47 protein-coding genes and 1 pseudogene (2 of these 48 cut by a window edge) are annotated in these 57,671 nt (G+C 40.3%); 6 read left to right on the top strand and 42 right to left on the bottom strand.

Annotation, left to right across the window (positions count from 1 at the left end; genetic code table 11):
• Positions 1–1,137, bottom strand: the start of a protein-coding gene (gene secA, locus FZC76_RS06630; RefSeq protein ID WP_148987458.1) for a preprotein translocase subunit SecA. The gene continues 1,374 nt to the left of window position 1, outside the view; 1,137 of the gene's 2,511 nt are visible here — the first part of the coding sequence; its start codon is at positions 1,135–1,137; its stop codon lies beyond the left edge, outside the window.
• Between the two features lie 246 nt (positions 1,138–1,383).
• On the opposite strand from secA, the gene FZC76_RS06625 reads away from it, so the two are divergent.
• Positions 1,384–2,856 (top strand): cell wall-binding repeat-containing protein, encoded by a 1,473-nt coding sequence (locus FZC76_RS06625; RefSeq protein ID WP_148987457.1) that lies wholly within the window; start codon positions 1,384–1,386, stop codon positions 2,854–2,856.
• Between the two features lie 46 nt (positions 2,857–2,902).
• On the opposite strand, the gene FZC76_RS06620 is transcribed toward FZC76_RS06625, so the two are convergent.
• The 7 genes from FZC76_RS06620 to flaG all read right to left on the bottom strand — a co-directional run bounded on the left by FZC76_RS06620 (position 2,903) and on the right by flaG (position 8,307).
• Positions 2,903–3,796 (bottom strand): DUF6843 domain-containing protein, encoded by an 894-nt coding sequence (locus FZC76_RS06620; RefSeq protein ID WP_148987456.1) that lies wholly within the window; start codon positions 3,794–3,796, stop codon positions 2,903–2,905.
• 176 nt (positions 3,797–3,972) lie between these two features.
• On the bottom strand, positions 3,973–4,533 hold the full coding sequence (gene hpf, locus FZC76_RS06615; RefSeq protein ID WP_148987455.1) for a ribosome hibernation-promoting factor, HPF/YfiA family: 561 nt from the start codon (positions 4,531–4,533) through the stop codon (positions 3,973–3,975).
• Positions 4,534–5,010: 477 nt separating this feature from the next.
• The gene (locus tag FZC76_RS06610) at positions 5,011–5,397 is read right to left on the bottom strand and encodes a hypothetical protein (protein WP_148987454.1); all 387 of its coding nucleotides are present in this window, start codon (positions 5,395–5,397) and stop codon (positions 5,011–5,013) included.
• A 9-nt stretch (positions 5,398–5,406) separates the two neighbouring features.
• Positions 5,407–5,760, bottom strand: a complete 354-nt coding sequence (locus FZC76_RS06605; RefSeq protein WP_148987453.1) for a hypothetical protein — start codon at positions 5,758–5,760, stop codon at positions 5,407–5,409.
• Positions 5,760–6,161, bottom strand: coding sequence for a flagellar export chaperone FliS (fliS, locus tag FZC76_RS06600; RefSeq protein ID WP_148987452.1), 402 nt, complete (start codon positions 6,159–6,161; stop codon positions 5,760–5,762). Before fliS ends, FZC76_RS06605 begins: the two co-directional genes overlap by 1 nt.
• 19 nt (positions 6,162–6,180) lie before the next feature.
• Positions 6,181–7,947, bottom strand: a complete 1,767-nt coding sequence (fliD, locus tag FZC76_RS06595; protein WP_148987451.1) for a flagellar filament capping protein FliD — start codon at positions 7,945–7,947, stop codon at positions 6,181–6,183.
• Between the two features lie 12 nt (positions 7,948–7,959).
• A complete protein-coding gene (flaG, locus tag FZC76_RS06590; RefSeq protein ID WP_148987450.1) occupies positions 7,960–8,307 on the bottom strand; it encodes a flagellar protein FlaG in 348 nt (115 codons plus the stop codon).
• Positions 8,308–8,462: 155 nt separating this feature from the next.
• Between flaG and FZC76_RS06585 the strand changes: the two genes are divergently transcribed.
• On the top strand, positions 8,463–9,452 hold the full coding sequence (locus FZC76_RS06585) for an endonuclease (RefSeq protein ID WP_187441975.1): 990 nt from the start codon (positions 8,463–8,465) through the stop codon (positions 9,450–9,452).
• A 117-nt stretch (positions 9,453–9,569) separates the two neighbouring features.
• On the opposite strand, the pseudogene FZC76_RS06580 reads toward FZC76_RS06585, so the two are convergent.
• The 15 genes and pseudogenes from FZC76_RS06580 to FZC76_RS06510 form a co-directional block, all read right to left on the bottom strand.
• Positions 9,570–9,683 (bottom strand): annotated as a pseudogene (locus FZC76_RS06580) (flagellin); the annotation flags it as partial.
• Positions 9,684–10,024: 341 nt separating this feature from the next.
• The gene (locus FZC76_RS06575) at positions 10,025–11,056 is read right to left on the bottom strand and encodes a flagellin N-terminal helical domain-containing protein (protein ID WP_148987448.1); all 1,032 of its coding nucleotides are present in this window, start codon (positions 11,054–11,056) and stop codon (positions 10,025–10,027) included.
• Positions 11,057–11,227: 171 nt separating this feature from the next.
• Positions 11,228–11,455 carry a carbon storage regulator CsrA gene (gene csrA / locus FZC76_RS06570; RefSeq protein WP_148987447.1) on the bottom strand — a complete coding sequence of 76 codons (228 nt, stop codon included), beginning with the start codon at positions 11,453–11,455 and terminating at the stop codon, positions 11,228–11,230.
• A 15-nt stretch (positions 11,456–11,470) separates the two neighbouring features.
• Positions 11,471–11,908 (bottom strand): flagellar assembly protein FliW, encoded by a 438-nt coding sequence (fliW, locus tag FZC76_RS06565; RefSeq protein ID WP_148987446.1) that lies wholly within the window; start codon positions 11,906–11,908, stop codon positions 11,471–11,473.
• A gap of 12 nt (positions 11,909–11,920) precedes the next feature.
• Positions 11,921–12,514, bottom strand: a complete 594-nt coding sequence (locus tag FZC76_RS06560) for a DUF6470 family protein (protein WP_148987516.1) — start codon at positions 12,512–12,514, stop codon at positions 11,921–11,923.
• Positions 12,515–12,781: 267 nt separating this feature from the next.
• Complete coding sequence (gene flgL, locus FZC76_RS06555) at positions 12,782–13,660, bottom strand: flagellar hook-associated protein FlgL (RefSeq protein ID WP_148987445.1); 879 nt, start codon at positions 13,658–13,660, stop codon at positions 12,782–12,784.
• A 9-nt stretch (positions 13,661–13,669) separates the two neighbouring features.
• A complete protein-coding gene (gene flgK / locus FZC76_RS06550; RefSeq protein ID WP_148987444.1) occupies positions 13,670–15,532 on the bottom strand; it encodes a flagellar hook-associated protein FlgK in 1,863 nt (620 codons plus the stop codon).
• Between the two features lie 11 nt (positions 15,533–15,543).
• The gene (locus tag FZC76_RS06545; RefSeq protein ID WP_148987443.1) at positions 15,544–16,008 is read right to left on the bottom strand and encodes a flagellar protein FlgN; all 465 of its coding nucleotides are present in this window, start codon (positions 16,006–16,008) and stop codon (positions 15,544–15,546) included.
• A 22-nt stretch (positions 16,009–16,030) separates the two neighbouring features.
• Positions 16,031–16,294 (bottom strand): flagellar biosynthesis anti-sigma factor FlgM, encoded by a 264-nt coding sequence (gene flgM / locus FZC76_RS06540; protein WP_148987442.1) that lies wholly within the window; start codon positions 16,292–16,294, stop codon positions 16,031–16,033.
• Positions 16,295–16,359: 65 nt separating this feature from the next.
• Positions 16,360–16,773 (bottom strand): TIGR03826 family flagellar region protein, encoded by a 414-nt coding sequence (locus FZC76_RS06535; RefSeq protein ID WP_148987441.1) that lies wholly within the window; start codon positions 16,771–16,773, stop codon positions 16,360–16,362.
• A gap of 61 nt (positions 16,774–16,834) precedes the next feature.
• Positions 16,835–17,548, bottom strand: coding sequence for a ComF family protein (locus FZC76_RS06530; RefSeq protein ID WP_148987440.1), 714 nt, complete (start codon positions 17,546–17,548; stop codon positions 16,835–16,837).
• Entirely contained in the window at positions 17,545–19,038 is a 1,494-nt protein-coding gene (locus FZC76_RS06525) for a DEAD/DEAH box helicase (RefSeq protein ID WP_148987439.1), read from the bottom strand. The genes FZC76_RS06530 and FZC76_RS06525 overlap by 4 nt, the downstream gene beginning before the upstream one ends.
• Positions 19,039–19,650: 612 nt before the next feature.
• A complete protein-coding gene (locus FZC76_RS06520) occupies positions 19,651–20,493 on the bottom strand; it encodes a DegV family protein (protein WP_148987438.1) in 843 nt (280 codons plus the stop codon).
• Positions 20,494–20,835: 342 nt separating this feature from the next.
• Positions 20,836–21,555 carry a response regulator gene (locus tag FZC76_RS06515; protein WP_148987437.1) on the bottom strand — a complete coding sequence of 240 codons (720 nt, stop codon included), beginning with the start codon at positions 21,553–21,555 and terminating at the stop codon, positions 20,836–20,838.
• A gap of 25 nt (positions 21,556–21,580) precedes the next feature.
• Positions 21,581–22,723 carry a sensor histidine kinase gene (locus FZC76_RS06510; RefSeq protein ID WP_148987436.1) on the bottom strand — a complete coding sequence of 381 codons (1,143 nt, stop codon included), beginning with the start codon at positions 22,721–22,723 and terminating at the stop codon, positions 21,581–21,583.
• 354 nt (positions 22,724–23,077) lie between these two features.
• Here FZC76_RS06510 and FZC76_RS06505 point away from each other — a divergent pair, with 354 nt between their 5' ends.
• A complete protein-coding gene (locus tag FZC76_RS06505; RefSeq protein ID WP_148987435.1) occupies positions 23,078–23,716 on the top strand; it encodes a YigZ family protein in 639 nt (212 codons plus the stop codon).
• Between the two features lie 18 nt (positions 23,717–23,734).
• Complete coding sequence (locus FZC76_RS06500; RefSeq protein WP_148987434.1) at positions 23,735–24,718, top strand: LCP family protein; 984 nt, start codon at positions 23,735–23,737, stop codon at positions 24,716–24,718.
• 154 nt (positions 24,719–24,872) lie between these two features.
• On the opposite strand, the gene FZC76_RS06495 is transcribed toward FZC76_RS06500, so the two are convergent.
• The 7 genes from FZC76_RS06495 to FZC76_RS06465 form a co-directional block, all read right to left on the bottom strand.
• On the bottom strand, positions 24,873–25,934 hold the full coding sequence (locus FZC76_RS06495; RefSeq protein ID WP_148987433.1) for a glycosyltransferase family 4 protein: 1,062 nt from the start codon (positions 25,932–25,934) through the stop codon (positions 24,873–24,875).
• Between the two features lie 232 nt (positions 25,935–26,166).
• Positions 26,167–26,931 carry a glycosyltransferase family 2 protein gene (locus FZC76_RS06490; protein ID WP_148987432.1) on the bottom strand — a complete coding sequence of 255 codons (765 nt, stop codon included), beginning with the start codon at positions 26,929–26,931 and terminating at the stop codon, positions 26,167–26,169.
• Positions 26,932–27,074: 143 nt separating this feature from the next.
• The gene (locus FZC76_RS06485; protein WP_148987431.1) at positions 27,075–29,129 is read right to left on the bottom strand and encodes a S8 family serine peptidase; all 2,055 of its coding nucleotides are present in this window, start codon (positions 29,127–29,129) and stop codon (positions 27,075–27,077) included.
• A gap of 54 nt (positions 29,130–29,183) precedes the next feature.
• Positions 29,184–29,684: a hypothetical protein gene (locus FZC76_RS06480; protein ID WP_148987430.1), complete on the bottom strand. Its 501-nt coding sequence runs from the start codon at positions 29,682–29,684 to the stop codon at positions 29,184–29,186.
• 88 nt (positions 29,685–29,772) lie between these two features.
• Positions 29,773–31,080 (bottom strand): UDP-glucose dehydrogenase family protein, encoded by a 1,308-nt coding sequence (locus tag FZC76_RS06475; protein ID WP_187441974.1) that lies wholly within the window; start codon positions 31,078–31,080, stop codon positions 29,773–29,775.
• A gap of 21 nt (positions 31,081–31,101) precedes the next feature.
• Entirely contained in the window at positions 31,102–31,980 is an 879-nt protein-coding gene (gene galU, locus FZC76_RS06470; protein WP_148987428.1) for a UTP--glucose-1-phosphate uridylyltransferase GalU, read from the bottom strand.
• A gap of 46 nt (positions 31,981–32,026) precedes the next feature.
• Positions 32,027–33,400, bottom strand: a complete 1,374-nt coding sequence (locus tag FZC76_RS06465; RefSeq protein WP_148987427.1) for an O-antigen ligase family protein — start codon at positions 33,398–33,400, stop codon at positions 32,027–32,029.
• 209 nt (positions 33,401–33,609) lie between these two features.
• Here FZC76_RS06465 and FZC76_RS06460 point away from each other — a divergent pair, with 209 nt between their 5' ends.
• Positions 33,610–33,984: a hypothetical protein gene (locus tag FZC76_RS06460; RefSeq protein ID WP_148987426.1), complete on the top strand. Its 375-nt coding sequence runs from the start codon at positions 33,610–33,612 to the stop codon at positions 33,982–33,984.
• 23 nt (positions 33,985–34,007) lie between these two features.
• On the opposite strand, the gene FZC76_RS06455 is transcribed toward FZC76_RS06460, so the two are convergent.
• From FZC76_RS06455 to FZC76_RS06405, 12 genes are all read right to left on the bottom strand, one after another.
• A complete protein-coding gene (locus FZC76_RS06455; RefSeq protein WP_262372454.1) occupies positions 34,008–34,847 on the bottom strand; it encodes a glycosyltransferase family 2 protein in 840 nt (279 codons plus the stop codon).
• A 1-nt stretch (position 34,848) separates the two neighbouring features.
• On the bottom strand, positions 34,849–35,766 hold the full coding sequence (locus FZC76_RS06450; protein WP_148987425.1) for a glycosyltransferase family 2 protein: 918 nt from the start codon (positions 35,764–35,766) through the stop codon (positions 34,849–34,851).
• Between the two features lie 13 nt (positions 35,767–35,779).
• On the bottom strand, positions 35,780–36,907 hold the full coding sequence (locus FZC76_RS06445; protein WP_148987424.1) for a glycosyltransferase: 1,128 nt from the start codon (positions 36,905–36,907) through the stop codon (positions 35,780–35,782).
• Between the two features lie 3 nt (positions 36,908–36,910).
• A complete protein-coding gene (locus FZC76_RS06440; protein ID WP_148987423.1) occupies positions 36,911–38,020 on the bottom strand; it encodes a glycosyltransferase in 1,110 nt (369 codons plus the stop codon).
• Positions 38,021–38,038: 18 nt separating this feature from the next.
• Positions 38,039–39,469 carry an oligosaccharide flippase family protein gene (locus tag FZC76_RS06435; RefSeq protein WP_148987422.1) on the bottom strand — a complete coding sequence of 477 codons (1,431 nt, stop codon included), beginning with the start codon at positions 39,467–39,469 and terminating at the stop codon, positions 38,039–38,041.
• A 197-nt stretch (positions 39,470–39,666) separates the two neighbouring features.
• Positions 39,667–41,967 (bottom strand): SpoIID/LytB domain-containing protein, encoded by a 2,301-nt coding sequence (locus FZC76_RS06430; RefSeq protein ID WP_148987421.1) that lies wholly within the window; start codon positions 41,965–41,967, stop codon positions 39,667–39,669.
• A 27-nt stretch (positions 41,968–41,994) separates the two neighbouring features.
• Entirely contained in the window at positions 41,995–42,732 is a 738-nt protein-coding gene (locus tag FZC76_RS06425; protein ID WP_148987420.1) for a hypothetical protein, read from the bottom strand.
• A 58-nt stretch (positions 42,733–42,790) separates the two neighbouring features.
• A complete protein-coding gene (locus FZC76_RS06420) occupies positions 42,791–44,884 on the bottom strand; it encodes a cell wall-binding repeat-containing protein (protein WP_187441973.1) in 2,094 nt (697 codons plus the stop codon).
• A gap of 1,013 nt (positions 44,885–45,897) precedes the next feature.
• Positions 45,898–50,451, bottom strand: a complete 4,554-nt coding sequence (locus FZC76_RS06415; protein WP_148987418.1) for a cell wall-binding repeat-containing protein — start codon at positions 50,449–50,451, stop codon at positions 45,898–45,900.
• 208 nt (positions 50,452–50,659) lie between these two features.
• Positions 50,660–54,991, bottom strand: coding sequence for a S8 family serine peptidase (locus FZC76_RS06410; RefSeq protein WP_148987417.1), 4,332 nt, complete (start codon positions 54,989–54,991; stop codon positions 50,660–50,662).
• 159 nt (positions 54,992–55,150) lie between these two features.
• Complete coding sequence (locus FZC76_RS22915) at positions 55,151–55,300, bottom strand: hypothetical protein (protein WP_187441972.1); 150 nt, start codon at positions 55,298–55,300, stop codon at positions 55,151–55,153.
• Between the two features lie 1,111 nt (positions 55,301–56,411).
• A complete protein-coding gene (locus FZC76_RS06405; RefSeq protein ID WP_148987416.1) occupies positions 56,412–57,524 on the bottom strand; it encodes a heparan-alpha-glucosaminide N-acetyltransferase domain-containing protein in 1,113 nt (370 codons plus the stop codon).
• 76 nt (positions 57,525–57,600) lie between these two features.
• On the opposite strand from FZC76_RS06405, the gene FZC76_RS06400 reads away from it, so the two are divergent.
• On the top strand, positions 57,601–57,671 hold the start of the coding sequence (locus tag FZC76_RS06400; RefSeq protein ID WP_187441971.1) for a PIG-L deacetylase family protein. It continues 655 nt past the right edge of the window; only the first 71 of its 726 coding nucleotides appear in the window; the start codon lies at positions 57,601–57,603; the stop codon falls past the right edge of the window.

Genomic DNA, 57,671 nt, shown 5'->3' with positions numbered 1-57,671 from the left:
CTCTTCCTCTGTTTTCGCTGTACCAGTCATCCCGGCAAGCTTTTCGTACATACGGAAGTAGTTCTGGAATGTAACTGTCGCAAGTGTCATGCTTTCGTTTTGGATATCCAAGCCTTCTTTTGCCTCAATTGCTTGGTGAAGTCCATCGGAATAGCGGCGGCCTTTCATCAAACGACCTGTAAATTGGTCAACGATGACAACTTCGCCTTCCTGCACCACATAATCCACATCATGATGCATCGTTACATGTGCCTTCAATGCTTGGTTGATATGATGGTTCAAGGTAACATTAGCGATGTCGAAAAGATTTTCGATCCCGAACGCTTTCTCCGCCTTCGTAATACCGTCCTCTGTTAACTGCACGCCCTTTGTTTTCACATCATATGTGTAATCGACATCCTTCACTAATGTACGAGCAAACGCGTTTGCTTGAATGTACAATGCTGCAGACTTTTGGGCACTACCAGAAATAATCAATGGCGTACGCGCTTCATCAATTAAAATGGAGTCAACTTCATCAATTACGGCAAAGTGAAGCGGACGTTGTACCATTTGCTCTTTGTACAACACCATGTTGTCACGAAGATAATCAAATCCGAACTCATTGTTTGTACCGTATGTGATATCCGCTTTATAAGCTTCAATCTTTTCATCACGAGACAGTCCGTTCAGGTTCAACCCGACAGTAAGGCCAAGGAACTCATACAGCTGCCCCATTTCCGTCGCGTCACGGCTTGCCAAGTATTCATTGACTGTAACAACGTGCACGCCTTTTCCTGTAATAGCGTTCAGGTAAACTGGCATAGTTGCCGTTAACGTTTTACCTTCCCCTGTTTTCATCTCGGAAATGTTTCCTTCATGTAAGGAAACACCACCCATAAGCTGCACTTTATAAGGATAAAGTCCGAGTACGCGTTTGGAAGCCTCACGAACAACCGCAAATGCTTCTACCAGCATGTCCTCTAGCTTCTCACCTTTTTGATAACGACTTTGGAATTCAGCCGTCTTCTCTTTTAATTGATCATCCGTAAGCCTCGCCACATCGGCACTTAGGGAATCTATCTGATCTGCCATCTTCTCCAGACGCTTCAATTGACGCTTATTCATATCAAACACTTTATTCAATAAACCAAGCATACAAACGCTCCTCTGTAACTATAGTCTTATAGCCTAAATAATATATAAATTTTAACACTTATTGGGGGTGGGTACAACTTATTACCAGATTTGCTTCCACGGTTTACGTTTCTCGAAATTTGTCAAGCAGATTTCTGTCGAAACAACAAATATATTTTTCGCTAACGGGTATTCCATTTTCAGTAAAATGGCCCTATAATCATTCTGTCACAACAAAAATATTTGACAAAATCGGAGGAACAAAGCGTGTTGAAAAGTAAATTTTTTGTGGTTGCCCTGGCCTTTATTTTTGTGCTATCGTCACTTGCTACTCCTGTTGCAAATGCATCTGGCTCTTTCTTTAAAGATGCAAATCTTGAACAAGCTGTAATGGACAGTCTTGAAGTGGACGAGCTAGATGAGAACAGTTTCGATGAATTTATGGGTTTATATGGTTCTGAATATGGAATTACTAGTTTACAAGGTTTAGAGACTTACGGTACAAACCTTAATACAGTATTATTGGATAGCAACAATATCTCGGATTTAACTCCATTAACCAACTTGACTCAAATTGAATACCTTGAGCTTTCCAATAATAACATTTCTAACATCAAACCTCTTAGCGGTTTAAAGGACTCTTTCTTATCGCTTGGATATAATAACATTTCTGACATCTCTATCTTTAATGGTTGGACATCCGCATGGTTGGACCTTTCCGGAAACAATATTACGGATATCACTCCACTGAAAAACCTAACAGAAGGTGTCGTTTACATTACAGAAAATCCATTAAACGATAAATCATTAGAACTGATCAAACAACTTGAGCAAAATGAAGAATTAATGATTATCCATGACGGTTCTAAATTCGCAGATCGTTTGTCTGGCCAATCTAGATTCGAAACAGCTGTTCAAATTTCTATGGCAGGCTGGTATGAAGCAGATACAGTAGTACTTGCAAACGGATTAAACTTCCCTGATGCACTTGCTGGCGGCCCGTTAGCTTATGCAATGGATGCACCTATCCTATTAACTCGCCCTGAAACATTACATGCATCTACAAAAGAAGAAATCCTTCGTTTAGGTGCAAAGAAAGTAGTAATTCTTGGCGGAAAAGCTGCAGTTTCTGAAAAAGTAGAAAACCAACTTAAAGCACTAGATATCAAGATTGATAGAATCAGCGGAACAGATCGTTATGAAACAGCTAAAAAGATTGCTGACCGTTTAGGCTCTCAACATGACGAAGTAGTAGTGGTAAACGGGAAGAACTTCCCAGATGCTTTATCCATTGCTCCTTATGCAGCGATGAATGAACTTCCGATTCTATTGGTTGCTCCGGACAAAGTCCCTGCATCTACAAAATCAGTATTAAGCAAGGCTTCTGAAACACTTGTAATCGGTGGATACGCTGCAATTGGTAAATCACTAGAAAAAGATTTCCCTAACCACACACGTATCTCCGGTGCAAACCGTTATGAAACAGCAGCAAATGTTATAGAAGAATTAGAAATGGATCCTATGCACGTATTTGTTGCAAACGGTAGAGGCTTTGCAGATGCATTAACTGGTTCTGTATTAGCAGGCTACTTTGGATCTCCATTATTGTTGGTTAATCCGGATGAAGCTCCTGAAGCAACTATGATGGCTGTAGAAAAGTACGACATCAACAATTTTACTATTTTAGGTGGAGAAGCCTCTGTACCTGAATTTGTAGTAGATCAGTTATTACGTGACTAATATTAATGGAAAAAAGCACTGCAAATGCGCAGTGCTTTTTTCATTCTTAAAAATGATGCCCCCAATACTTTAATACTTCTCTTGCCTGCGCGGCAAACCGTTCCTTTCCAGACAACTGGAATTCCTGACCGCAAATCGAATTTGTTACTTGCAATACCTCGTATACAGTTCCATTATCCGAACTTCGACTACGTTCATGGTGAATGCAGGACGCTTCAATCTCCGACCTGTTTCCTTGTTCATTTACATAGAAATATTTATCGGTTACTATTCCGTATCTCTTTTCACTAGATGTTTGGAAAAGGGCATACTCCTCAATATCAGTCCTTTTTAATGTTGGAAGTTTCTCCACACTTAGAGGAATCATGAAGAACTCGTCCTCCTTTGCAATACTTTTTTCATTTTGCACATTATATAAGACAACCAACGATCCCTCATACCCTTCAGGAATTAAATAAATGGTATTTGTCTCCTCGTCATTACTTGTTGTAGTACTTGTTGTAGTACTTGTTTGAACATTCACGCCCCAAATCGCCAATGCAGTAAACGGAATGACAACCAGTAATTTTAAGAATTGAAGCTTTTTACTTTTGTCAGTTGGTGTATCCTTGACAACCTTGATTCCCTCATCAATCAAATAGAATAAAACAGCACAAATGATCGAAAAAAATGCAAAACCTTCTATCATGTACATTGTTAAATAAGCAAAAAACATGTAAATAAACCCTGCAACATAAACTCTGCTCTTGGTTAGACTTTTAGTAAGAAATTCAGATAGAAAGGAAACTGGCACACCATAAATGTAGTTTCCAAATAAGGAGAAAAACAGAACAGTTATAATTAACCCTGGTTCCTCTGAATTCCAAGAGCTCATGAGCAATAACCCTAACGATAAGATAATACTTGAAAACAATCCTGACACTAATTTCCTCAATAACATTCTTTCTCTCCCCATTCCCAAGAGAACCAATATCCTCCATTGCTATCTATAGATAGTTTATCATAATGGGAAATGAGAAAGAGTTAATTTCCGACAAATACCTGCATCATTTCCCGAGAAATTACGACAAAAAAAGAGGCCCACATAGGACCCCTTTCATTTAATGTATTTACTTATTAATAGGACTCAATCAATCCATATTTCCCATCGTTACGCTTATACACGACATTCGTTTCATTTGTCGCAGCGTTTAAAAATACGAAGAAGTTATGGCCGAGTAGGTTCATCTGCAAGATTGCTTCTTCGCTGTCCATCGGCTTTAAGTTATAACGCTTTGTACGAACCAAGTCCGCTTCATCTTCTTCATCCTGCACTGCCACATTAGCTGGTGCGCCGTTATCAATCACTTCGTTAAATAAGTATTTAGGTGAACCAGTATCACGTAGTTTACGGTTGACCTTTGTCTTATGTTTTCTAATTTGTCGCTCTAGTTTATCTACGACAAGGTCTATCGCTGCATAGAGATCATCGTGACTTTCTTCTGCACGTAACACTAGGCCTGTCATAGGAATGGTCACTTCAATTTTTTGTTGGTTGTTGTAGACTTTCAGATTCACTTTGCATTCTGCATTGTCTGTGGAATCAAAATAGCGTTCAATCTTTCCGATCTTATTTTCTACATAATCTCGGATTGCTGGAGTTACCTCAATGTTTTCACCGCGTACGTTGTACTTCATAAATCGAACTCCTCCTTTTGTTCCTGTTTGGATTTATCATGCGTCCAAACAATCTGCCTACATTTCCTTTCTTAAGATGAAAGAAAGGTTAAGCTTGCGTGAAGCTTATGTAAACATATTTCTACAATACCCAACAGAATTCCTGCCTAAACGTAAAAGATTTGTTAAGAATTTGTGAAGTGGTGAGTTTGGCTTGTTCTAGTGGGGTGAAACAAGTATATGCGGGGGGATAAAAAAACTTTCATGAAAATTTGAAGAATTCTCTTTAACTTCTGTTTCCTTTCGTTCCGGGTGTTCGCTTTCCGCGGGAAGGTGCTTGAGCCTCCTCACTTCGTTGCGGGGTCTCAACCAACCTTTTCTCCCCCGCTGGAGTCGAACACCCTGCACTGCAGGAAACAGGGGGATTTGCATGTACTTATTAATCCCTTTCACTAAATGAAATAATAAAAACCCTCCAAAATAAATTTTCTTGGAAGGTTAGTGGGCGATGTAGGGGAGGATATGGTGTTGGATTTGGTTTTTCCAGGTTTCGTATGCTGGTTTGATATAGGTTTGTAATGCTTCTTTTTCAGGAGCGTTATTTTGTTCGAAATGGCCGATTTGTTCTAGTTCATCTACCAGGTCGCCAAATTGGGCAATAATCTGAAGGGCTTCTTCGTTTTTTTCAAAAAGAAGGACGAGATTCACGTGCGCTTCTGCAATTTTACCGATTGCCTCGTAACTGTCCAGCACCATTTGGCGCGTTACAGGTGTAGAGGCATTACGGTTATCGTCGCTCAAATAGTCGAAAGCTTCTTCTACCGTCTCTAGCAGAGCATTATATTTCTTTAATAAGTAAAATTCACCTTCAGTCAAATCCGCCATCCTGTACACCTAGTTTCTTTTGTCATAATACATTCCGTCTGCTGTCGGAGAGTTGTATGCTTGCCCATATGCCTTGGCAGTCTTTTTGGACTGCTGGATTTGGGCCCACTCTTGCTTTAACTGTTTATGAAACATTTCCAGCTTCGGGGTTACCTGTTGACTGGCAACGGCCACCTTTTGACCGAGTGCCATTTCTGCTTCTGAAAAAGGTGGAGCAAGCCGTTGAAGCAAAGAATCTCTGATCTGCAATACTTTATCTATCTCTTCCAAAAATGCGTCCCGGCTCTCTTCGGCTGGTAAAGGTCCATCTAGTAACGTCAAAAGGTGAGTAGTGACTTTATCCAGGTTTTCAACGACGTTCATTACGCCTGTCCACCTTGAGCAAATGCTTGCTGGCGACTTGATTGAATAACCTGTTTCCAAGCATCACGGAACTCCATCATATGACCTTCCACTTCGTCCACAATTGAAGAATCATTCTTCAGATTCGCATCAATCAGACGACGGTTCATATAATCGTACATCGTCATCATCGATTTTCCCACATCATGGCTTGTATCCAATGTCACCATCAATTCCTGAACAATTTTCTGTGCCTTGATCAGGTTCGTGTTTTTCATTTCAATATCCTTGTCTTCCATTCCCTTTTTAGCAAGCTTCATAAACTTGATAGCTCCGTTGTAAAGCATCAACGTCAACTCACCAGGCGTAGCAGTGTTGACGGAATTTTGCTGGTAGGCTTGGTAGGGATTCTTCATTGCCATGGTTGTTCACTCCTTGTTATCAGCCACTGAAAAATTGACTCATTAATTGCGTGGATTGTTGGTTTGATTGTCCGATTGCTTTTTCCATTGCGGTGAATTGACGCCAGTAGCGATCTTCCACTGTTTGCATTCTTCGTTCAAATGCAGAGATACGCTGGTCAACGTTTAATAGTTCACGACCGATGGTGAATTGCTGGGCAGTACGGGTTGCGTTGCCCGCTCTGACTTCGATACCTTTTATAGTGGATTCGGCAGCGTCACGTAGCTTCCGAGCTATTCCCAGGTCAGATCCGTTTTCACCATTTGAGGTAAACATTTGCATGACAGAATTAGGGTCATTAGCAATGGCAGCCTTCAGTTTATCCTCATCGATAATAAGCTTTCCTTTATCACGGTAATTAGAGCTAGTTGTGATTCCGAGTTGTGCTAGCTGATCATATTGCCCCGTTAAACCTGACACGGACTCATACAAAGCAGATCTCATTTTACCTAGACCAGAAGTTAATATGGAATCATTTCTTAACAGACCGCTTCTAGCTTTCTCTTCCCACTGTTCAATCTGTTTTTCTGACAACGCTTCTTTTTCTTCATCTGACAGCGGCTTATACTCACGATAAACAGGCTCGCCAGTTTTTTCATTAATTTTTTCAATCAATTCATTATATTTTGTAATGTAATTTTTTACTGCATCAAACGTTTGGTCCGTATCATTTGCTACGTTGATGACAGCAGATTGACCAGGCATATCTTCTTTTAAGGTGAAAGTGACGCCATTAATCGTAAAGGTGTTGGAATTCCTTTCCGTAACAACTCCATTGATAGTTACGGTAGCAGGTGTCCCACCAGTTTCTGTCGATTGGTCTAGATTCATGACACCAGTTAAAAAATCACCTTCAAATTCAATTTCCTTCCCAGTAGCCGAGGGGTTAAAGGAACCAGCTTCTCTTTTTGCAACCACCAATCCACCTTTAAATTCATCATAAAAAGCAGTTAAGCCAAGGTCAGAATTGTTGATTTCATTTACAATATCACTCATGGTCTGATCGCCATTAAAAGAGAATACTTGTGGTACCGCTTCTCCCGCTTGGTTATATGTTGTGATCTTAAACTCAAAGTCAAATGCAGCAACATTTATTGGATCTACTGTTACATCCTCCGTAAAAGCAGATGCAAAAGTGAATTCCCCTGTCTCTTCATTTAGGTAAACTTGGTTTCCAACAATGTCACCTACTGAGCTGGTAATGATCTCGTAATCAACTAGCGTAGATCCGTCTGCCATTCTCACAGTAATAGTATCTAAACTGCTACCATCCACTTTCCCACCTAAAGTAAATGTAGATTCCCCATTAGCTACAGCAGCGTCTGTTACTGTTTTCGTCTGAAAGCTACCAAACTTATCTCGTTGCTCCCAGATACTAGTAGTTACATCTAATTTAGTGTTACTATCCTTCATGGCGGATGAAGTGGAGGAATTGGTAGCAACTTTTGCAATCTGCACATCGGAAAGTGTATACGAAACATTGGAAGCAGACGAACTTGCGGTAGCTGAAACTTTATCATTTGTAGAAGTTACGGTCTTCTGTGAGTAAGTTCTCTGCAAGGTCATATCAAAAGAAAGATTACGAAAATCATTCAATAATCTATTCGTCTCCCGATAATCGTCCCGTTTCCATTCCAGCAACTGCTTCTGCTGTGTCAGTTTATTCATTGGCATACGCTGGGCCTTCATCAAATCACTGACCATCTGATTAATGTCCAACCCACTCTGAAATCCAGTTAAGCGCATATCCTTCACCACCTAAATCTTTTTATCAACAAACAACCCCATATACTCGGTCATCGCCGCATACATATCTAAAAACTTCTTGGAAGGAATCTCCCGTATCACCTCATCAGTGGCAACATCCACCACCGTCACATAATACTCATTCAACTCATCATGCAGCTCAAACCGCACAGACACATTCATCGGCTTCATAAAATCGTTCATGCCGTCGACGATTTGTTCCATCTGTTTTCTGCTCTGTTCCGGATGAGTCTGCTTCGTTTCCATAATTGATACATCTACTTTAGTTGAAACTGTTCCTTGAGCTTGCGTTCTAGTTGTGGAATCTAAGCTGCCGCCTCCAATTGGCGAAATGTGCATACGGGTCCCCTCCGTGAAATGTGTTCTCTAGTAGTAATATCGGTAGGTAAGAAGAGTTATAAAGTGAATCGGTTAAAATATATAAATGAGTTAGTTTTATAATTTTTGAGGGTATATAGAAAAAGAGGATTTAAAAATTTGTAAGGGGGATAAAGTTGAATTTAATAAATAACTTACTATCAATACTACCAAAAGAAATCGTCTCACTTTTAACAGGTAAACTACTTGGTGATGCAAATTTAAATCTCCAAAAAGGTAAAAGGCCTCGGTTCTACTTCTCACATTCCATCCATGACAAACAGTGGGCATTTCACTGTTACGATAGGGTTAAAACCTTCCTGCCACTTCCTCCGCCTAAGTATTCAAAAATTACAGATGATCGTGTGGGTCAGGGATTTACAAAAAAATACTACATACAATCGAAAACATGCCCAGCAAATGATTTATTGAAAGAGATTTGGTACCCTAATAACAAAAAAACTATTCCTTTTGAATTACTAGAAAAAACTATAAACACAGAAGCCCTTGCCTGGTGGTACCAGGACGATGGCCACCTTAAACGGAAGCTAAGTACATATGAGAAAATTGTTATATCTACTGATTCTTTTTCTAAAGATGAGAATTTAAAATTAATACAACTTTTGAGCAATAAATTCCAACTTCATTTTTTATTGGATGGCCAAAATCGTTTAGTCCTCTATAACAAGCCTCCAATAAACTATTTCTTATTTCTAGTTGAACCCTATATCCATCAAAGCATGAGTCGAAAAACATTAGCAATACAACTTCCTATTCCACCTCAACCACTACATAAACGCACAACTGTTTATCTTCCTAGTTCTATTGATATAAAGCATCCTACGAAATATATAAATTCATTACTAGAATCCCTACCACATATCCAAAAAGAATTAACTTCAAGGGACAACCTAGTTAAATTTTATAAATCAGTCGACTTTCAAAGAGTCTTAGCAACTAGAAAAAATAACACTAAAGGATATCAAATCCGAATTAACCAGGCATCACTTAATAAGATGCACTTTATTCGGAAATTGCTTGGTATAACCAATAGTCAAATTGTGTGGCTTTGTTATTTATACGAGCAAAAGAGTCCATTTAATAGACAAAATTCGCAAAATTGGTAACTATTGGTTATCTCATAGGTAAGTTGGCTTGCCGAATTAAAGTTGCCATCCTAAGGAACCCTTCTCCTTATGATAAAAGAGACCCTAGTAAAACTAGAGTCTCTCTTAAAGATATTATTAACGAAGAAGTTGTAAAACTCCCTGAGGTTGCTGGTTAGCTTGAGCTAGCATAGCTTGAGCAGCTTGAGCAAGAATAGAATTCTTTGTTTGATCCATCATTTCTTTCGCCATCGTGCGAACATTTACTTTCATAAATGACTAGACTATATCTTCACCCTCATATATTTGTAGGGGTCGGGCACTTCGGATTCACAGTGCTGATGGCCACTGTTTCACCTATGGATTTCATCACCTTAGCTTACGCCTTAGATGGTTTATCCTAGTCGTTGAACCTTCTCCATCCTTTCGAAACAGGAGCTTGGCTGCTGATTGCCAAATCTTTTCTTTTTTTGACCCTCACGTCTGCCGTTTCCGACTACGTTGTGGCAAGAAAAGCTCTCATGGGTTCCCAGCAATTCACCCGATAATAATCGCTAACCGTTACCAGTTAGGACGACTGTGCTTGTTGCTGCTTAGGCAGCTAAAACATAATCAACGTCACGTACACGTGATTCTGCAGCAGTTAAGTTTTCAGAAGATGTGTTAAGGTTGTTGATAGTGTGCTCAAGTCTATTTTGCACAGAACCTAAATTTGCTCTTTCAGTAGAAACAGACTTTATTGCATTATCCAAAGCTTCAACTGAAGCTTGAGCTTTATCTTTTGAAAGAATATCATTTCCGGAAACCCCTAATGCATTAGCATCCATATTGTTTATAGATAAGTCAATCGTTTGATCTTTGTTTGCACCTATTTGGAATTTTGCTGCAGTAGCACTTACTGTAATTGTACTATCAGCACCTCCACCAAAACTACCAGAAGCTAAGGCGTTGTTTGCTGTAAAAGAGAATCCAAGCTTATCGAAGCTGATTGTATTAGAATCTGTACCTGTAGGTACTGCTACATCATCTAAAACTTGAGTTGTTGAATTACCAGCTGCATCTGTAAACGTTGCAGTTAGCATAACTCCAGAGTTTGTACCTGCTGCTGAGGTTAAAACGATATCTCCTACACCTGATCCACCAACATTGTAGTCCGTCACACCTGATGCTGCAACAATTTCAGCACCCGCAGTTGAAGTAGCACCAAAACCGCCTTTTAATAATGTTTTAGTATTAAATTGCGTTTGGTCTGCAATTCGTGTAACTTCATTTTTCAATTGTTGGAATTCTTTGTCTAATGCACCTCTGTCATCAGCTGTGTTAGTTTCGTTAGCTGATTGAACTGACAATTCACGCATGCGTTGAAGGATGTCATGTGTCTCGTTTAGTGCACCTTCAGCAGTTTGAATTAATGAAATACCGTCTTGTGCATTTCGAGAAGCTTGATCCAAACCACGAACCTGAGCACGCATTTTTTCTGAGATTGCAAGACCAGCTGCGTCATCCCCAGCACGGTTAATACGTAAACCAGAAGATAATTTCTCCATAGACTTCATTTGACCTGCAGTAGCACTGTTTAACTGACGGTGCGTGTTCAACGCAGCAATATTGTGATTAATTCTCATTACATTTTTCCTCCTTGAGTTGTCGCCGATTTCACGTCCTTGTGTAATCGGTGGTAGATTTGCAGATAGGTCAAAAGTCGGCCGCCTTTTGATTCTATTTGCTTACATGTTTTATATCGACCTGTCTCGACAACTGTTAATAGGGTGAGAGAGAATTTTTTACAGTTTGTATTATTTTTTTAGTTGGCTGCTTAAAGCTTGCAGTAGATCAAGAGAGGAGTGGGATGCTGCGTTGTTTTCCTCTTGGATGGAAAGGTAGATTTCTTTTCTATGTATCTCAATATGCTTGGGTGCTTGAATGCCGAGCTTTACTTGGTCACCATTAATACTGAGAACGGTAATCTCGATGTCATCGCCAATCTTTATAGCTTCATCTTTTTTACGGGTTAGTACTAGCATGCGGTCTCCTCCTCTCTATTTTGCAATAGTTTCCGGAAATAGTTTGTGCTTCGTTTGATATGAGCTTCCTGTTAGAATCACTTGCTTTCCTAGCTTCTTTTTCACGTTCACAACAACAGGAGCCTGCAAGTTGGCAGTTGTAAGATGGAACGGGTCTGCCATTGTCAAAACTGAATAGACAGATACATCTTCAGCAGAATCCAGTTCGAGAGCTTCTACTGATTGGTTCTCCAAGTTAAAATCATAATCAGGGTAGAATGTGAATGGATTGGTCATGACAAATCCGAGCTCAGGAGTCTGGACCGATTGTAAAATATAAAACATTCCGTCCTCCGAAAACGGAATAACCGTAAACTCCTTTTCCTCTAAAAAACCCGGTAGGCCCTTAGGGAACCTTACCACTTCTTCTTGTTGCACCTCTACTAAACCATGATACTTCGTTTCTATTTTCATCTTTTCACAACCTTATATTTTTTGTTCATAGCCGCCTGTGCCGACATGACGCAGGTTCTCAAAGTCTATTTGCAACGATGGATGGTTGGCTAAGCTAACCTGTGCGGAACCCGGCGTGTACTCATGGACCGGCTTGTTTACCTTAGCGTCGATAACCGGCTTGCGTTCCTGAACTTGAATGTCCACGCTACCAGGCTCATAATCAATCTTTACACTAAAGTGTGAAGGAATCCAGCCAATATTGAACTCTTTTGGTGGACCTTCACTGTTTCGCTTCGCCTGACGAGCAATTGCCCCACCGCCATCCTCAATTCGCATCATTTCATTGCCGTCTTGCGCCACCCGAGCCAGACCCGCCAACCAATCCTGACGACCAAGCTGTGCCGCTTCCTCAATCCGCCTGCCCACACTCTTCAAATCCATATCTTCTCTCGCCTGCGTCTGATCAATGGTCAACTTCCCAGGCGTACGCTTCATCGTCAACTCCGCTTTCGGTTGCTCGATACTCAACTCTGCTCTTGGTTGCTCAATCTGCTGTACCGGCTTCTGAATCTGAAGCTCCGTCTGAGCAAAAGTAGACTGTAACCGAATTTGAGGAAAAAGCATGTAATCACCCATTTCTTTTAAGCATTTTATTTGTATTTGGAAAGATAACATAGCTGGTGGTTGGGAGCGAAAGGCGCAGACTCCGGCGGGAGGTAGCGGTAGGTAGCGGTAGGTAGAGACCCCTGAAGCGTTGTGAGGAGGCCCAAGCACGCCACGCGGAAAGCGAAGCCTGGCGCGGAAATCAACAGCGGCGGACCACCAAATACAAAAGAAACTGTCCCAGAAACAACTGCCCCTAAACAGCTCCCCCCAAGACAGTTCCTCATCCTACCTTAAAAAATCCAACAACGACGGCTGAATCACACGCGCTCCCACACCAAGGGAAGCACGATGCACACTCTCCTGTGATGTCAAATCTGTAATAACCTTCTCAATATCCGCATCTTCATTGTCTGATAAAATCCGTGTAGCCACCACTTCCTGATACCCAATCCGATTGTCCACCATCTCCAAACGGTTATAGCGGGCACCAAGTTCCGAACGCTCTGCTGAAATCGTATCAGCCGCCTTATCAAAACGGCCCATCAAATCTTTCAACGCATCCGTATCGCTCGTTTCAAGCGCCGACTGAAGACCATTCCAAACTTCCATCATATCCTGATTAAACACATTTTCTGAGTTGATGTTGGACTGAAGCTTGATACCACGGGATACCTCTATCTCAAATGGAGAGTTTTCAGTACTTACAGACGAAGGATCATTCGCATCTGTTATTCGTGGCTTATCAATAGCCGTACCATTGAAAATGTATTTTCCTGCAACCTGTGTGTTCGCAACCTGTACAAAATCGTGCTTAAGCTGCTCGATCTCTTTTGCCATTGCCTGGCGGTCTTCAGGGGAATATGTATCATTCGAACCCTGCACCACCAATTCACGCGCACGGTGCATCAAGCTTTGCACATGATCCAATGCCGCTTCCGAGTTCTCCATCCATGAATAAGATTCACTCAGGTTTCTCTTGTACTGTTCAAGCTCCGTCAGGTTTGTACGATAATACATCCCTTTCATCGCCACGACAGGGTCATCGGATGGCTTGGAGATTTTTTTACCTGTAGAGAGCTGCTCCATCAACTTGCCCATTTTGCTATAGCTAGTACTTAATTGACGCAATGAGTTCTGCGTCAACATGCTCTGTGTAACTCGCATCTATCTAACCTACCTTCCGCCTATTCCCATGCCGTTTATTATTTTATCTAAAAGTTCGTCCGTTAACGTAATCATTCGAGCTGAAGCATTGTACGCATGTTGATACTGAATCATACTCGTCATTTCTTCATCAAGCGACACACCACTTACCGATTGACGGCGCTGATCAACTGATAGTCTCAAAGTTTCACTGTTATAGGAAAGTCGGTTTGCTTCCTGCGCATCTACTGCTAATCCACCGATTACGCTCTCGTAATAGTTTTGGAAAGTAGTAGAAACACCATTTAGCTGAAGGGAACGTGCTTTTACCTCCGCCAACGCTACCGCATTGCTACCGTCCCCAACGCGGCCACCGACCTGTCCGATTTTTGGGATGTCTACTGCAATAAAGTTACCTTTTGATACATCTTCCAAACGAACTTTATCTAAATCAAAATTAACGGAAGGGTTTCCACTTGCATCCACAAACTCTTCCGATAAGCCTTCCCCAAGCTCTTCCAAACTAGCAAAATTCCCGGATGTCTTCAGCTCTTGTTTCGGCGATTGTGCTGCATCATATACAGTATAGGTAAACTGCTGAACACCAGCCGCATCTACAGTTGACTGCACGGTAACAGAGATATTCTCCACACCGTTATAACCATGAAATTCTCCAGTCGTAATGATTCCCTTGTTATAACCAGAAGCAGCAATATTATCTAGAGATTGAACGATATCCGCTGAAACAGTGAAAAGTTTTGCGGCGTTCTTTTTATTATCAGCAGTAATGTCTGTATTTTTAAACTCAAAGAATTTGTACGCTGTATGCTCTCCTGTTTCCATGCTCGAGATGCTCCAACCTGATTCATGGACCCTGTTGATCTCTTGGGCAAATTCATAGGCCACCGTATCAAGATGGTTTAGCATATCAGGGTAAAGCCCCTTTTCTGCATTGCCTTCCATGAACCCGTAAGAATCAATCAATCCACGCAACTTTCCTGAAGCCTGCATACTTCCAATCCCGAAGCTTGTATCTCCAAGACTGTAGCCATCCACCAACCCGGTATCAGCACGGAACTCAAGAGAAAGACTGTTCACTCTCAGACTTGTAGCATCGACAAGATTACCGATTGTGCGACCGGAGTCATCAACTAAATCAATCGTTAGCTTTCCTTCCGCAAGGGCACTTGGACTGCCGCCTGTACCCACTTTTGATGTTTTGATATTAACAAGCTGGGAAAGCTCGTCCACCAAACGGTCCCTTTCATCATACAGATCGTTTGCAAGATAGCCATGGGGCTCAAGTTCACCAATCTGTTTGTTCACGTTGTTGATTTGCTGGCTTATGGCGTTCACTTGCTTTATGGTGACATCCATTTCGTTTTTGATATCACCTTGTACGGATGATAGAGAGTCTGACAGAAAGCGAAACGTCTCCGCAACCGCCAACCCGCGTTGCCTCACTACAGAACGCGCACCTGCATTAGTCGGATTAACGGCCAAGTCTTGAAAGGCCTGCCAAAAGCGGTCCAAAGTAGTTGAAAGACCGGTTTCTGACGGCTCATTCATAATCTCTTCCATCTTTTGCAAAGAATCAGCCCGCGCTTCCCAATAACCTAGCTTATTGTTTTCCCCGCGATACTGGATATCCAGGAAACTCTCCCGCACACGCTGGATGCTGCCTGCTTCTACCCCTGTCCCAATCTGTCCTGGAATTTGCGGACGATTTAACGATGGAGCTGGATATGGCTCTGTCTGGACAAAGTTCACCCTTTGTCTTGTGTAACCTGGAGTATTGGCATTGGCAATGTTATGACCAACCGTCTGAAGGGCAGTTTGCTGGGTAACCAGCCCACGTCTCGCAACCTCGAGACTATGAAATGTTGAACGCATGGATGTTCCTCCTAAGCTCTTGAATCGAACAGCGAGCGCGCTGGGGCACTGACACTTTTCTTCGTATTCGCAGGTTTCTCGTAGTTTACCGCATTCGGCTGCGGATTTAAGGTATTCAAGGTCATCGTGACAAATTGCAAGGATTGCTCGAGCAAGAGTTGATTGAGCTCGTTTTGCTTTTGAATGTTGCCAATCGTTTCAGTGAGCCTAGCTTTTAAATCAAGAAGGGTATGTTTTTCCGTCGGAGTGCTCATTTCTGCAAGCTCCGTCACCGTTTTTCCCTTTGACAGTTCCGCTCGTTGCTTCTCTAGCTGCATAATCGCTCTCGTATATTGCTTTTCTTCTCTTGTAATCCGTTGTAGTTCTTCTACCTTATTGGCCTTTACAATCTCTTCTTTCCGCACCGTAAGTTCATAGAGATAGGCATGCAAAGTTAACATTTTTTCAAGAATGGTTATGATGGTTGGAATAGACATAATTTCTCCTTATTTTGTGGCTCTATTTATTGGAATAGTAATCGATCATCTTATTGGCGACGGATTTTGAGTCGATTTGATAGGTGCCATTCTCCACAGAAATTTTCAGTTTTGCAACTTTTTCCTGACGAGCTTCAGCGAACTGGGAACGTTCTTGCAGCTCTTTTGCTTTACTTGATATTTCTACTTGATCGCTTTTTGTTTGGTTCGTTTTAGCAGCTTGTTGCTGTTTCATTTGATTTTTATATGGATTAATCCCTGAAGGTCCTAAATTATTAATCTTCATTTAATATCCCTTCCTTCCGAACAGTTTGTCTATCTTTTTTATCGGCACAAAGGCCAGAATGTTTATTAAAACTTCTTATTAATAACGTGGTATGTTTTTCCTTCTTCACGAATGGCACGTTTTCGTTCTTCTTCGCGCTCCAATTGGGAAAGCTGCCCGTATATATCTTTTTTACAGCCTTGACAGAGCTTGTCCTCCCTAATAATCCTACCACATCTGTCACACGGATAGCCTAAATTCGGAAAATGAACCAGTTGAATACGACCTTTTCTAATGAACTTGATAATCAGGTATTCCTCGACTCCGGTATCTTCCACCACTTGGTCCATTGATGCTGTCCGGTTTTCTCGGTGGCGGATGTATTTATAAACAGTCTGATATTTCGCTTCCTCTTCTTTATAGCACGTTTCACAGACTTCCCGAAACGCATTTTTCACATAAATCTGACCACAGCTTGGGCAATTATCTAGTTGAGACATAAAGCAACTCCCTTTCGAGCAATGAATTCTTATTCTTTATATCGTATGAGTCGGGAAAATGTTAACTGCGAACAAGTGTGTAGGAGGAAATATCATAAGCACCGGCGTTTTTAAGAACCTTCGCCGCCATGCGCACGGTTGTCCCTGTCGTGTAAATGTCGTCAATGAGGAGGATGTTTTTACCCTTTACTAGTTCAGAGTCTGGGACGAAGAACGTATTTTCCCGATCTAGCCTCTCCCATCGCGCTTTTTTTGATTGCTTTTCTGAGCTAGTTTTAGAGAGTAACTCTTCTGGTTTGCCCGGCAAAAGCTCTGCCAGTAAAAGTGACTGATTAAAGCCGCGTTCATATATTCGTTCTGGACTTAGTGGGATAGGAACAACAATGGGCTTCTCTTTTGGGCATGCCTCTTTAAATTTCTTTGTGAATGCTTCTTGGAAAACTTGTGAAAGTGCGGCATCCCCTCTGAATTTATATCTTGATAATATATCCTTCATATTTTCATTGTAATGGTAGACGGATCGGTTTTTTTTTAGCAGACCAGCTGTAGCCGGATCGCCCTCCCATCTAAAACAGTCAGAACAGAGATCGCCATACCTATTTTCGTCTGCCACCATTCTCCACTCCCGACCGCAAATTCTGCAAAGCTCTCCTGTGATTGTTTGGAAGGCATGTTCGCAGTCCCCACAAACAGGGGCATGTTTTTGCAGACCTAAGAACGCGCTCCAGCCAAATGAAGAAGTCACAACCTCTTGGCAAATCAAACAATGATTCATTGGAAAAATCCCCCCTTCCTCGCTTGGTAGTTTATCCTTCTAATCTGGTCAATCGCAGCAACCATCTCATTTGTCTTTCCATAGTGAAAAAAACGCACATCTCCACTTGGATATTGACTGCTGCGGCCTACCCTTCCGGCAATTTGTACAAGAGCACTTTCCGAAAAAACAGCGTCCTCCGCTCCAAGCACTCCAACTTGAACGTCCGCTACCGTGACCCCCCTCTCCAATATTGTTGTGGTTACTAGCATTTTAATGTTCCCTTCCCGGAAGCGCGACACTTTCTCTTTGCGATTCTTGTCTTTTGCATGCACACCTACCACTAGGTCACCGTACTCCTTTGCAAAGTTGTCGGTAACTTTTTCTAAGATAGTGATATTGGGAACGAACAAAAATATGGGGCTTCCATTCTCCATATGCTTTCTCACCCAATTAAGGACGTTCGTTGGAAGGGTTTCTTTCTTGATCCTCTTCTCCCATTTCCCACACCATTCCAAGGTTGGAACTGGTAGGGGATGTTTGTGATATCTAGCAGGAATCACCACAGATTCTAGTTTTTTAGCACGGACTTCTCTCTGCATTTTTTTCGATGGAGTGGCACTTAAGTAAATGAAGCAACCATTTTCGGTTCGTGCCTGGGTCGCGGCATACTCAAGCGTTTTATCTATAGAGTAAGGAAAGGCATCAACCTCATCAATCATGAGAGTATCAAATGCACGATAATAGCGAAGCAACTGATGGGTAGTGGCGATGGTAAGCGGCGCGTTTTTCGCTCGGTCCTCACTGCCACCATAAAGTGTGGCGACTTCAATGTCAGGAAAAGCTTGCTTTAACCTCGGGGATAGCTCTAACACGACATCCGTTCTCGGAGTGGCAACACAAACCCGGCCACCTTTATTTAGTGCGGTTTCAATTCCTTTAAAAAGAACCTCTGTTTTTCCAGCACCGCAGACTGCCCAAACGAGTAGGGATGTATTGTTTTGGATTGCTTTGACGACTTTATTAGAGGCGACTTCCTGACCTTTGGAGAGGGTACCGTTCCACGAAGGAGTTATGGATTTGGCAATCGTTCGAGGCTGCGGTCTACTCCACGAGATGAGCGGAGTGCACTCACTCACCCGCCCCATCATGATGCAATGCCTGCAATAGGTACAAGGTTGGTGACAGCGGGCACAGTGGAACGAAGCAAACATGCTTTGATCCATATTCCCGCATCGATTGCATTTGGTTCCTGATTTGGTGGAGTGGACTCCATAATCGAGTTTTAGGTATCCATTTTGGTAATGGGTTTGGAGTGTGGCCTGGTTAAATGGGAGTTCGTCTGATAGAAGCCGCTTGCCCGATAGGAAGTGTTGGAGGTTGGGGTCGAAGGGGAAGGTTTCCTGGATGGGTGGTTGAGGGATGGAGGGGAATGAGGAGATTGTTTTAGTGTGTTCGGATTTTTGGATGGTAATTGTTAATAGGTTATTTGTTGTTTTGGTGAAAAGCATTGGTTTCCTCCTTGGGTGATGAAAATTTGGTAACAGACAGGATGTTCTCTCTGCCTGTTTTGTTGTTGATATTTTTGTTAGAAAGATTACCGAAGCCTAGAGTTATCTAATAGAGGAGATCTATTCGACCATTTGCCGGTCCGTTAGCCTAGATTTGTCTAATAGGAGCGGTCTTTTCGACCGTTGCCCCGTCCGTTAGCCTAGATTTGTCTAATAGAAGCGGTCTTTTCGACCGTTGCACGGTTCGTTAGCCTAGATTTGTCTAATAGGAGCGGTCTTTTCGACCGTTCCCTGGTCCGTTAGCCTAGATTTGTCTAATAGAAGCGGTCTATTCGACTGTTGCCCCGTCCGTTAGCCTAGATTTGTCTAATAGGAGCGGTCTATTCGACCGTTGCCCCGTCCGTTAGCCTAGATTTGTCTAATAGGAGCGGTCTATTCGACCGTTGCACGGTTCGTTAGCCTAGATTTGTCTAATAGGAGCGGTCTATTCGACCATAGCTTCACCTACAGCAACAAACACAACAAAACACAAAAAAGACACCCCAAGCAACCCACTGCTCCTGATGTCTTCCCAATCTCTCGATGATGCTGTGCAATCAAAATCCTAAAAAGTTACCGCTTATACCAACCAAGCCCCAAAGCACCTTCGCCTAAATGCGTTCCGATTACCGGGCCAAAGTAGCTCAAGAAAAACTCAACATGTGGATACTTCTCTTCAAGATCCTTTTTTATCTCTTCTGCTTCTTCCTCACGGTTTGCATGGATCACACATGCTCGCATTGGCACTCCCAAAGTAGCATCCTCATCAAACAAATCATGAATTCGCTTGACCGCTTTTTTGCGTGTACGAATCTTTTCGAAAGGGACAATTTTCGTATCAACAAAATGCAACACTGGCTTAACCTGCAATAGGCTTCCAACAATTGCTTGGGCGCTGCTCAAACGGCCACCGCGTTGCAAGTGAGATAGGTCATCTACCATGAAGTAAGCACGGTCAGATTCTTTCATGACGTTCATTCGGTCCATAATTTGTTCAGGCGACTTTCCTTCTGCGGCCATTTCCGCTGCTTCTAATGCGTAGAAACCTTGAATCATGCAGCTGATTTCAGAATCGAATGCATAAACATCAATTCCATCCACCATGTCACCTGCTGCCACAGCACCCTGGTAAGTGCCGCTAATGCCGCTTGATAGGTGAATACTGACAACTGCGTCATAGTCCTTTGCAAGTTTCTCAAATAGGGAAACAAATTCGCCAATGGCCGGCTGGGAGGTGGATGGCAGCTCTCTACTGTTTTTGACTTCTTCGTAAAACTGCTCTACTTTAATGTCCACTTCTTCTTGGTACGATTCATTTCCGAAAATAACATTTAGCGGGATCATATGTATATCATGCTTTGCGCGTAATTCTGCTGGGATGTAGGCAGTACTGTCTGTAACAATCGCCGTTTTCATATCGTAGACCTTCCTTATACTGAGTATTTCTGTTATCTATTATAGATTGTACATGAAACGGTAATAAGTTTCATCAAAAGTTTGTTTTTTATTGGGAGAGTAAGTTTTGCGTCGATTTTATGGGACGAGTTTTCATTTTATTGTCCAGATTTATATTTTATTGTCCAAACTATTGTTTTATTGTCCAACTTTCAAATTTATTGTCCAAACTTTTATTTTATTAGCCATTGCGCATAATTCGACACAACCAAACAAATTTCGCCCACCCCAAGAGCGCCCCTGCCACCACAAGACCGCCCCTCCAATCCCACAAAAAAACCCTGGAGACCAAAATCCCCAAGGCTACCTAACCTCTACCCAGCCATTCTTGATTGCAACAACAACAGCTTGTGTTCGGTCATTTACATTCATTTTTTGAAGGATGTTACTAACATGGTTTTTAACTGTCTTTTCACTGATGAACAACGCTTCCCCGATTGCCTTGTTGCTCTTTCCGTCAGCCAACAGTTGAAGCACTTCGCACTCGCGTCGTGTTAACAAGTGAAGTGGGCGGCGAATTTCGACTTGCTGATAAGTTGTAGCTGTAGAGCCGCCTCCACCGCGTCCGCGCGAACCGCTTCCCACACCATTTTCCGTTAAACGGCGATATTCCCTTACAAGGTTGTGCGTAACTTTTGGATGAAGATAAGATCCGCCATCCGCAACCACCTTGACTGCATCCACCAATGCATCGGCATCCATTTCTTTTAAAAGATAACCACGAGCACCTGTTTGCAGTGCATGTGTAACGTAATTTTCATCATCATGAATGGATAATACGATGACCTTCGCTTCTGAGTTAGCTTCCACTAAACGTCTTGTAGCCTCCACACCATTTACTTTTGGCATGTTGATGTCCATGATGATGACGTCTGGATCATGCTTTTCCATTAGGTCAAGCGCTTCTTCCCCATCGTCACCTTCTGCCACCACGTGAAAGTTCGTTTCAAAATCAAGAATACGTTTAACTCCTTCACGGAAAAGCTGATGATCATCAATAATCACGATTTTTGTCGTATCCATTCTTCTCATCCTCCCAAATACATCTTTAGCCTAACGGAATTTTGATAAAGACCGTAGTACCCTTACCAGACGTGGACTGTATGTCTAATTCCCCGCTGATAAGTTCTACCCTTTCTCTCATTCCAATTAAACCAAACGACTTTTCTTTTTTTTCTGTCGTATCAAATCCTACTCCGTCATCTTTTACGATGACAATGATATGGGTAGGTTTCACTTCCAATTTTACATAGATGGAGCTTGCCGCAGCATGCTTGATAGCATTTGTCAGCGACTCCTGTACTAGCCTGAACACTGCTACCTCCAGGTTGGATGATATGCGGTGTTCCACTCCAAGGTTCATAAATTCAATTTGTGGATATCCATTATGATAATCCTCGATAGTCGAAATATATTTCTTTAAAGTGGGCACCAACCCAAGATCGTCGAGTGCCATTGGACGAAGATCATAAATAATCCTTCGCACTTCATATAGAGCGGAGCGCACCATTACCTTCAAGGAGCGGATCTCTGATAACGCCTCCCCGGGGCCTCGCTCCCGGAAAGTCCGGTCAATCAGATCCGAGCGCATCATCACATTGGCCAGCATTTGCGCCGGGCCATCATGAATCTCCCGAGAAAGACGCCGGCGTTCCTCTTCTTGCGCTTCCATGATTTTAAAACCGAACTCGCGTTTCTCAGAGGCATCGGCAATCATCTGGCCAACCTGCTGAAGATCACCTGTTACGTAATTTAAAATCACGGATACCTGACTTACGAGGCGATCTGCCTTCGTAATGGTTTCTTCGAGATTCAACAACCTGCGTTCGATTTCATTTCGTCGATTGCGAAGCTGAGCCTCTTTTTGGGAAATGGTATGAAGCTCCAACTGCAATTCATGTGCATGGTCATATGCTTGTCTAATTTGATGTTCTGTATAATTTTTAAACTGCCTGCTCACTTCTGAAAGACGGTTTCTTGCATGCCTGACCTGAGCCTCCAGCTTGTCCTGTTTATGGATAAGCTGCGCTACTTCAAGCTTGACCGCATTTAATTCTTTACCAAGGTTCTCAAATTCTTTACGGGAACTTTCCCCTATTTCAAAGATCTCGTCCTTGCTGACTTCGACGGTTTTCACCATCTGTTCAATAATCATGTCTAATTGTTTAGAGTTTATAACTTTCCGAGACATAGGACATCCTCCAAAAGACCCTGTATTCTTAAAAGAATATTATGAATACTTCTTTATTGTTATAGTACATTATACCCAAAAAGAAGAAAGACACTTTATGCTATATCATTCCAATTCTTCCAAACCTTTGTGGGGGTACCTGTCGAAAATTGTCCACACTTCATTATATCGGACTAAAGTTTTGCTTGTATAACATTATTATTACAATCGGATTAAACTTTGTCGATTCTTGCAAACCCAAGGAGTTAAGCACTATATTTTATTTGATGTGGACCCCTATCTCGATTTATAATATATAGTATGGCTCTTTTTATGTCACCAAATGTTTTGAGCAGGAAAAGGAGAGTTGCCGGTTTGCTACCTCACTACTATACCGTAAAAGGTAATGGAGAGCATGAAATAATTATCCAAAAATCAAGATTTATCACCAATGTCAGTCGTGCGACTACAGAAGATGAAGCTTTAAACTTTATACAGGAAATTAAGAAAAAGTATCGTGATGCAACTCACAATTGCTCTGCTTACCTTATTGGTGAACATGATCATATTCAAAAAGCCAATGATGACGGGGAGCCAAGTGGAACAGCCGGAGTACCGATGCTTGAAGTGTTAAAGAAGAAGAAACTAAAAGATACGGTAGTTGTTGTTACCCGTTATTTTGGTGGAATTAAACTTGGTGCTTGCGGATTAATCCGTGCATATGGCAAGGCTGCATCGGAGGGTCTATCAGCTACAGGGCTTGTGGAACGCAATTTAATGCAAGTGATGCATACAACCATTGATTACACGCTGCTTGGTAAAATAGAAAATGAAGTACGATCATCTTCCTATATCATGGACAGCATAGAGTACCAAGAAAATGTACAAGTTAACGTGCTAATACCCGAATCAAGTAAAGAAGATTACCTTAATTGGATAATTGATTTGACACAAGGAAAAAATAACACAACTGAAGGAAAGCTATTGTATAGAGAGACAGATGTAGTACTCTAGCCAAAAGGAGACTAAACATTGAATAACTCAAGATTTAATCGAAGAAATAGGAAGAAGAGAATCCTGAAACGCGTCCTTATGTTTTTTATTATTATTCTTCTTTCAGTAGTTGCATATGGCGGCTATTTATTTTATCAGACATTTCAAGCTGCGAATAGCGCTTATACCGAAATAGACCGCGGAGAAAAGTCCGATCTTCGTGATAAAAAAGTGGAAATAGGAAAAGATCCTTTTTCTGTTTTAATTATGGGGATTGAAGATTATTCAACAGGTGGGGAAAACGGAAGAACAGATAGCCTAATTGTAGCGACCATTAACCCTAATGATAAGACAATGAAAATGCTAAGTATTCCACGTGATACGTTAGTGACCATCCCTGACAGAAACGAAGAAACAAAAATAAATCATGCTCATTCCTATGGTGGAAAAGATTTAACCATTGAGACAGTGGAGTATTTTCTAGACGTTCCAATTGATTATTTCGCAACAGTAAATTTTGAAGGATTTAAGAACATTATTAACATTGTTGATGGGGTTACGGTTGATGTTCCTTTCGACTTTTATGAAACAAGTGATGAAACAGGAAAAAGACTTAATTTTTATGAAGGCAAGATGGATTTAGATGGTGAAGAAGCTCTTGCGTATGCACGAATGAGAAAACAGGATCCACGAGGAGACTTTGGACGTAATGACAGACAACGCCAAATTATGGCAGGTGTCATTGACAAAATCTTATCACCAAGAAATGTATTTAAAGTGGATGAAATTGCAGGAGAACTAGGAAGTAATGTAGAAACGAATGTAAGAATGTCTCAAGGTCTTGGATTGGCACAGCAATTCGCAAATTTTAAATCAAATGACATAGAAACCATTAATATTGAGGGAGAAGACGCTTATATAGGTGGTGTGTACTACTTCGTCCCTTATGATGAAAGTATTCAAGAAGTTCGAAGCTCCATTCGCTCTCACTTAGAAATACAACCAGCAGAAGATGATCTATAATCATAATCAAAGCCTTCCCATACACGGGAAGGCTTTTTGTTAACCTTTAGGAGGAAATATACTTCCATAAAAAAAATGCCAAATCCAAATAAGGTTTTGGCACTGTAAATATCTATCAATCTATCAATTTTAAGTTAGGTGACTCAAGCGTGCATTAATGTCTTCCGAACACTTTTCGGTAGAACTTCATAAACGGCTTGTTCTGTTCGTTAAAGATACCTACAAGCTCTGCAATAAACTGGATTAAGATGATGAGCAGTACGGTAATTAAGATTGTACCCCAGATGGTCGCAGATGTTAAGAAAATCGCACATGCTGCAAAGATGATCCCAAAGCCGTAAATGACAAGCACCGTATTCCTATGGGATAAGCCGGAAGCCAACAACCTGTGATGCAAATGACTTTTGTCAGGTGCTGAAATTGGTTGCTTGTTTAGAATTCGGCGTATAATCGCAAATGCTGTATCAAATACTGGTACACCGAGGATAATAATTGGGATGACAAAGCTGAAAAGCGTCACACTTTTATATAGCCCCAGTAATGAGAGTACGGAAATACAGTATCCTAAAAATAGTGCTCCTGTATCCCCCATGAAAATTTTAGCTGGGTGAAAATTATAGAACAGAAAACCAATGGTGCTTCCCAAGATGATAAGGGATAGAGTTAAGATTAACTCCTTACCGCCAAGACCTGCAATTACTGCGATGGTCGCAATAGCAATGGTAGAGATACCTGCTGCAAGTCCATCCAACCCGTCTATCAGGTTAATCGCATTTGTTATCCCTACAATCCAAAGAATGGTGATAGGGATGGACAACCAGCCTAATTCAAGGCGTTCTACGATAAATGGGATGGTAATGAAATCAATTTTAAGTCCTGTGTAGACGATAACACCAGCTGCGGCAATTTGCCCCAGAAGCTTTGTTCTTGCTTTTAATTCGTATTTATCATCAAAGATTCCAATCAGGACGATGATCAATGCCCCAATGGTGATTCCGGTAATTCTTTGATCGTATAGACCAACAAATATATATCCAACAACAACACCAATGAAGATGGCGAGGCCTCCTAGGCGAGGCATAATCTTCTGGTGGACTTTACGGTGGTTCGGTTTATCGGTTGCTCCTATATAATGAGCAAATTTTATGACCAATGGCGTGATAACGAGGACGGTGATGAATGACACTACGAAAGCAAGTATTAATTGTAAATCCATTGTCGTCACCTAATTTCTTGTTCTTATTTTTAGCATTTCATTTTTGAGAAATAAACATGTCTAGTTTAATTATCCAATTGCTTGTATCGCACCCTTTGTCATTTTAACAGATATTTTCTGTATTGAAAATATAAATGTGTAAATGTAATAATAGGTGCCTTTTGCTGTAATATGGCTGACTTTGTGCGTAATACACCACCTAATCCTCACTTTTTATTTAGTCATATACCCGTTAAACTCTTTTTCGAACGCCATTGTAAGCATAATTTACAAAACACCATACCGATTTGAAAAATCCCAGCTTCTCTATTTGACGATAAACTTGCCAATTTCGTTTCGCTGTTTTGAATTTATTACTGGAAATGGATCCTTCGACATAGCGGTATTTAGCTAAATCCTCTTGAATTCCATAAGCAATATACCCTTTTTTGAGGATAGAAAGCCAAAAGGCGAAATCCTGGCGCGTTCTTATCAATGGCATTTTCATCTTGCCAATTTTTTCAATATTAAGCACAACTGTTAAGCAACCAATAATAGTATTTTTTAAATATCCGTCATAATCAATTTGATCTGGAATACCGACCACTTTATTCAGGTCATTGCCTTCTTCATCTATAATGGAATATTTAGTAAAGGAAAAGGCGATATCCTTTTCCTCCATAAATGAAATTTGCTTCTCGAGTTTTGTTGGGACCCACATATCATCGCTATCAAGAAAAGCAACATATTTTCCATTTGCTGCTTCAATGGCTGTATTACGAGCTACAGCAGCACCACTATTGACTTCCAGTTGAATTAGATTAATTCTCGAATCTTTTTGTGCATATTGCTTTATAATAGAAACACTATTATCACTTGATTGATCATCTACCAGGAAGATCTCCCAATTTTTATACGTTTGATTAAGCACAGACTCAATGCAGCTTGCAATATGTTTTTCTGCGTTATATACAGGTGTAACGACAGTCACTAAAGGAGAATGGTTTCGTTCATTCATGATTAATTCCTCCTACCAAAAATTAAGCAATGATACTAATTATGTTTACCTATACTTTCTTTTACATTCCTTACAAAAATAATCAAATGGCTATCGAAAATCGATAGCCATCAAAACCTAGTATCTATTAATCTTTATAAATATTAATTGCCCAAAAGAATTTTGTCAATTTTCCACAACACGCTTGATTGAACAGCCTTTCTTCCACCAAGTATTCCAAATTCTTGATGGTTACGTTTTTCAAGATAATTCTTTGTTGCAGAATCAATATCTGAAGGACGGACAAGCATCAAGGCTTTTCCTTGCTTTGCAGCTAACAATCCACCTGTTAAGGCATCTTTAAAATCTGCTCCTGTGGCAAAATAGTACCCATTATAGGACGAATGAAAGTATTCGGCAACCGCGATATTGGTTTTATATCGATCTGCTCCTGAAATCCGTGTAGCCTCTAAGCTTTTTTTAACGGAATCACTAATGGGTTTAGTTCCACCAATAATGTATTTATTTGAAAAATCATGTAAGTCAAGAAAATCCTTTGTAGCACTTGGGACCCATGTTTCTTCTACAAACACAATTGGCATACTTCTCTTTGCCGCTTCGACGGAAGCAGACAATGCATCTGGAAAGCTCTTGCCATTCACTATCATTACTTCCCCATTTTCTTTTGCTACAAACTTGCTTATTTCCACAGCCGTATCATAACGCGTTTTCCCTGAAATCCTCGTTGATTTCAATCCATTAGCATTTAATTTATCCTCTACACTTTTACTGATTGCCTGTTCCCCACCGACTACAATAACATGGTCCACACCCATTTCTTTCATGGAAGAGATGGTTACTTGTGGCAGATAACTCTTCTCTGATAAGAAAATAGGACTGTTTATTTTATAGGCCAAAGGAATGACCGAAAGGCTGTCTGCAAAAGTTTTGTTGCTGGATAAAATGGCGAAACTACCTTTCAAAACACGGTTACCATTTGTCAATGTGGATGAAGAAACAGTATCCCATCCTTTTTTGGCAACTTCCACTGATGTTTCCAAGGAATTCTTGCCAGAAATCCTGTTTTTCCCATGATAATACTGAAGAGAATCTGCCGCATTTACTTGGCCAAGTCGAATAGGAAAATCTAATGCGTTTTTACTTGATTCTTCTATGATTTCCTTTAACTGTCGACCTGTTAAATTCTTATCTGTACTTTTCAACATGGCTGCTTGTGAGGACACTAAAGGAGCAGCCATACTTGTACCGCTCATTTTCCCGTATCCACTAATACTAGTGGAAAAAGAGGTAGGCAATGTGCTAAATATTTCAACACCAGGTGCAACTACTGAAACCGAGTCGCCGAAGTTTGAAAAATCAGCTAATTCACCTGTTAAATTAGAAGCACCTACAGACATAACTCCTGGATAGCCTGCTGGATATTCCACTGTATCAGATGAATTATTTCCTGCAGCAGCCACTACCATGACGCCACTATTTACAGCCTTATCAATCGCCTCTTTCAAGGTATTGTTCTGTGTGGGACCCGCAATACTGATGTTTATGATGTCTGCTCCATTCTCGACGGCATAATCAACACCTGATGCAATATCAGAAGCGAAAGCACCTTGGCGATCTCCTACTTTGATAGGCATTATGTAAGTGTCTTTCACTATCGATACAATGCCGTTCCCATTATTGGTTTTGGCACCAACAATACCTGCTACATGTGTGCCATGTCCAATTTCATCCACCGGCATGCTGCTTGGTGATAAAACATTGTAAGGATTAACGATGTTTTCTTTCAGATCAAGGTGGTGAAGGTCAATCCCTGAATCAAGCACAGCAACGACAGGCTTATAGCTTTGCTCGTATCCAGACCATGCTTCCTGTACATTCATCACTTGTAAATAATCTTTTTGGTATGGGTAGTGGGGGTCGTTAGTATTGTTCGTTGTGTTTGTATAATAGAAGAAGTTGTCTTCTTCTACATATTCCACTTCCTCTTGGCTTTCAAGTTCCTTTTTTATTTTACTGAAGTCTTTCTGTTTAATGTTTTTTATTTGTGGTTTAGCTTTGCTAAAAGAATAATTGCCTTTCTCTTTATATTTGACAATTATCCTCATGTTTTCTTCTTGAGAAGCATGCACAACCTCTTTTTCAAAAAGAGAAGGAAGGCACATGAGCATTACCAGCAAAAAACATAGGCTTTTCTTCATCTTCGTTTCTCCCCAATCCCCCTTGATTTCTATCTAATTCAAACCGATGTTGATTTAGATAAACATTACATCTTTAATGATCCAACCGTTTCCGTTTCTTTCTACCGTCAGATTAACTTCAATATTAAACTTTTGATCAACCCAACGAACGAGCACTTCTTTATCTTCCTGATGGATATACTCTGCTTCTTCAATCTCAGAACTCAAGGAAAGGAATTGTTCAATAAACGGACCTAACTCTTCATTTTCTCCAGCCCAATAATCGACTAGGTCACTTAATATTGGTTCTGCAAAATAGTTAGAGAGATATCCCTCTAATTCCTCACGAGTCATGTCCTCTGGATTTGGATAATCCTCCTCCATGGTTAAGTTATGAAATTTGAATTTGGCAATTTCAATATAAGACATGATATTTCGCTGTTGTCCTACACTGATTTCTTCTTCATCCTGCGCTTCTTGATTGTAAAGGACTTCTTCACTATCCAAAAAGAAAAAGCCAGAAATAAAGATAATACTAAAAAGCAATAGCGCTATATTTCTCCAACGTTTGTTCACTCAACACACCTCATTAATGCGTTTATTCTATACAAGACCAAAAGATGTGCAGATACTGCACACCTTTCCTTATCTGTCCTTATACTTTTTAAAGCTTGTTCACCGTTCTTCTTCCAATTGATGCATAATAATACCCAAGGTCTTCCATATGATTGAGCTTGAACATGTTTCTACCATCAATCATGATAGGTTGCTTCAACTTTTTCTTTAAATCAGTTAAATCTAGATCTTTGAATTCCTTCCAGTCAGTAAGGACAACTACTGCATCTGCATCTTGGACCGCTTCATCATAGGAATGGACTGTATTTAAATTTGCAATTTCCTTTTTGGCATTAGCCATAGCTACAGGGTCATAGGCAACGACATCTGCTCCGTCTTCCAATAATTTAGGTATAACATCAATAGAAGGTGCGGCACGCATATCGTCCGTATTAGGTTTGAACGCCAACCCAAGAACAGCAAGCTTTTTGCCTTTTAACTCTCCATTGAACGCTTCTTTAACTTTATCGTAGACACGGAAACGTTGCATGGCATTAACGTTCTCCACGTCTTTAACAATCCGCAGGTTGTACCCTACGTTCTCTGCTATATTAATCAAAGCATTGGTATCTTTAGGGAAACAAGATCCCCCGTAACCAATTCCAGCAGCCAAAAAGGCTTTTCCAATTCGATTATCATATCCCATGCCTTCTGCTACTTTTGTTACATCGGCTCCAACAAGTTCACAGATATTGGCTATTTCATTAATAAAACTAATCTTCGTTGCAAGAAAGGCATTAGCAGCATACTTGATCATTTCTGCTGTCTCAATATCAGCAACAACGATATTTGTATTAAAAGGTTTATGAAGCTCCGTTAACACTTCTTTCGCCTTTTCACTTTCCACACCGATTACCGCTCTTTCCATATTCATCGTATCGTAAATAGCAGAACCTTCACGAAGGAATTCAGGGTTGGAGGCTACATCAAAGTTAGAATGGCCTGCCTCTTTTTCAATGATGCCTTTAACCCACTTCCCAGTCCCAACAGGTACCGTACTTTTGGTGACGATGACCTTATAATCTTTAAGATTCTTCCCGATGGATGTAGCGACAGCTTCAACGAATCTAAGATCCGCTTCCCCATTTTCTTTCGGAGGCGTACCGACTGCGATTAGAACAATGTCAGCCTCTTCCAATGCCTGCTCCAACTTAGTAGTAAAAGAAAGACGGTTCTCTTGAATATTTTTAAGTACCAATTCTTCCAAACCTGGTTCATAAATAGGGATGATCCCTTTTTTTAGGTTATTGATTTTATTTTCATCAATGTCCACACAAGTGACTTTGTTGCCTATATCACTAAAACAGACCCCGGAAACAAGTCCTACATAGCCTGTTCCAATCACACAAATATTCATCTTAATCCCTCGCTCGCTATTCTATAAGTTGCGGACTAAATCTTTTAAGAGTTTTTCTACAGGCCCTTTTAAGTCATCTCTCATTAATGCAAATTCAATTTGAGCTTGAATAAAACCAAATTTATTTCCTATATCATATCTTGTTCCCTTGAAATGGTAACCGTAGACATCTTGAATTTTCGTTAATTCTTGAAGTGCGTCCGTTAATTGAATTTCGTTCCCTCTTCCTGGTTTAACCGTTTCCAGTATGTCTATTATCTCTGGTGTCAGTACGTATCTACCCATGATTGCAAGATTAGAAGGAGCTTCATCTACAGAAGGCTTTTCAACTAGTGATTTTACTTTAAATGTGTCTTTTAGGCTTTCTTTTTGATCATAGTCAATAACACCATAACTTGATAAATCTTCATCAGGCACCTTTTGTACACCAATAACAGAAGAGTTCCTTGCTTCAAATTCATCAATTAACTGCTTCAAACATGGTTGGTCCTTTGACACCACAATGTCGTCTCCAAGCATAACGGCAAATGGCTCATTGCCGATAAATTTACGGGCACACCATATGGCATGTCCGAGCCCTTTAGGTTCTTTTTGTCGTATATAGTGTATATCTGCCATTTCGGAGATTTTTTTAATTTCATCCAGCTGTTCAAACTTTTCTTTTGCCAATAATGTTTCTTCCAGTTCCAAGGAACGGTCGAAATGGTCTTCTATTGCACGTTTCCCTCTTCCTGTCACAATCAGAATTTCTTCAATTCCTGATTGAATAGCTTCTTCGATTATATATTGAATCGTTGGTCTGTCCACGATAGGCAGCATCTCTTTTGGTTGTGCTTTTGTTGCAGGCAGGAATCTTGTCCCTAATCCCGCTGCAGGTATTATCGCTTTTTTCACTTTCATATTCCCGACACCTCAATCCTTTTAATTAGTAGACTATTTTTTACCGCTATCTAGTTGTTTTTGGAATAGTAGACATTCCTCTATCTCTTTTCCCTAATTCCACAAAAATAAAGATAATAATTACAATTGCCCAAAATCTTGGGGATACAAAGTCTGAACGGTACATGGATGTGATCGCCAAGTGAACCCAAAGTATCAATGAATATAAGAAGTACTTATGCTCATTTCTAATTTTAAATAATCGATAAAAAACATAGATAAACATAGAAATGATTAACAAGAAGCCGAAAATTCCGTGTTCAAACAATAGATCAATAAAGATGTTATTTGACGTCACGCTTAACGGACCTTGATGGTGTAGAAATTTCGTTTGTGCTAAGAACCAATAGCTTCCAGGTCCAAAGCCGAACACGCTGTTGACCCAAGAGAAATCAAAGAGCCAGGCAATCGGCATGACAAGCATGTACAACCTGCTATGCTTGTGAACATCAAAGAGAGTATCAAACCTACCTGTAATAGGCTGTAATAATTGCAAAACAAAATCCCATTGAATAATCGCAAAGATTGCCACCGGAATTAAACCGAAAAGTGTATATTTTAGGATTGTCCTCTTGTTTTCCAATTTCGTTGTAAAGAAAACAACTACAATAAAACCTATCAATAAAGCCATATTTGCATATCCGCTGACAGAAAAAGAAAATATCAGTACAAACATACATGGAATGAAGACAAGAAGAAAGTATTTTTTCTTACTCGCATATAGGACAAGCCCAATAATAAGAGCATCAATTAAAAACGGAACAAGATAACTAGGTTCGTCCGTTATAGAGGTGAGCCGGAAATTAAACAATACGTTGGAATCTACGCTATGTACAAAAGACCTCGTATTTAAATCAATCATTGGATATCCAAACATGAAGTGGAGGAATTGCCAAATTCCGATTGCTGTTACAATCAAAACTCCATACAGGTACCACTTAGTAATGGACATAAGCATCTTATCATTTAGAAAGGAAATAAGCTTAAAGAAGGTATAAAACAGCATTAAAAATAATGTTAAATTAATTATCCTGTTAGGCATTGCCTGAGTAATGTAGTCCACATAGTGCACAGATAACATCACTGTTAAGTTAAAGAAAGCTGCCAGTATAGCTAGTATACCTGGTATGTAGATAGAGCCTAAAAACGCCTTCTGTTCAAGGCTTAAAGGATTCAGTTTCTTTCTCTCTTTAAAGTGAACAAGAAGCAAAAGAAACAATACTCCTGTAGTTAAAAAAGTTGCCAAAACGGACGATGGAACTGGAGTCAATCTTTGATAGATGCCTGAAACGGAATAAGGCGCCAAGAACATGAATAATCCCATAAAAATTAGAATTATTTTTTCCTTATGCTGTTTCAATGCTGTTAGAAAATAACCCATTTGATATTACCAATCCTTTTCTGATCAATTTCTACTTTTTTCGACTTACCTAATTAGATATAATAGCACATACCGTCCCAACGTTAAATAGTTTGCCCACTTTGCCACAACTCATTTGATTTATAGAAAAAAAACTATATAATATGGGAAGAATATATCCCATCTGGTCAAATAGTACGGCTAAGAAATAACGCTTATGGGGGAAGAAAATGAAGTTGAAACTGTTTAGTTTATTTGCAATAGCAACAATATTCTTAACCGCATGCGGGGACAAGGTCCTAGTTGTACGTACCCCACTAGAAGGTGATCATTATGTGAGAAGCAATATAGAATCCCTTGAATGGAAACACTTCTCAAACATGATTTCCAGTGATAGCGACATACAAGAGGACGATTTCAATCAATTAAAATGGACCATGGACCATTACAGTAAAACCCGCTATATCATGGTTTCTGATGAGTTATACCGTTTTGATCAAAATGGAAAGATGGTCTATTATACAGACTGGAAAGAAGAAGACGGTGAATATAAATTAGAGAAATTGGAATTCCCTAATTATGATACAACCGGTAATATGGAGTAGAAAACGGCCTTAGCGGACGTTTTCTACTTTTTTTTGTATTGAAGCATCTCTTTTAAAGATGCGATGTAAAAAGGGAACGGTCTTTCAAGATGGTTGAATTTCTTAATAAATAAGAAGGTCAACATAGCAAAACCGACTGGCGTATTGAAAATCCTTTTGAATAGTGGTCCTTTGCTTGAAAAAGCCTTAAAATTGAGCCTTGTATCCATGCTGGGCTTGCCATGATAAACCACTACCTTTGGTACATAGCTGATTTTATACCCTTCTTTATGCATCATGTGAAGGAAAATATTCTCTTCCCCGCTTGGGTATTTTGCTCCAAGACCGAAGTCTTCATCAAACAAGACTTTTTCTTTATTCACCACTTGGAGATTCAAGAAAATTTCAATGGAAGACTTTCTAAATAAATCCTGAAATCTCAAATTCTCCTGTGCATTATTCGGGTAGTCCTTATAATACTCTTTTTTCTCGGGATCAAAGATTTGATAACAAACAATACCCGCATTATTTTCTTCAAAGAAGTTATGAACCTCCAAAAATGCATGCGGTTCGTACCAGCAATCATCATCAGAAAACGTGACAATATTGCCTTTCGTATAGTTGATTCCCACATTTCTTGAGTAAGATAACCCTTTTCTATCTAACTTAACATGCTCATAAGCAAATGAATAATTAGCAAGAAGGTTGCCCACTTTTTCATGATTATCTTGAGAAACCACGATGGCTTCAAAATTTTGATACGTCTGATCACTGAGACTTTGGAATAAACGCTCCAGTTCCATTTCTCTCGTTCCTAGTGTAGGTATGACAACACTAATCATTTCTATCGCCCTCACCATCTTCTGTTTTAAATCCTCGTGCAAGTCAGTTGCGCCTTCCTGGTTGGAATACCGAAATTACTGTCAATAAAAACGGCGGTAAGAACAATGCTACCGCTTTAATATTTGGATAATAGAATATGCTCTTTAACGAATACTTCAACGAATAAAAGTAATTGTTCCGGTGAACAGCCTTTGCTAGATGCAAGAACCTCGATGACTTGAATCTTCTTTGAAGTGTAGAAGATTTCCCCTCAAGAACTTCACGATACTTTTTAAAAAGATAGTTCAAAGCCCTGTGGTGATTCTCGCTTTTTCCACTAATCTGATTGGCTGCATTTTTTGCGATGGTATATCTGACATTATATTGATTATCATGCGCTACTTTTGTCCGTTCACAACATCTTATCCATAGGTCATAGTCTTGCATAGCAGGCAGATTATTATCAAAAGCGCCAGCCTGTTGGAATACTTCTTTTTTTACGGCAACGGAAGATGTGGTCCCAATGTAGTTATCTTCAAATATTTTGGGATACAGGTTTCCTTCAACCGTAGCAGGAATCCTTCTTATCACCTTTTTACGGTTCGTATTATAAACTACTAACTTCCCCGAATACACAAGACCAACTTCTTGATTCAACTTAAACTGTTGAAGCTGGCTTTTGATTTTTTCAGGCTCCCACGTATCATCATCGTCCAAAAACATCAAAATATTTCCTGCTGCATGTTCTGCCCCAAGATTTCGTGCATAGCAAGCACCTTTACTTTTTGGTATTTTAAGATATCGGAACGTAAAGTGTTCACTGTTATATTCGTTCAAGAACCGTTCAGTTTGTCCGTCCTCACCATCCATAACCACCATAACTTCGTCCGGCTTTTCCATTTGCTCCTCGATACTTTGCAAGGCCAGAAGCAAAAGATGCGGTCTATTATGTGTAGGGATGATGACAGATACATTATTCATATATGCTCTCACCCTAACCCTTCGTTTCTTCTACCCTCTGTTGTAAGAACTCTTCATATCTGGAGACAACATACTCATCCTCCATTTGCTTTAAATGCAGGGAGAGTGCCTCTTTATCTCTGAAACTTTTTACTTTTATCTCATCTATCATAGCTTTAGCTAGCTCGTCCGGTTTCCCCACCGGTACAAGCGAACCAAATTTCCCTTTTTGAAGAATTTCCTCAGGACCACACTCACATGCAGTCGAAATGACCGGCTTACCTAAATAAAGCGCCTCTACTAGTACATTACCGAAGCCTTCCCATTTTGAACTTAAGACAAATAAGGAGGCCTTATTTATGTACGCATAAGGATTATGAACAAATCCGCAGAGTTCTACGGCATGACCCATCTCCTCCTTAGAGATGATATCCTCCATTTCTCTCCTTATCGTCTGCTTCCCGTCTCCTAAAATAATTAAACGTGCATGTGGGGCTTCTTGGAGAACCTTCGCAAACGCCTTTAACATGGTAGGATAATCTTTTGCTTCAAAAATCCTTCCTGCTGCTACCATGGTAAAATAATTAGGATCATTCAACCATGGGTTATCAACTGCTTCGAGCGCTCTCTCTTTTATTTTACTATTAATGACAGGATTGTAGATTACTTCTATTCTATCATCATTCACACCTAAAAAGTTACCCGATTGTTTTGCCACACAATTAGAGACTGCTACAAAATGGTCAGCATGCGGGAATAACTTCCGCATCCATGCAGGGTAAAAGCGGTGCAGTTTTGTTCTAGGTCGTAAATAGGACTGTTTTAAGTTTGTATGCAACGTAATAATATGCTTAGTTTTAACTTTTGCAATCCTCATGGCAAGGCTTGATACGATATTCGCGTTATCAAGGCCTGATAAAAGGAACTCCGGCCTGCTTTCCTTCAAGTAACTTTTCAGCTTCCACACACTAAGAAATGTTTTTTTAGAATTTAACGATACAATTCGTACCTTATCCGAAACCGTGTCCAACAGTTGCCCCTCACGTTTGATCAGAACCAGATCTACTTTATGCCCCTTTTCTGCCAAACCATTTGCCAAAGCAATAACCACTTTTTCTGCTCCACCAAAGGTTAGTACCGGAATAAACAAAGCAATATACATCTCTTAGTTTTCCCTTTTTTCCAAGATTAGTTTTTCATAACTATCCGCACTGTTTTTTATAGTAAAGAACAAGGAGCGTTCAAGTAGCTTTTCTTTTGGCATTGGGCTCTTAAGGGCTGCATCCATTCCTCGTGCCAAACCGATGTAATCTCCCACATTCACCAGTGTACCGTACTTTCCACCTTCTAGAATTTCACCTGGACCACTTGGACAATCAGTGGAGACAACAGGTGTGCCCACCGCAAGCGCTTCAGCTACTACAACCCCAAACCCTTCATATGCAGAGGATAACACGAATAAATCTGCCTTCCTCATATAAGGATATGGATTGGATTGGAAGCCGACAAAGTCCACCACATCATTCAGTTTATATTGGACGACAAGTGATAAAAGATGGTCTTTCTCCGCTCCATCACCTACTACAATCAGGCGGACTTTTCTCGAATCTTGCAACACTCTCATTGCATTTAACAAAGTCGGATAATCTTTTGCCTTGTCAAATCTCCCCACTGTAACAGCAACAGGTACATCCTCATTAAACCAAGGATGTTCGACATCTTGCTGGGCTTTTGTAAGTAATTCATCCGTTACAACGGGATTATACACAACATGTATCTTCGATTTGTTGATTCCAGTAATATGGTAAAGGTCATCTGCCACACCTGTTGAGACACCCACTATGTGATTTGCAAAGCGATAGAAATACTTAACGAGTCGGGCAATAACTTTAAATGACCTGGAATTTAACACTTCTAATTGACGACTTATATTGGTATGGGTGGTGACAATTAGGTTGGTCTTGGATCTTGCTAGCAATTTAGCCATAATGACTGTTAAGTTAATATAATCCTTCCCGGATATAAAAGCATCTGGTTTTCTTTCTATTAAATACTTCTTTATATCAGGGATACAAGAAAGTAATCTAGGTTTTTTCAAATCAACCAGGTTTACACTATCAGGAACAAGGTCCATATATTCCCCTTTTGCATCCGCGACTAAAAGGTCAACATCATATCCTCTTTTAGCAAATTCTTCTGCAAGGTTAAGCGTCACCCGTTCCACCCCGCCGCCGCCAAGGCTTGCCAAGATAAAGGCAATTCTTTTTTTATCCATCGTGTACCCCTCAAATCTTTAAAAAGTTTTTTTCAATCTTTTCATCAAAATATTCCGTGCATTCATGATATTTAATAGTATCGCTACAAGCAAAAATGTGATGCCTCCTACTGCCAATTGAGCGATAAGGAAAAGCACACCTGTTTTGTCCTGTAACGGTAATAAAGCAAGCCCCATCGCAATGGAGGCCGTAACAACATTAATAAAATCTTTTGCAGGAAAAGGAAGAGGGTGGATCTGAACATGAACAATAATCCAGCTCATCACCACTGCGATTGCATAAGCAACCACCGTTGCCATTGCCGCTCCCTCTATTCCATATTTAGGGATTAAAAGGAAATTGAGTGCAACATTAAGCACTCCCGCGACGATGACCGGGTAAATTTGCAAGGCTGTTTTTTGCTTTAAATGAAACATAATATCCACACTATAAAGCTTGAACCCTTTTAGCAACGCCCCGATTGCGATATAAGGGATTAGAACAAGCGCATCTTCACGGAATGATTCACCTAAGAAAAGATGTGCTATATTGGTTGAAATAAGAACGAAGCCAACAACTGCAGGGATGGCAATCAAAAATATCAGGCTAGTGTTTTTTCTAACCTTTTCATACGCAGCAAGCTCTCCCTCTTCTTCCATCGCCTTTACAGCAATCGGAAAAGCCGCCAAGTTAATAATCATCATCAAGGTGAAGATTGTTTGTTCAGAAAGGTCATAGGTTACCGCATAAATACCTGTTGCACTTGTGTCTAATAAGTAATTAATAATTAAACGGTCGGAATTATGAATAATCACACCCATCAACAACGTAATGGTTAAGGGCATTCCATATTTCAAGAATTGTTTAAAATAATCAGATTGAAAAGCTTTGAAGTTCACACCAAGCTTCCAGAATTTTAATGTTGGCATTAACAATGTAATCCAAAAAGCCAGAATGAGTCCCGTAAGCAGACCAATCTCAGCAAATCCTGCATAAATGAGAGCAGTACCTAAAACCAACCCTAATGTAGTTCGACTGAAAGCTAACATTCCATATGATTTTGGAGATAGTTTCGCTCGCATCAGCGTTAAGTTGATACCGTTCCATGATTGTGTCCAAGAAAATATAAGGGTGAGAAAAATGAAAATTGGTGAAAACTCTTTTCCTTGAAAAAAGAACATGGTAATGATTCCAACGACAAGCGAGGCTACTATCAACGCTAGAAAAGCAAGTTTAATGGTTTCAAAAAAACGGCTATCTTCTTTATATTTTGGATAATAGCGAAGTAAACTCAATTTTAGCCATTCAAAAAGAACGGCGTTCAACATTCCAGCAATGGCAAAAACCAACGCATACATCCCGTACTCTTCAGGACTTAATAATCTAGTAAATATGGCGATGCTGGCAAAGCTGACAAGTGCCGGTACGCCATGGGATAAAAAATATGCAAAAGCATGTTTTGATAGCATAAAAAAGGTTCCTCCACATCATTAAGTACAATTCCATACATACTTCATTTATTATACATAAAAGTCGAAATAACTAAAACTTTGATTCATTTTGGGTTGCTTTGACTCCGCTGTTGATTTCCGCAAATGGCTTCGCTTTCCACAGCTAGAAATCTAATTAACACAAAAAGCTGCCCCAAGTAAGGACAGCTTTTCTTTTACTTCAATATGTTAGATTCAATTTCGCTTCTCGTACCTTCCGAAATTGCTCCTGTTCCGCCCAAATAATGAATAGAAGGAACGTAATGGATGTTTTCATTGATATAATCAGATACAACATCAGGCAATGTATCTTTCTTTGTTAATAGAAGTGGTGCATCCATTTTGGCAGCAAGTACAGATCCAGGAAGAGCATCAATAAATTGTTCTCCGCGAGCAAAGAAAAGGTTACGCGGATCTAAATTGTACTCATTTACAATGGCTACACTTGTCGCGTAGCGGTCTGGCCCGCTGACACGTTTCACTTCTCCAACAAGGTTAGACAATTCCGCCTCTACTTCAGTGGAAACGGCATTCCCACCACCAATGATGGTTGCCTTTTTCACATTGTTATCTTTTAGATACTTCTCCACACTCTCCGGTAATTCATCTACCTTAGTGAAAAGAATCGGAATTTGATTTAAAGCAGCATGAGACGCAACCGATAATGCATCCGGGGAGGTAGAACTTCCTGAAGTAAGGATAACTTCTCCTTCAGCATCTATATTCGTCGCTACTTCCACAGAAGTGTCATAGCGGTCACTGCCTTTGATTCGTGTAACTTGAGTTGCATATTGGCTCAACTCTGACACTGTTTTATCAGAAATAGCAGATTGTCCACCTAATACAAAGATTTGGTGAATAGTTTGTGTTGATAACAATTCTTTAACAGAGCTTGGTAACTCGTCTGTTTTTACCAACAATAATGGTGCATCATACTTTTTTGCCAACACACTTCCAGTCAGTGCATCAACCGGATTGTCTCCACGACCGATAACCACTGTTTGGAAGCCTTGATCCCATCCGTATTTTGCAATGGCTGTACTAGTTTCATAGCGGTCTGAACCTCTTAAACTGTTATTGATGTGATCAGAGATATAGTTAGAGAAAGTGGATCCCTCATAATAGAATTCTAGAATATCTGTATATGATTTCCCTTGGTCCGCCATAGCTTTTGCACCATACTGACTCATCCCTACACCATGGCCCCAACCTTTACCTTTGATGTCATAGACTCCATCTTTTAGGCTGATGGAAGTGACAAAGTGACTCTTGAAATCATTGATTCCAAATATCCCACGCATAGCTGCAATCGGGCTATTCACCTGTTCAAAAGTGTGAACCTTAAGGCGTGTTATCTCCTCGTTATCCACATTTGTTGTTTCCATGACAAAGCTTCCATCTTTATTTTGAACAAAATATTCAATAGTATAACTGCCGTGAGTTCTTCTTTGTCCAGGTGTGGTAGAGTTGGAAACTGCCACATCGTTGATTCCAACTATTTTAATGTTAGCTTCTTTCAACGCAGGGGTATTGTTCTTTATGTGATTTTTCACATTGTTGATTACTTTTGCTTCATCTGTGCTTGCAAACTTAAGTGGATTTTGCACGCCAATTTCCTGTGTTGTTCCCCACCATTCCTGTGGTACTTCTAGGTCTAGGCTTTCTACTTCGATTTGTTGGGATCTTAACATAAGGTTCCAATCAAAAGCTGGATCGTAAGGATCTGCCTTTGCCTTTAAATAATCCAACTGGGAGCCACCAGGCCATGCTCCTTTATTTGCCTCAATATATCCACCATTATTCGAACTGAATACAGCATCAATCAGACTGCCCTTATATGTAAGAACCTGACCTTTTGTAGCGTTTACTGCCTTGTTTGTGTTGGCATACTTGGATTCATCCCACCAAATGTAACCGTCATAACGCTGTGATCCAACATCATCCGTGATTATATAATGGACTCTTTTTAACGCATAAGTCCTTGCCGCAACTGCTTGAGCCTTTAATGCTTCAATATGCCAGCTAGGGTAGATTTCGCTTGGCAACACGCCTTTTAGGTAATCTTCCATCGGCAATTTGTTGACAGGAACTAGATAATTATTTTCAATCGTAAACCGAATGCTTCCTAAATAAGGACGTTTATTTAGACGAATGTAATTGCTTTTTCCGTACTTAACCGGTTTAATTTCAAAGGTTTGATTAAAGCTCTTGATTTTTTTGCTATTTTCATAGAGTTCAATCACACTGCCGTTCAATTTCACTTCATAATTTCTATCTTGCTTAAGCTCAAAATCACTGCCTGCCAATTGATAGGTCCCGTTGAAGTTGAAAGGAATTGTCTTTCTTTCTTTCAGGTGATACTTTAATTTCACAGAAACCTCATTTGGTATGGAAGCTCCAGACGAAGCCTCTACTTGTGTGAGGCTCGGCAGGAAAACAAGGCATGCCACAAGCAATGAAACAATCCACTTTTTCATTTTTCTTCCCCCATTGTGTTTCTTTTCTTATTTTTTTACAACTTCAAGCTCCGATTTCCCGGAATAACCATATTCTCCAGTCACTTCGTATGTTTCTTTTACTAATCCATAACCAGGAGCATAATAACGAGTATAGATGGTATCAGCATCCTCTACTTCATCTGTCACTTTCTTAATGACATACACATCTTCAAATGAACCATATACTACATCCAACTTGACGCCGCTTTCTACTAATTCCCATTGTGCAGATGTTTCTGAAAGCAAGACTTCCGGATTTTCGTTCGGTGTAAACGAATCTAACAGGTTAACAGATGCGTCATCTACTGATACCTCTTCATAAACGAGAGCCACTTGAGTTGGTGTCCATTTATAGATTTGAATAGACTGATTCCCTCCAACCATCATTGCAAGCTGCACATATTCATCATTGGCAGCAATGACCTTCTCTGTAACAACAATGTCTTCGCCGTCAGTGAACTTCTTTTCCCAGCCAACGCTTGGTTGATATACCTTAAAACCAGGGTCTGAAGGTGTTTCACTTTCATCCGTTTCATCGGTTGAAGAATCCTCTTCAGGTTTTTCTTCTACTGTTGTTTCCTCGTCTTCATTAGTATCGGCAGAACCGGTATCTTCTGAAGTAGATTCTTGTGTTTCTGAGTTCATTTCATTATTTGTTACAATTTCTTTTTCTTCTGTTTTAGAGCAAGCTGAGATTACTAACAATAAGCAGGTTAAAACAATTACTAGATAAGACTTTTGCAAAACAATCACCTTTCAAAAGAAGCTCGATAAGAATAGGTCTTATCGAGTCTTCTGTTTGTTATTTTAGTTTTGTAGTAATCGTAGAAATTTGTGTATCATTGATCGCACTTGTTCCTCCGATAATTTCTACTTTATTTACTTTCACGTCATTTGTATAAGCCATCAGGAAGGACTCGACATTATTGTTTCTGCTATTCCCTACAAGTACTAGTGGAGCACCATTATGAATGGCTAAAGGCGCTGAAACTAATGCATCAGGGAAGTTTTGGCCTGTTGATACAAGAACCGTTTCACCTTGAAGATCGCTCGAGAAATTCCACAATAGTTGTGCCAGTGTTTCGTATCTATTAGCTCCAGATAATCTAGTGATTTTACTTGCATTCGTAATGGAATCTTCTACTTTCGTTGACACCGCTGCTGTTCCTCCGACTATGACAACTTCTTTTCCTGTCATATAAGGGATCGCATGATGCGAAATCCAGCTTTGCTCAGTCAATAGAATTCCCCAGCCTTTTTTCGCAGCAATCGGTGCCGCTGCAAGAGCATCTGCAAATCCTTGCCCGGAAGCTAAGAATACGCCACTTACATCTCCCAGTTCGGCTAGGATGGCTCTATTCGTTTCATATCGGTCTTTACCTGAGATTCTTTCTACTTCCAAGCCACTATTACGAAGAGTGATTTCCGCTTGTTCCGGAACCGCACCATGTCCTCCGATGATTACCACCTTATTTGCTCTTAGACGAGTGATTTCTGCGAGTACTTCTTCGTTCAATTTTGTGTCTCTGGAAAGTAAGATTGGTGCATTGCCATATTTTGAAGCTAGTGGTCCAGCAGATAGGGCATCTGCAAATGTCTTACCTGTTGCTAAAATCACCGTTTTTTCTTCCTTAACTTCATCAAAACCATTTGGATAGATTTTTTTAGATGTCTCGATAGCAGTTAAGTATCTATCTGTACCAGAAAGTCTCTCTACATCCACTACCCGATTTACTGGGACTCCGCTAATATTTGTCCAAGCGACTTCATTTGTACCAATTACGGTAATTTTAGAATTAGTACTTGCTTTAGCCGTATTTAGGGCATAGTCATAATCAAGATACTTTCCTACAAGCTTATCCTGACTGTACACTTCATACTTTGGCGTAATATAATCCGACCAAACGATGAACCCTGTCTTTTCCTGAACAACTCTCGTATTTTTGCGGTTCTTGGCAAAATTGATGGCATCTTGTTCTGTAAAGAACTCTTGCAATAAACCATTCAATTTATCGTAAACTTTGAATTTATCACTTGTGAAGATGGTTTGTTGCTTATCCTTATCCCATACTTCCACAAATTTTGTTTGTTTTTTTGCATAGTTCAGTGCATCTTCTTTTTTATCAAAAATTGAGAGTTTATTACGATCTTTATCATACACTTCATAGATTTTGAAGTAATTAATGACCGCTGTTGCCAAACCTTGAGCAGCATTTTGCTGGAATTGAGAGGTTTTGATCAACTTCTCTTCTTCCTTATTCGTCATGAAGCCCAACTCCACAAGAACAGATGGCATTTGCGCATTTCTAATAACAAAAAATGCTTGATCGTTGTGAAGACCCCTGTCAATGTATTTATTATCAACTTGTCTAATTTTACTTAGTGTTGAATTATGTACCAACGTAGCATATCTTCCACTTTCTGCCGCTAATCCTACTTGGATTGGGTCTGGTGGATACTGTTTTTCTGACTCACTCATTGCACTGTAATCATAGTAAAAGGTCTCAAATCCTTTTGGCACTTGAGAAGTCGCATGTGCGTTATGGTGAATCGAAAGAAACAAACTTTCATCATTGTTACCTTTAACAAAATTATTTGCCACTACCATTCTTTGAATCAAATCTTCCTTTGAAGTTGCAGCAAAATCTTTATTGTTGGATTCACGTGTCATAAAAACCTTAATATCTGTGTTCTTCAGCAATTCTTTTAAACGGATTGCTACATCTAAGTTAGCATGTTTCTCGCAATAGCCGGTTTGATTACCTGAGAACCCACAAGTACCGGAAAATTTCCCTCCATGACCGGGATCAATAACTAGTACCTTTTCTGCAAAAGAAACGATAGGTGCCATAAAAAATAAGAACACTAGCAAACTACAAATCTTAAAATAATTCACAATTAACACTTAACCTCCCAAGAATGAAAAAATTATCGAATCTTGCTATATTATACCATCGTAAATTACAGAATTGTGTCGTTTTTTACATTTTTTATAATTACATCTCATAATAATTAATAAGAATATTGCAATAAATAAGGGTTTAACCTAACAACTCCTCGCGAAAAATAAATCAAAAGCACTAGAAATATTGATCCGGTTTTATATCAAGAACAAAACCGCTAACGCGACCTAAAACCACGTCTCAACTTAATCTCATGAGACGTTTTCTCGCTTTTCGCATAGCTTTGAAAAATAGGCCTTGGCCGGCTCTCATATTTGACTATTTCAATAAAATCCCTTGTCACTGAGGTCTTCATACCGGCGATGAGGACCTCTCTTCTCCTAATTTCTTGTCACTGAGGTCTTCATATCGGCGATGAGGACCTCTCTCCTCCTAATTTCTCGTCACCGAGGTCTTCATATCGGCGATGAGGACCTCTCTCCTCCTAATTTCTCGTCACCGAGGTCTTCATATCGGCGATGAGGACCTCTCTCCTCCTAATTTCTCGTCACTGAGGTCTTCATATCGGCGATGAGGACCTCTCTCCTCCTGGTTTCTCGTCACTGAGGTCTTCATATCGGCGATGAGGACCTCTCTTCTCCTAATTTCTCGTCACTGAGGTCTTCATAACGGCGATGAAGACCTCTCTTCTCCTAATTTCTCGTCACTGAGGTCTTCATAACGGCGATGAGGACCTCTCTCCTCCTAATTTCTCGTCACTGAGGTCTTCATAACGGCGATGAAGACCTCTCTTCTCCTAATTTCTCGTCACTGAGGTCTTCATAACGGCGATCAAGACCTCTCTCCTCCTAATTTCTCGTCACCGAGGTCTTCATATCGGCGATGAGGACCTCTCTCCTCCTAATTTCTCGTCACCGAGGTCTTCATATCGGCGATCAAGAATTTCCTAAACACCGAAAAAAGCCGCCAGAGGTTCCCCTCCAGCGGCTTCATTACAACCAAACTATTACTTTACGATTTTTGTAAGGTGCTCAAACACTGTAGCAGAAACAGCATTTTCTCCACCAATTACAGTCAAAGTATCTACTCCCTCAGAAGTTAAGAATCCTTCAACATGCTCAGAAACGCTAGTACCAACTAATAAAATACCAGTATGGCCATTAGCAGCAAGTGCTGCACCAGCTAGAGCATCTGCAAACTGCTTTCCAGTCGCAACATAGTAATGGTTTGCATCTAAATCAAAATGCTTCGCAACATTTACAGCAGTTTCGTAACGATCTTTTCCACCAATTCTCTTAGGATTTGGAAGGGATTTCAATACGTTATCAGAAACAGCCGCTGTACCACCGACAACAATAGCTTGTTTAGGGCTAAGTGCGATTAGTGCTGCATTTGTTTGTTTAGGTAATTCTTCTTGGTTCGTTAATAGGATCGGCATGCCGTTTTGTGCTGCATAAGAAGCAACAGATAAAGCATCAGGGAAGTTCTTGCCATTAACAACTACTACTCCGTTCGCTCCATTTGGTGCAACCTCTGTAGCAATCGCCCCAGCAGTAGACCATCTGTCAGAACCGGATAGACGCTTCACTTCAAGACCATGTGCTTTGAAAGTATCTTCCACATCTTTGCTTACAGCGGCAGTTCCACCAAGGATGTAAACTTTCTTCGCTCCTAATCTCTCAATCTCAGCTTTCGTAGCATCTGGTAGAGATCCAGTTTTTGTTAATAATAGTGGTGCATTGTATTTATGAGCCAACGGTACACCAGCAAGTGCATCCGCATAATTGTCTCCACGTGCAATTACCACTACATCAGACTGCTCCCAGCCTTCTTTACTTAATTCTACTGCAGTTGCATAACGATCTGCTCCTCTTAGGCGATCTACACGCTCTGCAACTTCATTACGGTAAACAGTTACTTCTTGAGTTACTGTGTTTCCACCTAGGTCTGTTAAAGTGAAAACAAAGTGGTTGTTACCTGGTTTTAAGCTTAAAGTAGTTTCATATTCCACGCTAGCAGGCTCCATGATTTTCACAGGGCTTGTGAAAGGCTGTTCAAATTCATGGTTGTCATCAACGTGTAGAGAAACATAGTTGAAGTTGTCTTCTAATAGAGTAAGAGCTGTTACTTCCTCTACATCCATATCAACAAACTTCGGTACATCTACAGTTAATGTTGGCACTGTTGTGTCAACGAAAACCTTTCTGGAGATTCCAAATTCATTACCAGCGCCGTCTAAAGCCGTGATAAGAACATCGTAATATCCATCTTCTTCATATGTTACTGTCGTTTCGAATTTGTAGCGGTCTTCTCCCTCTTCATTTACTAGAGTAGTAGCTACTTCATTGCCATTTACCATTACTTTTTCCACACGTACGTCATCTGTTACATAACCAGACACCGGAACTTCATTTGTTCCATATGCTCCAAATGGTTCTGGATCATTCATGAATATTACAGGCTCTGTACCATCACCAAAAGTGTACGTATCGAAACCGATATTCATCACTTTGTCTACTGCAAGTACTTCAATGTCATTAATATCAGATGTAGGTAACGTTACGCTTGTAGCATCAGCCGCAAGTTCCATCGCTTCACCATTGACGTAAACAAGAATTAAGTCAATGCCTACACCTGTATCAGCAGCAGTCCATTCAAGTTCCCCAGTCTCTTCATCAAAAGATGTGATTTCCACTGCTGGAGCAGTAGTATCAACTACAACTGGGATCTTTTTGGATTGCCATTTATCTGTTCCATCAACTAGAGCGTTGATTTCATAATAGTATTTACCGTCAGCAACTACATTGCCTTTAACCGTTCCATCCCATGCGCGATCAGCATTCAAGGAATAGTATGAACCGGTTCCAGCATTATAATAAGTCTTTCTTACGTAGTTGGAAGATAAGATTGTACGAACTTTCTTCCCATTTTCGTCAAGTACATTGTATTGTACTTCTTTTGCATTACGAAGGTATGCATTAATGAAGTTAATGCTATCGTTCCAAGTATCTCCATTCGGGCTGATACCATAATATAGGCTTCCATCTTCATTTTCTAAATGGTTAATGAAGCGAGTAGCTTCATCTACAGCGTCAGAAGGGAATCCAGCTTCATAGTATTTGTCTTCTTCCAATACCTTGAAACCATCCATTACAGAAGGAGCGCTCCAATCACCATAGAACCCTAAGAATGGAACAGAAAGATCCGCTTCATATTTATGAGAAAGTGTAACAAAACCTTCTACAAAAATATTTTCCATAAGGTCCATAGTTGTAGGTGTGCCATCCGCTTTAAAACCAGGAACTTTTGCATTAGCAAAGTCAATGGATACAGTGAATTCTTTCGTTTCACCAGCTGCCAGTGTAAGCTCTTTAGGAGCTGTCACTTTTGCACCTTTTAAAGCACCAGTAGTCAATGCATTTAGAGTCGGTCCATTCTCTTGCTCTAAGAAAGAGTCTGTTAGAACAGAAGTATCAACTTTGTATGAAACTTCGTAATCTGCAATATTAGTAGCAGAAAGAGTGAAACTTACTTTTGTGGAATCAAATGCTTTTAATTCTACTTTCCCTTCACCGCTATTCTTTTCCACCACATATGCAGGAGTATCGACTGCTGCAAAAAGTTGCATCATTCCTGCACCTTGACGGCGAGGAGAATAGTCATTACCATACAAATCTTTGATGCTGTCAGCCGTGTTCATCATCAGAGTTTTGGCCATTCTCGTGCGATCTTCCGCAGTAAGGTCAGCGAATCTCTCATCTGATTTCAAATATTGTTGAACAAGTGCTGCACCGCCTGCCACGTGTGGAGCTGCCATGGAAGTACCACTTTTTACTCCATACTTGTCATCGTTCAGCGTAGAGTAGATGTTTCCACCCGGTGCTGTAATTTCCGGCTTTAACTCTAAGCTTGGAGTAGTTCCCCAAGATGTAAACTCAGTCATTCTTCCCATTTCCGGGCTTTCTTTTTGATTCAATTGTTCAACGTTTCCGTCAGTATTACCATTTTTCAGTACTTCTACGATAGCTTGACCGTCCTCATAGCTAATCTTCATGAACGGAATAGCCCATCCACCTTGGTCTTCATAGAAAATTCCATTTGGATTGTTGTTGTAAACAACAATTCCCGCTGCTCCAGCTGCTGCAGCATTTTGTGTTTTATCGAAGAAAGATAATGCACCACGTGATACTACTGCAACTTTCCCCTCAACGTCTACACCTTGGTAATCGGCCGGAGTACCAAAACCATTGATGTGTACCAATTCTACTTCAGGAAGTTCTTCCCAGCTATCAATACCGTACCCGACTCCTTCAAAGTCTGTTCCATCAATAGTTAGAGAATGTTGGTATAAATAAGCTGTGTTTCCGGAGGCAGCCACTTGTATCGTATCTTTGTTAAGACCTGGTGCTCCAACTACTCCAATGTCAGGGTTTCGGAAGAATGGGTTGTCCCATCCGCGTCCAATATGACCAGAGTTACCAGCGGATACAGAAGAAACGATTCCGTTTTCAACTGCACGAGTAATCGCTACATCCTCAGCGCTATTTGCTTCATAGAAAGAAGCAGTAGAACCTAAGCTCATGTTTAAAACGTCTGCGCCTAGTTTAATAGAGTCATCAATTGCAGCAAGATAAATATCTGACCAAGTAGAAGGATATAAAGGATCATTTGAGAATACTTTCATCCCTAATACTTGTGCTTCAGGTGCTACACCCATGATTTCTCCATTTGCAACTACTGTACCTGCAACGTGCATTCCGTGCTCAGATGGAGCAGGTCCTACATCTTTGATTTCGTAGTTTTGGTCATAGTAGTTATAGCCATATGGTACTTTTTCTGTATAGAATTTCCCTTTAAGGCCTTCAGAACCGACTAAACCATCTACTAGTTCTTCCGTTAAGTATTCTTCCGTGTCATCACTTAACACGAAATCTTTGTGAGAAGGATCAACTCCGGAGTCAATTACGGAGACAACCATGCCCTCACCTTTAAAATGAGCATCAGCCCAAACCTGCATGGATTGAATATAATCATGACTAGTTGTCATATTTGGTTCGAATTCTGGGCGGTTATACTCATTTGCTAAGTATACGTTCGCAACCCCATTTATTGCTTCAATTTTCTTAATGTCACCAAACAGCACTTCACCACTGAAACCGTTAAAGGCTGTAGTAAATTGATGCTTGTATTCCATTGATAAGCCTTTAGAAGAAATAGCAGATTTTACAGTAGCCTGCTGCTTTTCGACTGCATCTACCAATGATTTTTTAGTAGATTCTTCAAGGTCTTTATAAAGAACATTTTGCTTTGTTGCATATTGAATTGGCGCTTCTCCATCCAACTCAACAATTACACGGACTTTATCCGTTGCTGAAAATGAAGCCTTCGCTGCTTCAGCAGCTTCTTCAAATACTTGTCTTTCATCAAGCATTTCTCTTACTTCTTTTAGATCAATCCCATTAGTTGTTTTCGTTACCGATGTAGCACCAACTGCGAATTGCAAGTTAGAGAACACTAGTAAGAAAGCTACGAAACCTAGAAAGTACTTACGAAGTTGCACTAACAAAAACCTCCCCCAAAATATTGTTGAAAAATGAAAAGATACGTAAAAAGATAGTCCTCCTTTCTTCCTACATAAGATTTCAAATTACACTATAATTTTACAGAGGGTTTACTTTTTAGTCAATTGTTTATCTTTTAAATATTTAGAATATTATTTGTTGCATAGAAAAAGGAGCCTCTAATTAAAGAATGGCTCCTTCTTAAAACTATTTTACTATATTGGCATTCACTGAATTTGTCCCGCCATAGATATAATATTGCTCTACCTTTGCCTCTTTTAAATAATCGGTAAGTTCATTTACCATCGTGCTTCCATTAACCAACACTATCGGCATGTTGTTCTTGGATGCAAAGTGGCTTCCGCTCAGTGCGTCTGGGAATACTTTTCCGCTTGAGATCCCTACAGACGTACTTTCCGGATAAAATTTCTTGGCAACTTCCACTGAAGTCAAGTATCTATTTGGCCCAGATACTCGTACCACGTCCTTGGCACCAGCAGCTTTCAATTTTTTCACTGCATCTTCAGGGACAGCCGACTTTCCACCTACTACTGTTACCTTTTTTACTTTATTTTGTTTTACAAAATCCTCTAGCTCTTTAGTTAAAGTAGTTTTAGAGGTATTTAATAAAACAGGTGTCACACTGTCAGATGCATATGGAGCAATACTTAATGCATCCGCGAAATCCAAACCTGATACTACAATAATTTCCTCTGGATTCTTCTTCACTTTTTTTGCTATTTCAATAGAAGTTTTTGTTCTGTTTTCACCAGAGATTCTATCTACTTTGAAGTGGTTTTCAAAGCTTTTTTCCACATTGGAAGAAATTGCATTATTCCCTCCAAGGATAATTACCTTGCCATCTTTCTTCAATAGACGTTTCGCTTCACTTATTGTATTTTGTAGAACTTTGTCGCTATCGCTGACTAACAAGGTAGTTCCATTCATAACTTGATTTAATACAACCCCTGCCAATGCATCCGGATAATTTTTTCCGTTTGCAAGGAAAACGACATCCAAGGAGTGATCTGGAATTCTATTAGAAAATGCCAGAGTTGTATCATATCTATCAGGACCGGAAATTCTTTCTTTGTGCCCTTCTCCCGGAACCATTTGTGTTTTCACGCTCAAGTGATAAGGCTTTAGACTAGGATTTCCATCTGAACTTGACACAGCCAGGTAATATGGCCCAGACTCTTGACCTGTCGTCATCAGAATTTCTGCATCACCTTGTCCATAGATGCTTGATTCTGTTACTAAAGCACCCTTTTTGTCATATAGCTTCATGCTTCCATCAATGTCAGAAGGCACATTAAATTCAATATGGAAGTTGCTATTTTTCCAAGAAGGGATCTCATACCAATCAGTATCCTGGCCATTTGCAACATAGTTAAGGTAACCTGTTGACTCCCATTCGAATTCCCCGATTTGCTGTAACGCGATAGGGTTGGAAGGAATGTTATTTTTCACAGTAGAATTTTTATCTTCATCCACGCTGTCCATAGGACCTGCTGTTAATTGGTACATAGCAGTAGGTACTTTATTCATTTCCCACATAAAGTTCATCATGACGATGAAATAACCTGCATCTGCTTTACGAGTGAAGGACCCGTGTTCTCCTTCATAATCCCAACCGCGATCTAAAATTCTGATTGTACCAAACTCTGCTTCATCCAAAAATTGATCTCCATTTGTGTCTTCCACAATATAGACCATTGGATCAATTGCAGTAGGTTTATAATCTGTTGGCAAGTCTTTTGAAGCTGATTTTTTATCTACATCCACATAGAATGCATAAAGTTCTTCTTGCTCTCCAGGTTCCAGATAGAACATATCCAGGTCATTGGTAATGTCAAAGCTACCTGTTTTTACGTCTCCATCTAGGATTGTTGCCATGTCTTCGGTATCGTTATATTCATTCACATCATTCGAACCTTCAGATATCAACTTTGAGCTTACTTTGTACGGTTCAAATGTCGCACGCATTTGCTCATTGTATACAGCAAGGATATACTTATTTCCACCCTTCAGTCCTGATTGAATGTAATCTTCAAGTCCTGTCATCCCGAAATTGAACTGGACAGCTGACCAGCCCCACATCTCATTATATTCTAACAGTTCCATGAATGGAGACATTTCCTCAGAACCCTCTACTTCAAAATGATAGATTCCGTCTTCAGATACTTCAAACTTGTAAAGATCAATATCATCACCATACTGGATGTGTTCTTCTTCCGTGGAACCAATTTCGTACGGTCTCGCCATTTCCCATAACAAATCTGTTTCTTCATACTCCTCATAATCGTCATCTTCAAGGACAGGAATCAGTTCATCAGACTTTTTAGCAAGACGTTTTTGCGCGTACTCTTTTACTGTCATTTTTTCTTCTATGACTTCTTCTTCGGATCCATATAAACTATATGGAAAACCGTCCACATCTTCAGGCAATACCTTTCCTTCTAGCGAGAATTCGTAAGGAATATGCGAAGAGAAGCTTCCTGTTCCTTCAAACCACATCCCAAAGAACTCATCAAAATACTCCGGCATGCTCGTTACTTCGACTCGATACTTGAGCCCAGGCATTGCTTCAAAGATCAGTTGCTCTTCTTGACTTGGACCTTTGAAATTGCTGTAATCCATCATGTACCATTCATCATACTCTTCTTCATACACATAAACATTTAAGCTCGTATCAACACCAGGTACACCTTTTACATGCGCCTTTACTGTTTGCAGCTCTTCTACTTCAAATTCATAATAATCCTGGTCCCCGAACTCACCAGCTAAATAATGTTCTCCGTTTGACGCGTAAGGAAGGTTTGGCACAAGAACAGGGTTTTCCATGGAGTTGCCATCTTCTTTTAACTCTTGTGATTTATCCAAAGTTAATGTGTAGCTTGTCTTATTTTTAGCATCAGCATTATCATTTGCATCTTGAACTCCAATGACAAGTGTCCCATCCATAAATACCTCATATAGATGTCCTTCCGCTTGTCCTATGTCTGCATAATTGACGGTAAAGCTGTCCATGGCGCTGTCTTCCCCGGCAGGATAGAATCTGTATACCAATTCATAATCTGCTTTTTCGGGCACTTCTATCAGGCTTTGAACAAACTCTCCTTCTTTTACATCCATTTTATAAAAATGTTGCTGATACGGTTGAGTGATAGAGCCTGTTTCAGAAGCTTTACCTTGCTTAAAGCCCACCTTTTTTGCCGCTCCCAATATTTCATATTCAGAAACGTTGGCATAGTCAGGAATCATGTCTGTGTTAGCATTTAACGCTGCCACTGGGTTTACAAGTCCATGTCCGTACTTTAGATCATATCCCTTATCTCCCAGGTCTCCCGCTGTGGATTTTAATAAGTATTCCACTTCATAAGGTGTAAGATCAGGATTTTTTGCCAGTAACAGAGAAGCAATGCCTGCTACTACTGGGGATGCCATGGACGTCCCGCTTAACTCCATGAATGTTGATTTACCTGTATAAGCCGAATTGTAAATGTTTTCTCCCGGTGCCACTACATCCACAGAAGCACCAAAAGATGAGAAGTATGCCAACTCCTTGTTTGCATCTGTTGCACCTACACTGATTACCCCTTTATAAGATGCTGGATACTCCTTTTCACTTGATGCAGAGTTACCTGCAGCAGCAACTACCGTTACATTAGAAGCTATGGCATAATTGACGGCCTCTTCAATAATTTGCGAAGGATAATAACTGCCAAGACTCATGTTAATAACTTGCGCTCCGTTATCAACTGCATAAATAATACCTTCTGCAACAGAAAAATCGAACGCTCCCATATCACCATTAAATACATCAATTGCCAACAGTTCCGCAGAAGGGTTGATTCCAATACCACCAACACCATTACCCTTTTCAGCAGCGATGATTCCTGCCACATGCGTTCCATGTAAATCTGGGACCGGCTGCCTCATCGGATCCACGATATTCACAGAATCTACTACTCTATCTTTTAATTCAGGATGATTCCGATCAAGTCCAGAATCAATCACTGCCACTTTTACACTATTTTCTCCAACCAGCCCTTGAGCTTTTAACACCTCTAACTGCTCAATGTGATACATATCCATTACCTTCGGATCTGCAGTACCAAGTTTACGGTACATGACGCTTGGCGTAACGGACGATACTTTCTTCATCTTTTCATATGCCTGTAATGTTTGAGGAAGGTTTGATTTGGCATTCACTTTCACCACATCATAACCAAGCTTTGGAAAACTTTTCACAAGAGTCGAACCCGCGTTTCTGTGCTCTTGTGGTGAGAGCTTCTCTTTGTATTTAACAATATACGTCGTTTCACTTACAGAGGCTTGCTCTTTTTGTTTTTGGAATGAACTTTTCCCTGCATTTTCGTCAGCAAATCTCTTAAACTGATTAATCATACTGGAATAGTCCTTTTCAACAGATCTTTCCCCACCCGTGTAAGCCATCGCTTGTAACGGCGAACTAGCCACCACCGCTGTTATAGCAAGTGGAATAACAGCTTTACTCATTTTCCCCCAATGCTTCATACCTTTTCCTCTCTTCCATCACTAAAATAAAAGCATAGAAAACTAGTTATATTTAGAACTATTACTAAATACTAGAATATTATAGCAGATATTTGAAAATACAGGTGATGGTTTTTAAGTAAAAATATTTATTATTTGTCCTCTAATCTGTTTGACAGTTTAACTGTCAGGTTCTACCTCTATTTGAAGACCTTCTACATTTCCCAAGGTCACTTCTACCTCCGACGTATAATGTTCTACCTTTACACACTTCTGCTGCCTTTTACGGAACAGAACAAAATCGATAACGCGACCTAAAACCACGTCCAAACTTAATCTCTTGAGACGTTTCTCGCTTTTCGCTTAGCTTTGAAATATAGGCCTTGGCCAGCTCTCATCTTTGACTATTTTAATAAAATCCCTTTTCTTTAAGGGCTTCATAATGGCGATGAGGACCTCTCTTCTAATGATTTTTCATCACTGAGGTCTTCATAACGTCAATGAGGACCTCTCTTCTCCTAATTTCTCGTTACTGAGGTCTTCATAACGGCAATGAGGACCTCTCTCCTCCTGATTTCTCGTCACTGAGGTCTTTATAACGGCGATGAGGACCTCTCTCCTCCTTATTTCTCGTCACTGAGGTCTTCATAACGAGTCAAGTCCATATTAATGTATAAAAAAAGTTACAACGAGATCTAAGGATTAATCTCCTATGACGACGGCTCCTCTACTTTTACACCCTCACAGGGCATCATACACTACCTATGACGACCGCTCCTCTGCTTTTTCACCCTCACCGGTCGTCATACACTACCTATGACGACCGCTCCTCTGCTTTTTCACCCTCACCGGTCGTCATACACCTCCTATGACGACCGCTCCTCTGCTTTTTCACCTTCACCGGTCGTCATACACCTCCTATGACGACCGCTCCTCTGCTTTTTCACCCTCACCTGTCGTCATACACCTCCTATGACGACCGCTCCTCTGCTTTTTCACCTTAACCGGTCGTCATACACCTCCTATGACGACCGCTCCTCTGCTTTTTCACCCTCACCGGTCGTCATACACCTCATATCGGCGATGAGGACCTCTCTCCTCCTGATTTCTCGTCACTGAGGTCTTCATAACGGCAATGAGGACCTCTCTCCTCCTGATTTCTCGTCACTGAGGTCTTCATAACGGCAATGAGGACCTCTCTCCTCCTGATTTTTCGTCACTGAGGTCTTCATAACGGCGATGAGGACCTCTCTTCTCCTAATTTCTCGTCACTGAGGTCTTCATAACGGCAATGAGGACCTCTCTCCTCCTAATTACTCGTCACTGAGGTCTTCATAACGGCGATCAAGAATTATTCTGAAGACTATTCACAATTCGATTATTTTATAGTTTCCTAAACATAAAAAAGAACGCGACCTCTGTCACGTTCTCCTCACTAAACCTAAACCCTTACATACTTCTTATTAGCATGCATGACCACCGCAATGATGGACCAGAACAGTACAAAAAAGCCACTATACACGAAATGTGGGTAGGCTACTATCCCTGACAAGTACTCAAACAAAAATGAAGCTAGAGATCCTTCTCTCCCAAATAGATTAATAACAATCCTACCGAATAACAAGAACACTAGCATCTTTCCAAAATAGATCAAAAAGCTATTCCGTCCGAAAGCTTCGAGGTACCATAACGGTATTCCGGTTACCTTTCCCTGTTTCCTCTCTCTAGCATCAATGAAATAAAAGAGAGTTCCCAACAGCAACAAGGTCAATCCACTTGCGAGTAAAGCAAATGAAGGAGTCCACAACCGTTTATTAAACTCTATAAAATAATCAAAAATAAATGCGAGAGATAATAGGCCAATTGCCACACCGAATATCCTAGTTAGAATCTGCTTTCTACTATTTAACACCAGCCCCACCGCAAAACCAAATGCTACATTAGACAGGGCACTAAAAATAGATAAAATTCCCTCAGGGTCAAACCCCTTCTCTCCTTGTGCGTACATGTGGTTTTCACCGAATACAATTACATCTATTACGCCTGAAGGATTGCAGTCGCGTTGAGGAACTCCCCCTTCACAACTTCCACTTGAAAACACGAGAACTGCCAGATAGAGAGTGGCTATCAGCAACCCTAAAGCCAACATACTCTTCCAGCCTTTTGCCAAATAAGACAAAATGACTACACCAAGACCAGTTAGGGCAAACAATTGCAGTACCCCTGTAAACCTTAACGTATCCAAATTAAAGCTCCAGGAAGCTATCAAGTTAAAAAGTAGTCCATAAAGAACCAATAAGAAAGTCCTCCTAAGTTGATCCTTCCACTTTACGCCTTTCCGGTAAACAATAGCCAAGCCAATTCCGTACACTGTCAAAAAAGCCGGAAAGACAAGGTCTGTTATCGTCAAACCGTACCAATATGCATGACGGAGATAGTCATATCCCCCTCCTCCAGGCAAGGCACTGACAAATACCGCTACGAGGACGACAATTCCTCTTGTAATATCTATCGATCTATATCTTTTTTTCACACTAGAATTATTGGCTTCCATATTTGTTCCTACACTTTCATAGATAAAGTTTGATAAAATGATTGTAGCATACTTATTGAAGAGGAAAGGAACACAGATGAAAAAATTAATACTTCTATTAACTATAATATTGGCAGGCTGTTCTGCTACCAAATACGATCAGGTTGA

It is taken from the genome of Sutcliffiella horikoshii, from assembly GCF_008180725.1.
In the GTDB taxonomy this organism is placed as follows: domain Bacteria; phylum Bacillota; class Bacilli; order Bacillales; family Bacillaceae_I; genus Sutcliffiella_A; species Sutcliffiella_A horikoshii_B.
The sequence above is the reverse complement of the archived record's forward strand: the minus strand, read 5'-3'. Positions and strand labels throughout refer to the sequence as shown.

Bases quoted from the DNA above. Each gene is read 5' to 3' on its own strand.
- FZC76_RS06620 (WP_148987456.1), bottom strand. From the start codon at position 3,796: ATGTTATTGAGGAAATTAGTGTCAGGATTGTTTTCAAGTATTATCTTA.
- hpf (WP_148987455.1), bottom strand. From the start codon at position 4,533: ATGAAGTACAACGTACGCGGTGAAAACATTGAGGTAACTCCAGCAATC.
- FZC76_RS06610 (WP_148987454.1), bottom strand. From the start codon at position 5,397: ATGGCGGATTTGACTGAAGGTGAATTTTACTTATTAAAGAAATATAAT.
- FZC76_RS06605 (WP_148987453.1), bottom strand. From the start codon at position 5,760: ATGAACGTCGTTGAAAACCTGGATAAAGTCACTACTCACCTTTTGACG.
- fliS (WP_148987452.1), bottom strand. From the start codon at position 6,161: ATGGCAATGAAGAATCCCTACCAAGCCTACCAGCAAAATTCCGTCAAC.
- fliD (WP_148987451.1), bottom strand. From the start codon at position 7,947: ATGCGCTTAACTGGATTTCAGAGTGGGTTGGACATTAATCAGATGGTC.
- flaG (WP_148987450.1), bottom strand. From the start codon at position 8,307: ATGCACATTTCGCCAATTGGAGGCGGCAGCTTAGATTCCACAACTAGA.
- FZC76_RS06575 (WP_148987448.1), bottom strand. From the start codon at position 11,056: ATGAGAATTAATCACAATATTGCTGCGTTGAACACGCACCGTCAGTTA.
- csrA (WP_148987447.1), bottom strand. From the start codon at position 11,455: ATGCTAGTACTAACCCGTAAAAAAGATGAAGCTATAAAGATTGGCGAT.
- fliW (WP_148987446.1), bottom strand. From the start codon at position 11,908: ATGAAAATAGAAACGAAGTATCATGGTTTAGTAGAGGTGCAACAAGAA.
- FZC76_RS06560 (WP_148987516.1), bottom strand. From the start codon at position 12,514: ATGCTTTTTCCTCAAATTCGGTTACAGTCTACTTTTGCTCAGACGGAG.
- flgL (WP_148987445.1), bottom strand. From the start codon at position 13,660: ATGCGAGTTACACAGAGCATGTTGACGCAGAACTCATTGCGTCAATTA.
- flgK (WP_148987444.1), bottom strand. From the start codon at position 15,532: ATGCGTTCAACATTTCATAGTCTCGAGGTTGCGAGACGTGGGCTGGTT.
- FZC76_RS06545 (WP_148987443.1), bottom strand. From the start codon at position 16,008: ATGTCTATTCCAACCATCATAACCATTCTTGAAAAAATGTTAACTTTG.
- flgM (WP_148987442.1), bottom strand. From the start codon at position 16,294: ATGAAGATTAATAATTTAGGACCTTCAGGGATTAATCCATATAAAAAT.
- FZC76_RS06535 (WP_148987441.1), bottom strand. From the start codon at position 16,773: ATGTCTCAACTAGATAATTGCCCAAGCTGTGGTCAGATTTATGTGAAA.
- FZC76_RS06530 (WP_148987440.1), bottom strand. From the start codon at position 17,548: ATGAATCATTGTTTGATTTGCCAAGAGGTTGTGACTTCTTCATTTGGC.
- FZC76_RS06525 (WP_148987439.1), bottom strand. From the start codon at position 19,038: ATGCTTTTCACCAAAACAACAAATAACCTATTAACAATTACCATCCAA.
- FZC76_RS06520 (WP_148987438.1), bottom strand. From the start codon at position 20,493: ATGAAAACGGCGATTGTTACAGACAGTACTGCCTACATCCCAGCAGAA.
- FZC76_RS06515 (WP_148987437.1), bottom strand. From the start codon at position 21,555: ATGGATACGACAAAAATCGTGATTATTGATGATCATCAGCTTTTCCGT.
- FZC76_RS06510 (WP_148987436.1), bottom strand. From the start codon at position 22,723: ATGTCTCGGAAAGTTATAAACTCTAAACAATTAGACATGATTATTGAA.
- FZC76_RS06495 (WP_148987433.1), bottom strand. From the start codon at position 25,934: ATGGATTTACAATTAATACTTGCTTTCGTAGTGTCATTCATCACCGTC.
- FZC76_RS06490 (WP_148987432.1), bottom strand. From the start codon at position 26,931: ATGAATGAACGAAACCATTCTCCTTTAGTGACTGTCGTTACACCTGTA.
- FZC76_RS06485 (WP_148987431.1), bottom strand. From the start codon at position 29,129: ATGAAGAAAAGCCTATGTTTTTTGCTGGTAATGCTCATGTGCCTTCCT.
- FZC76_RS06475 (WP_187441974.1), bottom strand. From the start codon at position 31,080: ATGAATATTTGTGTGATTGGAACAGGCTATGTAGGACTTGTTTCCGGG.
- galU (WP_148987428.1), bottom strand. From the start codon at position 31,980: ATGAAAGTGAAAAAAGCGATAATACCTGCAGCGGGATTAGGGACAAGA.
- FZC76_RS06465 (WP_148987427.1), bottom strand. From the start codon at position 33,400: ATGGGTTATTTTCTAACAGCATTGAAACAGCATAAGGAAAAAATAATT.
- FZC76_RS06460 (WP_148987426.1), top strand. From the start codon at position 33,610: ATGAAGTTGAAACTGTTTAGTTTATTTGCAATAGCAACAATATTCTTA.
- FZC76_RS06450 (WP_148987425.1), bottom strand. From the start codon at position 35,766: ATGAATAATGTATCTGTCATCATCCCTACACATAATAGACCGCATCTT.
- FZC76_RS06445 (WP_148987424.1), bottom strand. From the start codon at position 36,907: ATGTATATTGCTTTGTTTATTCCGGTACTAACCTTTGGTGGAGCAGAA.
- FZC76_RS06440 (WP_148987423.1), bottom strand. From the start codon at position 38,020: ATGGATAAAAAAAGAATTGCCTTTATCTTGGCAAGCCTTGGCGGCGGC.
- FZC76_RS06435 (WP_148987422.1), bottom strand. From the start codon at position 39,469: ATGCTATCAAAACATGCTTTTGCATATTTTTTATCCCATGGCGTACCG.
- FZC76_RS06430 (WP_148987421.1), bottom strand. From the start codon at position 41,967: ATGAAAAAGTGGATTGTTTCATTGCTTGTGGCATGCCTTGTTTTCCTG.
- FZC76_RS06410 (WP_148987417.1), bottom strand. From the start codon at position 54,991: ATGAAGCATTGGGGGAAAATGAGTAAAGCTGTTATTCCACTTGCTATA.
- FZC76_RS06405 (WP_148987416.1), bottom strand. From the start codon at position 57,524: ATGGAAGCCAATAATTCTAGTGTGAAAAAAAGATATAGATCGATAGAT.